The 49,473-nt window shown below is 43.3% G+C and carries 40 protein-coding genes and 2 pseudogenes; 31 read left to right on the top strand and 11 right to left on the bottom strand.

The window, feature by feature from the left end; all coding sequences use genetic code 11:
• The first annotated feature begins 516 nt into the window (after window positions 1-516).
• The 8 genes from APA_RS20635 (at window position 517) to APA_RS20600 (ending at window position 22,129) form a co-directional block, all read left to right on the top strand.
• Window positions 517-2,349 carry an iron uptake porin gene (locus tag APA_RS20635; RefSeq protein ID WP_201324113.1) on the top strand — a complete coding sequence of 611 codons (1,833 nt, stop codon included), beginning with the start codon at window positions 517-519 and terminating at the stop codon, window positions 2,347-2,349.
• Between the two features lie 123 nt (window positions 2,350-2,472).
• A complete protein-coding gene (locus APA_RS20630) occupies window positions 2,473-3,858 on the top strand; it encodes a cytochrome P450 (protein WP_201324112.1) in 1,386 nt (461 codons plus the stop codon).
• A 252-nt stretch (window positions 3,859-4,110) separates the two neighbouring features.
• Complete coding sequence (locus tag APA_RS20625) at window positions 4,111-9,525, top strand: AAA family ATPase (RefSeq protein ID WP_201324111.1); 5,415 nt, start codon at window positions 4,111-4,113, stop codon at window positions 9,523-9,525.
• On the top strand, window positions 9,518-14,857 hold the full coding sequence (locus APA_RS20620) for an ATP-binding sensor histidine kinase (RefSeq protein ID WP_201324110.1): 5,340 nt from the start codon (window positions 9,518-9,520) through the stop codon (window positions 14,855-14,857). Before APA_RS20625 ends, APA_RS20620 begins: the two co-directional genes overlap by 8 nt.
• Window positions 14,854-16,341, top strand: a complete 1,488-nt coding sequence (locus APA_RS20615) for a hybrid sensor histidine kinase/response regulator (protein WP_201324109.1) — start codon at window positions 14,854-14,856, stop codon at window positions 16,339-16,341. The genes APA_RS20620 and APA_RS20615 overlap by 4 nt, the downstream gene beginning before the upstream one ends.
• A gap of 112 nt (window positions 16,342-16,453) precedes the next feature.
• Window positions 16,454-19,213, top strand: a complete 2,760-nt coding sequence (locus tag APA_RS20610; protein ID WP_201324108.1) for a hybrid sensor histidine kinase/response regulator — start codon at window positions 16,454-16,456, stop codon at window positions 19,211-19,213.
• A 4-nt stretch (window positions 19,214-19,217) separates the two neighbouring features.
• Window positions 19,218-20,474, top strand: coding sequence for a hybrid sensor histidine kinase/response regulator (locus APA_RS20605; protein ID WP_201324107.1), 1,257 nt, complete (start codon window positions 19,218-19,220; stop codon window positions 20,472-20,474).
• Between the two features lie 158 nt (window positions 20,475-20,632).
• Window positions 20,633-22,129, top strand: coding sequence for a diguanylate cyclase (locus APA_RS20600; protein WP_201324106.1), 1,497 nt, complete (start codon window positions 20,633-20,635; stop codon window positions 22,127-22,129).
• Here the strand turns inward: APA_RS20600 and galT are convergent.
• Complete coding sequence (gene galT, locus APA_RS20595) at window positions 22,126-23,130, bottom strand: galactose-1-phosphate uridylyltransferase (protein ID WP_268962128.1); 1,005 nt, start codon at window positions 23,128-23,130, stop codon at window positions 22,126-22,128. The two genes, APA_RS20600 and galT, sit on opposite strands and share 4 nt — an antisense overlap.
• Before the next feature lie 46 nt (window positions 23,131-23,176).
• On the bottom strand, window positions 23,177-24,031 hold the full coding sequence (locus tag APA_RS20590; RefSeq protein ID WP_201324104.1) for a Tab2/Atab2 family RNA-binding protein: 855 nt from the start codon (window positions 24,029-24,031) through the stop codon (window positions 23,177-23,179).
• Between the two features lie 251 nt (window positions 24,032-24,282).
• Between APA_RS20590 and APA_RS20585 the strand changes: the two genes are divergently transcribed.
• Together APA_RS20585 and APA_RS20580 are read left to right on the top strand one after the other, a co-directional pair.
• On the top strand, window positions 24,283-24,537 hold the full coding sequence (locus APA_RS20585) for an AbrB/MazE/SpoVT family DNA-binding domain-containing protein (RefSeq protein WP_201324103.1): 255 nt from the start codon (window positions 24,283-24,285) through the stop codon (window positions 24,535-24,537).
• Entirely contained in the window at window positions 24,534-24,869 is a 336-nt protein-coding gene (locus tag APA_RS20580; protein ID WP_201324102.1) for a type II toxin-antitoxin system PemK/MazF family toxin, read from the top strand. Before APA_RS20585 ends, APA_RS20580 begins: the two co-directional genes overlap by 4 nt.
• 148 nt (window positions 24,870-25,017) lie before the next feature.
• Here the strand turns inward: APA_RS20580 and petE are convergent, their stop codons facing one another.
• The 3 genes from petE to APA_RS20565 all read right to left on the bottom strand — a co-directional run bounded on the left by petE (window position 25,018) and on the right by APA_RS20565 (window position 26,328).
• Complete coding sequence (petE, locus tag APA_RS20575) at window positions 25,018-25,392, bottom strand: plastocyanin (RefSeq protein ID WP_201324101.1); 375 nt, start codon at window positions 25,390-25,392, stop codon at window positions 25,018-25,020.
• Window positions 25,393-25,533: 141 nt separating this feature from the next.
• On the bottom strand, window positions 25,534-26,031 hold the full coding sequence (gene psbV, locus APA_RS20570) for a photosystem II cytochrome c-550 (RefSeq protein ID WP_236579928.1): 498 nt from the start codon (window positions 26,029-26,031) through the stop codon (window positions 25,534-25,536).
• 102 nt (window positions 26,032-26,133) lie between these two features.
• A complete protein-coding gene (locus APA_RS20565) occupies window positions 26,134-26,328 on the bottom strand; it encodes a translation initiation factor IF-2 (RefSeq protein WP_142654262.1) in 195 nt (64 codons plus the stop codon).
• Between the two features lie 188 nt (window positions 26,329-26,516).
• Between APA_RS20565 and APA_RS20560 the strand changes: the two genes are divergently transcribed.
• On the top strand, window positions 26,517-28,364 hold the full coding sequence (locus APA_RS20560) for a C39 family peptidase (protein WP_201324099.1): 1,848 nt from the start codon (window positions 26,517-26,519) through the stop codon (window positions 28,362-28,364).
• Between the two features lie 44 nt (window positions 28,365-28,408).
• Here APA_RS20560 and hisA read toward each other — a convergent pair whose 3' ends face one another.
• On the bottom strand, window positions 28,409-29,173 hold the full coding sequence (hisA, locus tag APA_RS20555; RefSeq protein ID WP_201324098.1) for a 1-(5-phosphoribosyl)-5-[(5-phosphoribosylamino)methylideneamino]imidazole-4-carboxamide isomerase: 765 nt from the start codon (window positions 29,171-29,173) through the stop codon (window positions 28,409-28,411).
• Window positions 29,174-29,296: 123 nt separating this feature from the next.
• Between hisA and APA_RS20550 the strand changes: the two genes are divergently transcribed.
• The 12 genes and pseudogenes from APA_RS20550 (at window position 29,297) to APA_RS25315 (ending at window position 37,216) form a co-directional block, all read left to right on the top strand.
• Entirely contained in the window at window positions 29,297-30,148 is an 852-nt protein-coding gene (locus APA_RS20550) for an ABC transporter permease (RefSeq protein WP_201324097.1), read from the top strand.
• Between the two features lie 167 nt (window positions 30,149-30,315).
• Window positions 30,316-30,972 (top strand): hypothetical protein, encoded by a 657-nt coding sequence (locus APA_RS20545; protein ID WP_201324096.1) that lies wholly within the window; start codon window positions 30,316-30,318, stop codon window positions 30,970-30,972.
• 80 nt (window positions 30,973-31,052) lie between these two features.
• On the top strand, window positions 31,053-31,271 hold the full coding sequence (locus APA_RS20540) for a type II toxin-antitoxin system HicB family antitoxin (RefSeq protein ID WP_201324095.1): 219 nt from the start codon (window positions 31,053-31,055) through the stop codon (window positions 31,269-31,271).
• A 208-nt stretch (window positions 31,272-31,479) separates the two neighbouring features.
• Window positions 31,480-32,298 (top strand): LytR C-terminal domain-containing protein, encoded by an 819-nt coding sequence (locus APA_RS20535; protein WP_201324094.1) that lies wholly within the window; start codon window positions 31,480-31,482, stop codon window positions 32,296-32,298.
• A gap of 261 nt (window positions 32,299-32,559) precedes the next feature.
• Complete coding sequence (locus APA_RS20530; RefSeq protein ID WP_201324093.1) at window positions 32,560-32,775, top strand: type II toxin-antitoxin system HicB family antitoxin; 216 nt, start codon at window positions 32,560-32,562, stop codon at window positions 32,773-32,775.
• Window positions 32,772-32,957 (top strand): type II toxin-antitoxin system HicA family toxin, encoded by a 186-nt coding sequence (locus tag APA_RS25895; protein ID WP_374101378.1) that lies wholly within the window; start codon window positions 32,772-32,774, stop codon window positions 32,955-32,957. Before APA_RS20530 ends, APA_RS25895 begins: the two co-directional genes overlap by 4 nt.
• On the top strand, window positions 32,896-33,036 hold the full coding sequence (locus tag APA_RS20525; RefSeq protein ID WP_201324092.1) for a hypothetical protein: 141 nt from the start codon (window positions 32,896-32,898) through the stop codon (window positions 33,034-33,036). The genes APA_RS25895 and APA_RS20525 overlap by 62 nt, the downstream gene beginning before the upstream one ends.
• Window positions 33,037-33,201: 165 nt before the next feature.
• Entirely contained in the window at window positions 33,202-34,158 is a 957-nt protein-coding gene (locus APA_RS20520; protein WP_201324091.1) for a hypothetical protein, read from the top strand.
• Between the two features lie 10 nt (window positions 34,159-34,168).
• The gene (locus APA_RS20515; RefSeq protein WP_201324090.1) at window positions 34,169-34,933 is read left to right on the top strand and encodes a hypothetical protein; all 765 of its coding nucleotides are present in this window, start codon (window positions 34,169-34,171) and stop codon (window positions 34,931-34,933) included.
• Between the two features lie 96 nt (window positions 34,934-35,029).
• Entirely contained in the window at window positions 35,030-35,893 is an 864-nt protein-coding gene (locus tag APA_RS20510) for an MBL fold metallo-hydrolase (protein WP_201324089.1), read from the top strand.
• Window positions 35,894-36,184: 291 nt separating this feature from the next.
• Window positions 36,185-36,424: pseudogene (locus APA_RS25890) on the top strand (HNH endonuclease); the annotation flags it as partial.
• Window positions 36,425-36,565: 141 nt separating this feature from the next.
• Entirely contained in the window at window positions 36,566-37,216 is a 651-nt protein-coding gene (locus APA_RS25315) for a hypothetical protein (protein ID WP_236579926.1), read from the top strand.
• A 216-nt stretch (window positions 37,217-37,432) separates the two neighbouring features.
• Here APA_RS25315 and APA_RS20500 read toward each other — a convergent pair whose 3' ends face one another.
• From APA_RS20500 to APA_RS20490, 3 genes are all read right to left on the bottom strand, one after another.
• Window positions 37,433-38,839: an alkaline phosphatase family protein gene (locus APA_RS20500; protein ID WP_201324087.1), complete on the bottom strand. Its 1,407-nt coding sequence runs from the start codon at window positions 38,837-38,839 to the stop codon at window positions 37,433-37,435.
• A gap of 478 nt (window positions 38,840-39,317) precedes the next feature.
• The gene (locus APA_RS20495) at window positions 39,318-39,578 is read right to left on the bottom strand and encodes a hypothetical protein (protein ID WP_201324086.1); all 261 of its coding nucleotides are present in this window, start codon (window positions 39,576-39,578) and stop codon (window positions 39,318-39,320) included.
• Window positions 39,575-39,805 carry a hypothetical protein gene (locus APA_RS20490; protein ID WP_374101379.1) on the bottom strand — a complete coding sequence of 77 codons (231 nt, stop codon included), beginning with the start codon at window positions 39,803-39,805 and terminating at the stop codon, window positions 39,575-39,577. Before APA_RS20490 ends, APA_RS20495 begins: the two co-directional genes overlap by 4 nt.
• Before the next feature lie 212 nt (window positions 39,806-40,017).
• Between APA_RS20490 and APA_RS20485 the strand changes: the two genes are divergently transcribed.
• From APA_RS20485 to APA_RS20475, 3 genes are all read left to right on the top strand, one after another.
• The gene (locus APA_RS20485; RefSeq protein ID WP_201324084.1) at window positions 40,018-40,389 is read left to right on the top strand and encodes a DUF433 domain-containing protein; all 372 of its coding nucleotides are present in this window, start codon (window positions 40,018-40,020) and stop codon (window positions 40,387-40,389) included.
• Window positions 40,373-40,723: a DUF5615 family PIN-like protein gene (locus APA_RS20480; RefSeq protein WP_201324083.1), complete on the top strand. Its 351-nt coding sequence runs from the start codon at window positions 40,373-40,375 to the stop codon at window positions 40,721-40,723. The genes APA_RS20485 and APA_RS20480 overlap by 17 nt, the downstream gene beginning before the upstream one ends.
• Before the next feature lie 375 nt (window positions 40,724-41,098).
• Window positions 41,099-41,749: a glutathione S-transferase family protein gene (locus APA_RS20475; RefSeq protein WP_201324082.1), complete on the top strand. Its 651-nt coding sequence runs from the start codon at window positions 41,099-41,101 to the stop codon at window positions 41,747-41,749.
• Between the two features lie 143 nt (window positions 41,750-41,892).
• On the opposite strand, the gene clpS is transcribed toward APA_RS20475, so the two are convergent.
• Window positions 41,893-42,201 (bottom strand): ATP-dependent Clp protease adapter ClpS, encoded by a 309-nt coding sequence (clpS, locus tag APA_RS20470; RefSeq protein ID WP_201324081.1) that lies wholly within the window; start codon window positions 42,199-42,201, stop codon window positions 41,893-41,895.
• A 259-nt stretch (window positions 42,202-42,460) separates the two neighbouring features.
• On the opposite strand from clpS, the gene APA_RS20465 reads away from it, so the two are divergent.
• The 3 genes from APA_RS20465 (at window position 42,461) to APA_RS20455 (ending at window position 47,333) form a co-directional block, all read left to right on the top strand.
• Window positions 42,461-43,456 carry an LdpA C-terminal domain-containing domain gene (locus APA_RS20465; RefSeq protein WP_201324080.1) on the top strand — a complete coding sequence of 332 codons (996 nt, stop codon included), beginning with the start codon at window positions 42,461-42,463 and terminating at the stop codon, window positions 43,454-43,456.
• Window positions 43,457-43,478: 22 nt separating this feature from the next.
• Window positions 43,479-45,221 carry a R3H domain-containing nucleic acid-binding protein gene (locus APA_RS20460; protein ID WP_201324079.1) on the top strand — a complete coding sequence of 581 codons (1,743 nt, stop codon included), beginning with the start codon at window positions 43,479-43,481 and terminating at the stop codon, window positions 45,219-45,221.
• Window positions 45,222-45,530: 309 nt separating this feature from the next.
• Window positions 45,531-47,333 (top strand): ATP-binding protein, encoded by a 1,803-nt coding sequence (locus APA_RS20455; RefSeq protein WP_201324078.1) that lies wholly within the window; start codon window positions 45,531-45,533, stop codon window positions 47,331-47,333.
• A 46-nt stretch (window positions 47,334-47,379) separates the two neighbouring features.
• On the opposite strand, the pseudogene APA_RS25885 reads toward APA_RS20455, so the two are convergent.
• Window positions 47,380-47,478 (bottom strand): annotated as a pseudogene (locus tag APA_RS25885) (DUF3782 domain-containing protein); the annotation flags it as partial.
• A gap of 65 nt (window positions 47,479-47,543) precedes the next feature.
• Between APA_RS25885 and APA_RS20450 the strand changes: the two are divergent.
• Complete coding sequence (locus APA_RS20450; RefSeq protein ID WP_201324077.1) at window positions 47,544-47,918, top strand: response regulator; 375 nt, start codon at window positions 47,544-47,546, stop codon at window positions 47,916-47,918.
• Between the two features lie 5 nt (window positions 47,919-47,923).
• Window positions 47,924-49,465, top strand: a complete 1,542-nt coding sequence (locus tag APA_RS20445; protein WP_201324076.1) for a response regulator — start codon at window positions 47,924-47,926, stop codon at window positions 49,463-49,465.
• The last annotated feature ends 8 nt before the right edge of the window (window positions 49,466-49,473 follow it).

The raw sequence follows: 49,473 nt of genomic DNA, 5'->3' as shown, positions 1-49,473 counted from the left end.
AATTTGCTTTCAAACCCGCCACAAACAAGAATATAAAACCCATTCGGAGCTTCGCCCTGCGACCCATTTTGTGGTGGGGTTGAGCGATAATTGCTGTAAGTCCCCCAGAATTGGGGGATTTAGGGGGCTAGATAACTAGAGCTTCAAACGAGATTTTAAGTGTGATGTAATTCTTAAATGGTTTCTAAGTACTTGTACAAAATAAATTACCCAAATTTGTAAGATTTCTCCTCTGTGGGCAGAAATCTTACAAATTTGGGTTTGTCATTAATTAAGTCTATCTACGTTAAATGGGTAAGCAAAGCAAACTGTAAATGCCCAGATCCCCGACTTTTTCTGTGGCTGACAAAATTGATCTTTGCTTGCAAAGAAAAAGTCGGGGATCTCAATCTCTGTATTTTCAGTTTAAACACAGTCTGAGAAACAAAAACTTGGTTGTAATCCTAAAAGGGTATTTAATAATTTCTATAGGTGAACAATCTTACAAAAATGTTGTGTGATGTGAGTGAAAAACAAATGAATGTCAAGATTTCTTCCACTCTGATAATACTATCTGCTGTCTTGAATGTCCTTTTAGATATTGGGACTCAGGCGTTTGCAATAGAACCTGCCCAGGAGGTTAAAGAGACCAAAGTCATAGAAACTTCTATACCTGAGCCATTAGAGCAGCAGCGCGATCGCCTATCTAGCTACAATGCTACGCCCGAACCAACGCAACCGATCGCCCAAATTACCTCTGTATCACAACTATCAGATGTAAAAACAACTGATTGGGCTTTTACCGCTTTGCAAAGTCTGGTGGAGCGTTATGGCTGTATCGAAGGCTATCCTGACCGTACCTATCGGGGAAAACAAGCGATCGCCCGTTACGAATTTGCGGCTGGGCTGAATGCCTGTTTAGATAAAATCAATGAAATAGTAAGTGCAGGACTAGCAGATAAAGTTAGTCAAGCGGATTTGGCGACCCTCAAAAAACTCCAAGAGGAATTTGCGGCTGAGCTATCGGTACTAAGGGGAAGAGTCGATGCGCTGGATGTAAAAACTACCCGACTAGAAGCACAGCAGTTTTCGACAACGACAAAACTAAACGTTCTCAGTTCCTTCAACCTGAGTAGTGCTTTTAGTGGCGGAAATATTCTTGCTGAAGGCTTGCCGATTTCTGGAAGCGTTCCTGTGGCTCGATTTGCTGCTCGAAATCCATTTACAGGAAGTCCCATTGTTGGCACAATTACCGAAAAGCCAAATACCACCTTAAGTTATTCCAACTATCTCATCCTTACTTCTTCGTTTACGGGGAGCGATACACTGAATATGATTTTGGCGATGGGCAATGGCAATCCTCCAGCTAGTGCCTATAGTTCGGCAGGATTTTCGAGTACTTTTGGCGTACCTTATGCGGATTCAAATCCAGTTGTACCACTAGCTGCCAATAGTGTTGGTTTATTTGAGCTGTTCTATAGTTTTCCTATTAGCGATACGTTAAGGGTACAAGTTGGGCCGAAGATTTTGCCTTTTCGCCAGTTTGATGTCAATCGCTTTACATCGGTAATTAGTGGCGCAGGAGGCTTAAACTCCTTTCAAAGTACGCTCGCCAATAGTGGGCTATCAGGTGCAGGGGCGATCGCTAGTTGGAGAATATCCGATCAATTTTTGTTAAAAGCAGGCTATCTTGCCCGTAACGATGCCTCTTTTCTATACTTTGGTGGAGACAGTGCCAGCAATCCCAATCGCGGCTTATTCGGTGGTTCCAATCAAATTCTGACGGAACTCACTTATTCGCCTAGCGATTCCACAAATTTTCGGTTTCTCTACAGCCGCACCTATAATCAAGCACCTCCAGCTTCGCCACTTGGTCAACCCAATCTGCCTTTCTTTCTAACTTATTCGGCGAGGGGGGTAGCTGATGATGGATTTGGGGGTAGATTACAAGATAGTACAGGGGACAATTTTGTCTTTAACTTTGATTGGCTATTAAATCAATCCTTTGGCTTGTTCGGACGCTATTCCTATAGTAGTTATCGCATTGCACCTGTAAATCTGGCGATCGCTGGTGGTAATGTCAATCTGCAAGCCTTCCAAGTTGGTCTTGCCTTTCCCGATCTTGGGAAGGAAGGAGCCTTAGGCACGCTGTCGTTTACCATGCCATTTCAAGTACTTTCTGGACGAAATTTCCTCGTTGCGGGTAATGGCGATGGTGGCACACAATATGATTTAGAGCTAACGTATTCTTATCCGATTATGAGATTTATCACGCTCACGCCTTCGTTGTTTGCAACGTTTAATGCTAACAACTTTAGTAGTAACCCCACAATTTGGGGAATGGTATTGCGGACACAGTTCTTATTTTAGAGTTGGTTTACAGCGCAAAGCGCTGAAGTAAAAACATAATTTGGGTTAAAAGTGTTGCCTAGTAACACTTTTAACCCAAATTATGAGTCGTTGGATCGCAAAATGTTGTAAAGAGTAAAAGCAATGCCTGATCCTGTAGTTTGGTCTGATGAAGTTGCCAATGTACCGCTTCCACCTTTAGTCAAGGGATTGCCGATTTTGGGAAGCAGTTTGGAACTCGCAGCCGATAGCCCCAAATTTTTTCTGAAACAATATCATGAGGTCGGTGCAATTTTTCGTGTTCGCGCCCTCGATCGCCAATTTACAGTAATCGCAGGAGCGGAAGCCAATCAGTTTGTTAACCAAGTCGGAACCGAGTTTCTCAGTGGCAAAGACTTTTGGCAAGAGTTTGTAAAAGAATTGGGTGTTGAGGAATTGCTGGTCAGTTTAGATGGCGATCGCCACCAACAGCAGCGCCGATTTTTGAAATCAGGATATTCGCGCAACGCCATTATCGATGCTTTTCCAGAGACAATCCAATTAATCCAGTCTCTGACCGCCGATTTGCGATCGGGACAACGATTACAAGTTTTACCCTTTTTTCAAAAAATTATCTGCGAACAGTTAGGGATGTTACTTGCCGACTGTTCCCCTGGTGCGTATTGTGCAGATTTAGTTAATTTTTTACAGACATCTCTAAATGTACTGGTGGTGAGGCAATCGCCATCATTTTTATTATGGATGCCATCTTATAAACGCGCCAAGCGCAGGGTACTCGAATTAGCTCGCATCGCGATCGCCAAACGTCGCAGCAGTGATGTTAAGCGGGAAAGACCCAATTTAATCGACGATCTAATTGCGGACTCTAAAACGCTACATCCCATGTTCTCGGAAGCCGAATTGATTGCGGCGGCGGTTGGGCCATACCTTGCTGGTATAGATACGGTTGCGAATACCTGCTCTTTTATGCTTTACGCATTGCTGAAATCTCCTGAAGTCATGGCAAAAGTAATGCAGGAAGTCGATCTACTGTTTCGAGATGGTATACCTAATGCAGAACAATTACGCGGGATGAGTGCTTTGCATGGCACAGCGATGGAGACACTGCGGATGTATCCTGTGACGGCGGCGATTCAACGCTATGCGATCGCCGATTTTGCCTTTCAAGGCTATCGAGTGGAGGCGGGAACCCATGTGATCATTGCCACGACATTGCCCCATTTTTTGCCACAATTTTTCCCAAATCCCAACAGTTTTGACATCGATCGCTTTCATCCACCTCGCAGCGAACATAAGCAAAATGGCGCTTTTGCTCCTTTTGGGGCAGGCGCACATCTATGCTTAGGTAACAGGTTAGCCGAAGTCCAAATCATGTTAACTATGGCGACGCTGTTACATCAGTTGGAGTTTTCCCTCGAATCTCCAAATTACACAATGCAACCAACTAACAATCCTACTCTTACCCCAGGGAATAAGTTTTATCTGCACGTTCAAACTAGAAATTCTCATGACAAAAATCTGGTTGAGTGAAAGCAAGCCTGAGGCTTGCTTTCACTCAACCAGATCTAGGAGTTTTCAGCGCCGCAGGCGCTGAAAACTCCTAGATCTGGTTCATAATGAGAATTGCATCTGAGTTACTCCTACTTAGAACTTATGCAAAAGAACGAGATGTAGGCGCAATTAAATATAAAACCTAAAGAAGCTGATTCGCCCGCTTCGCGGGCGAATCAGCTTCTTTGGGTTTTGGTTTTCATTCTTCAGGAGCGAGAAGAAATCACGGTCATGTTTGAGATATCTGGCTACCAAATCAATTCATTAATTTATGAAAGCGCTCTATCGAGCGTTTGTAGGGGATATCGGACTAGTGATTTCCAACCAGTTATCCTGAAAATCCTCAAATTGGAATACCCAACGCCAGAGGCGATCGCGCGGTACAAATTAGAATACGAAATTTGTAAGCGGCTAAGTCATATTGAGGGCGTGGTTAGAGCCTATGACTTTACCAAACATCAACGATTTCAATGCATCACCTTTGAAGATTTTGGTGGTGAATCGCTCCGCATCTTGAAATCCTCACGCACCTTTAATCTGATCGAGATTCTAGCGATCGCAGGACAAATTGCTGGCATCCTCAGCGAAATTCATGCTGCAAATGTAATTCATAAAGGTATCAATCCCTCCAATATCATTTTTAACCCAAGGACATCTCAAGTCAAAATCATTGATTTTAGTATCTCCAACATTTTGTCGCGGGAAAATCCGACGATCCGCAATCCGAATACTTTGGAAGGGACGCTTGCCTATATGTCGCCAGAGCAGACGGGGCGAATGAACCGTACTCTCGATAACCGCAGCGACTTATATTCTTTGGGGGTGACTTTGTATGAACTTATCTGCGATCGCCTCCCTTTTGAATCCATCGATCCGCTCGAATTAGTTCATTGCCATATTGCGAAGCTGCCAATCGCCCCCCATAGCATCAATCCTGAGATTCCCAAGCCCGTCTCGGATATTGTCATGAAACTATTGGCAAAAACAGCAGAAGATCGCTATCAAAGTGCTTTGGGGTTAAAAGCAGATTTAACAATTTGTAGCAAGAGCTTAGAAAGTAAAGGTAAAATCACCGATTTTTTGCTGGGCGAACATGATGTTTCTGATAAGTTTCAAGTTTCACAGAAGCTTTATGGGAGGGAATTAGAAATTTGGCTCTTACTAGCAGCCTTTGAATGCCTGAACCTTGGCAAAGCTGAAGTCATCATGGTTACGGGTTTCTCTGGCATCGGAAAATCGGTACTAGTGCATGAAATCTATAAGCCGATTACCCAAAAACGGGGTTACTTTATTTCGGGTAAGTTTGACCAATTTCAACGCAATATTCCCTATAGTGCTTTTGTGAATGCTTTTCGGGAACTGATGACGCAATTGCTGACTGAAACTGAAAGCGAACTACATACATGGCGAGATCGCTTGCTAGAGGCTTTGGGAAGTAATGCCCAAATTATCATTGATGTGATCCCCGAAGTGGAAAAGATTACTGGCAAGCAAGCGACAGCATTAGAACTCCCACCCACCGAAGCCCAGAATCGTTTCAATTTAGTTTTTCAGAATTTCGTGCGCGTGTTTACGAAACCAGAACATCCGCTCGTGATCTTTTTAGATGATCTCCAGTGGGCCGATGCCGCTTCTTTAAAACTGCTGCAATTACTCGTTACGGCCGCAGATAGTCAGTTTCTCTACCTTATCGGAGCCTATCGCAATAATGAAGTAGATGCAATTCATCCCTTAGGTTTAACCCTGAATGAGATTGCAACAACGGGAATATCAATCAACAAAATTGTCTTATCCCCCCTAGAGAAATCAGATGTCTATGATTTGCTTGCCGATACGCTGAAATGCGATCGCGAAACGATCAAACCACTAGCCGAACTCGTCCTCCAAAAAACCGATGGCAATCCATTTTTCATTAACGAATTTCTGAAATCACTATATGCCGAAGGTTTAATCAATTTCGATCTGAATCATGGTACTTGGCAGTGGGATTTAAGCCAAATCCAGTCTGTAGATTTTACAGACAATGTGGTTGAGTTAATGTCGGGCAAAATTCAGAAGTTAGCGCCTGAGTCTCAGGAAATCATCCAAATCGCCGCCTGTATTGGCAACCATTTTGATTCTCAAACCCTCGCGATCGCTGCTAATCGCCCCCATCGAATGGTGCTGCAAGATCTATTACCAGTCTTAACCGAAGGATTGATTTTACCGCTAACGGATAATTACAAATTTGCGATCGTTGATACCGACGATGATCTTTCAGAAAGTTTTTTAGTTGACTACAAGTTTCTCCACGATCGAGTTCAGCAAGCAGCTTATGTACTGATTCCCGAATCTGAGAAGCAAGTTACCCATCTTAAAATCGGTCGCCAGTTGCTCAAGAAAGTTCGCAGGCAGCAATCAAATGGAGAAAGTTTAGCGCTCGAAGAGGAAGCATTTCGGATCGCGAACCATCTAAACACGGGAATGGGATTGATTACCGATCCCCAAGAACGACTTGAATTAGCAGAACTAAATCTAATCGCAGGAAAAAAAGCCAAGGATTCTAACGCCTATGCCGACGCTCAAAAATATCTAGCGATCGGGATTGGGCTGCTGCCAGATTCTGCATGGGAAGTTCACTATCCGCTTACACTGAAACTCTATGAGGCTGCAGCTGAATCAGCCTATTTGAATGCTGAATTTGATGAGTGTCATCGCTTAGTCGATCGCATCGTGCACCATGCCAAGCATATCCTTGATACGATTAAGTCCTACAAGGTCAAGATTAATGCCTATACAGCCCAGAGGAAATTTCACGAAGTTCCCACAACCGTAAATTCCATCCTGATTCATTTAGGTGAGACGATTCCACCTTTTCCAAACGAGTTACAGGTTGGTTGGGAACTCATAGGTACTGAGCTTCGCACGCGCTTGCTTGGGCTTAAGGGCTGGGATACCTTACCAATTATGACCGATCCCTACAAAATTGCGGCGATTCATATTATGGTCTCGATCGCGAACTCTGCGATCAATTTAAATCCTTTACTTGTAGGTATTGTGATTCTCCGCATCGTAAAATTGACCCTGCAATACGGAGTCACTCCAGATTCACTAATTATCGGCGCAGCCTATGGATTAATCCGATGGGTAGCTTTTCAAGATATCGAAGGCAGCTATAAGATAGGGCTAGTTAGTCTGCAATTGATTGAGCAACATAATATTCGATCGATAGCTTCTTATTCTATATCAGCATTTGAGTCATGTCTAAGGCACTGGAAAGAACATCTCAGAGACTCTCTCCCAAATTTACGCCAAGCTATCCAAATCGGCATTGAATTTGGCGAATATGAAGCGATCAGCTTTGGTGCATCGGCTTACTGTATCCATCGTTTTTTTGTCGGCGATCCTTTAGCATCAGTGATTCAAGATTTCCAAAACTACGAAGCTTTCCTCCTGAATAAAATTAAACAACCGCAGGTCATCGATCAAAACCGAGCTTGGCATCAGCTAGCCCTGAATTTAACAGGATTGGGAGAGAATATGCCATTCCTTGTCGGTACGGCTCTAAACGAGTTCGAGATGCTTCCCATTTTTTTGGCGGAAAAGAATGGAATTCCGATTTACTATACTTATACGGCTAAGGGAATATCGCACTATTTTTTTTATGACTACAAGGCAGCGATCTCGACCTTTGAACAAGCTACACCTTTTTCGCGATCTATTGTTAGTGCATTCGGATGTTCCCAGCATAACTTTTATCAATCCCTTGCTTGTTTGGGGCTATGTAAAAGTTTGCTTAGAACTTCCCGTCACACTTATCTCAAGAAAGTTGCTAAAAACCAGAAAAAAATGCAGCGTTGGGCAAAACATTGTCCAATGAATTTTCAACATAAATACGATTTGGTGGAAGCAGAAAGATATGCTTTACTGGGACAGCAATCACTGGCGATGGAATATTACGATCGCGCGATCAAAGGAGCAAGAGAAAATGAATATATTCAAGAAGAGGCTCTAGCCAACGAACTAGCTGGGAAGTTTTATCTCCAAAAGCACAGAGATAAGGTCGCTCAAGCTTATTTTGCCGATGCTTGCTCTTGCTATCAAAGTTGGGGAGCAAGTGCCAAAGTACAGCACTTACAAGAGACTTATTTACAATTTTCCAGCCGCAAGTTCGATCCTCGTAAAGATACGCTTACTATCTCCTCCGATCTGAGCCGATCATCCACGTATAGAAGTGGACCGACAGGGCTTGATTTAGCATCCGTAATTAAAACCTTCCAAATACTTTCTGATGAAATCGACTTGAAAAAGCTACTAGCCAAATTAATGAAGCTTTTGATCGAAAATGCGGGTGCAGAAGTTGGTTATTTAATCCTAGAAAGCGAAAATGAACTAAAGATTGAGGCTTCAGGAAATGCTGGAAGCGACGAGATAGAAGTACTGGGATCGCGTGCGATGGAAAAGAATCTCCCAGTCTCAATTATTAACTTTGTTGCCCGTACTTTAGAGGGTGTCGTGCTAGGTAATGCTACACAGGAAGGGAAGTTTACCAACGATGCCTATATCCAATTGCACCAACCAAAATCGTTATTATGTATGCCATTAATCAATCAAGGCGAACTTGCAGGCATTCTCTATCTCGAAAATGACCTCGTCACCGAAGCCTTCACCATTGACCGACTCGAAGTCCTTGCGTTGCTATCCAGTCAAGCGGCGATCGCCATCAACAATGCGCGTTTATACAGCAACCTCAAGCGGTTTAACGAAAATTTAGAACAACTAATCGGCGATCGCACCCAAGAATTATCACAAGCCCTCTCTAATCTTCAATCGGCTCAAACTGAGTTAGTTAAATCCGAAAAGATGGCGGCTTTAGGAGGATTGGTCGCTGGTATCGCCCATGAAATCAATACTCCAATTGGAATAGGTGTGACTGCTGCATCTTTAATCACCGATAAAATCCAAGAGCTTTCAGAGTCTCTTCAAAAGGGAACGCTAAAACGATCAGATCTCGATAAGTTTATGGATACCCTCCAACAAAGTAGCAAAATCGTTCTGTCAAACCTAAATCGGGCTGCGGAACTGATCCAGAGCTTTAAGCAGGTAGCCGTCGATCAATCTAGTGAGGAAAGGCGATCGTTTAATCTCAAAACCTACCTCGAAGAAGTTTTACTCAATCTTCAGCCAAAACTCAAACGCACAAAAATTAACGTTGAAATTCAATGCGCCGATAATATTGTTCTTGATAGCTTTCCTGGTTTGATTTCGCAGATCGCCACTAACTTAGTCATGAATTCCTTAAGTCATGCTTATGATGCCGATGACAACGGCACGATCTTCTTTGCCATATCTCAGCAAAATCAACGGCTGAATTTTGAATATAGCGATGATGGTAAGGGCATTGCCCCAGAGAATATCGGCAAGATCTTTGACCCATTTTATACAACTAAGCGCGGACAAGGTGGAAGTGGTTTGGGTCTGCATATTGTCTACAATCTCGTTACCCAAAAATTACAGGGTAGTATTACCTGCGAGAGTCAAGTCGGGGTAGGGACTAAATTTATGATGGAAATTCCCCTCACAGTTCAACCATTCAGCGATTCTCCCAGCCATAAGTTTGCCGATAGCGATCGAAGACAAAGAGAGGAGAGAAATATTCATGTTTGAGATTTCTGGCTATAAGCTCACCTCTTTAGTTTATGAAAGCGCTCTATCGATCGTTTATCGAGGATATCGTGAGCGCGATTTCCAACCAGTTATTCTGAAAATCCTCAAATTGGAATACCCAACTCCAGAGGCGATCGCAAGGTACAAATTAGAATACGAGATCTGTAGTAGGCTCCAGCAGATTGAGGGCGTGGTTAAAGCCTATGACTTTACCAAATATCAACGATTTCGATGTATCACCTTTGAAGATTTTGGTGGTGAATCGCTCCGCATCTTGAAGTCCTCACGCACCTTTAATCTGACAGAAATTTTAGCGATCGCCGCCCAAGTTGCTGGCATCCTCAGCGAAATGCATGGATTGAATGTGATTCATAAAGACATTAATCCCTCAAACATCGTTTTTAATCCCCGCACATTTCAAGTCAAAATCATCGATTTTGGCATCTCCAACATTTTGTCGCGGGAAAATCCGACCATCCGCAATCCGAATAAACTGGAAGGGACGCTTGCCTATATGTCGCCCGAACAGACAGGTCGGATGAACCGCACTCTCGACAACCGCAGCGATTTATATTCTTTGGGTGTGACCTTATATGAACTTATCTGCGATCGCCTCCCTTTTGAATCTAACGATCCGCTTGAATTAGTTCATTGTCATATTGCCAAGATCCCGATCGCTCCATGCACTCTTAATCCTGAGATTCCCCAAGCCGTCTCGGATATTGTCATGAAGCTATTGGCAAAAACAGCCGAAGATCGTTATCAAACTGCGCTGGGGTTAAAAGCAGATTTAACAATTTGCAGACAGCTCTTAGAGAATAAAGGTGAAATCACCGATTTTTTGCTAGGCGAACAAGATATTTCCGATAAATTTCAAGTTTCCCAGAAGCTCTATGGTCGAGAACTTGAAATTTGGCTATTACTTGCCGTATTTGAATGTCTGAACCTTGGCAAAGCCGAAGTCATGATGGTTACGGGATTCTCTGGTATCGGTAAATCAGTACTTGTGCATGAAATTTACAAGCCGATTACCGAAAACCGTGGTTACTTTATTTCGGGTAAGTTCGACCAATTTCAACGCAATATTCCCTATAGTGCGTTTGTGAATGCTTTTCGGGAACTGATGACGCAGTTACTGACCGAAACAGAAAGCGAACTGCAAACATGGCGCGATCGCTTGCTAGAGGCTTTGGGAAGTAATGCCCAAATTATCATTGATGTGATCCCCGAAGTGGAAAAGATTACTGGCAAGCAAGCGACAGCATTAGAACTCCCACCCACCGAAGCCCAGAATCGTTTCAATTTAGTTTTTCAGAATTTCGTGCGCGTGTTTACGAAACCAGAACATCCGCTCGTGATCTTTTTAGATGATCTCCAGTGGGCCGATGCCGCTTCTTTAAAACTGCTGCAATTACTCGTTACGGCCGCAGATAGTCAGTTTCTCTACTTTATCGGAGCCAATCGCAATAATGAAGTGGATATGATTCATCCCCTAAGTTTAACTCTGAATGAGATTGCGGCAACGGGAACCGCCATCAATAATATCGTCCTATCACCTCTGGAGCAATCGGATGTCTATGACCTAGTGGCAGACACCTTGAAAAGCGATCGCGAAACGATCGAACCACTTGCCGAACTCGTCTTCCAAAAAACTGCTGGCAATCCATTTTTTATTAACGAATTTCTGAAATCACTATATGCAGATGGCTTGATTGATTTTGATTTAGAAAATCGTAATTGGCGATGGGATTTAAGCCAAATCCAGTCCGCAGATTTTACTGATAATGTAGTGGAGTTGATGTCGGGCAAAATTCAAAAGCTGACACCCGACGCTCAAAAAATCATCCAAATCGCTGCCTGTATTGGCAACCATTTTGATTCTCAAACCCTTGCGATCGCAGCCGATCGTCCGCATCGAATGGTGCTGCAAGATCTATTGCCAGTCTTAACCGAAGGGTTGATTTTGCCGCTAACGAATAATTATAAATTTGCGATCGTTGATACCGACAATGATTTTTCGGAAGATTTTTTAATTGACTACAAGTTTCTCCACGATCGCGTCCAGCAAGCAGCTTACGTGCTGATTACCGAATCCGAAAAGCAAATTACCCATCTCAAAATCGGTCGCCAGTTGCTAAAGAAAATTCGCAGGCAGCAATCAGATGGAGAAAGTTTAGCGATCGAAGAGGAAGTATTTCGGATTGCGAACCACCTAAATACGGGAATGGGATTGATTACCGATCCCCAAGAACGGCTCGAATTAGCAGAACTAAATCTGATCGCAGGTAAAAAAGCCAAGGCTTCTAACGCTTATGCCGATGCCCAGAAGTACCTAGCGATCGGTATTGGGCTGTTGCCAGACTCTGCATGGGAAATGCACTACCCACTGGCACTGAGGCTATATGAGGCTGCAGCTGAATCAGCCTATTTGAACACAGACTTTGATGAGTGTCATCGCTTAGTCGATCGCATCGTACACCATGCTAATCATATTCTCGATACGATTAAGTCCTACAAAGTCAAAATTAGTGCCTTTACCGCCCAGAGGCGATTTCATGAAGTTCCCACAACTGTAAATTCCATTCTAATTCGTTTAGGTGAAACGATTCCACCTTTTCCAAATGAGTTGCAGGTCGGTGTGGAACTCCTGCGTACAGAGCTACGCACTCGCTTACTGGGGATTAAGGACTGGACAAGTTTACCAGCGATGACCGATCCCTACAAAATCGCGGCTGTCTATATTATGTCTACAATCGCCACCTCCGCGATCAATTTAAATCCTTTACTTGTAGGTGTTGTGATTCTCCGCATTGTGAATTTGATCCTGCAATACGGAGTCTCGCCAGATTCACTAATTATCGGTGCAGCCTATGGATTAATTCGCTGGGTCGCTTTTCAAGACATCGAAGGAAGCTATCGGATTGGGTTAGTTAGTTTGCAATTAATCGAACAGCAGCATGTTCGCTCTGGTTCTTCTTTGTCTATATCAGCATTTGAAGCATGTCTGAGGCATTGGAAAGAACATCTCAGAGACTCTCTACCAAATTTACGCCAAGCTATCCAAATCGGCATTGAATTTGGCGAATATGAAGCGATCAGCTTTGGTGCATCGGCTTACTGTATCCATCGTTTTTTTGTCGGCGATCCTTTAGCCTTGGTTATTCAAGATTTTCAAAATTGTGATGGCTTACTGTTAAATAAAATCAAACAACCGCAGATCGTCGATCAACACCGAGCTTGGCATCAGCTAGCCCTTAATTTTGCAGGTTTAGGAGAGAATATACCATTTCTTGTCGGTACGGCTCTAAACGAATTCGAGATGCTGCCCACTTTTTTGGCAGAAAAAAATGGAATTCCCAGTTACTATGCCTGCACAGCTAAGGGCGTATCGCATTATTTTTTCTATGACTACAAGACGGCACTTGCCGCCTTTGAGCAAGCCACACCTTTCTCGCGCTCGATTGTCAGTGCGTATGGATTTGCCATCCATAACTTCTATCAATCCCTTGCTTGTTTGGGCTTGTGCAAAAGTTTACCGAGATCTTCCCGCCATACTTATCTCAAGAAAGTTGCGAAAAATCAGAAAAAAATACGACGCTGGGCAAAACATTGTCCAATGAATTTTCAACATAAATACGATTTGGTGGAAGCAGAAAGGTACGCCATACTGGGACAGCAAATAGAAGCAATGGCATACTACGATCGCGCCATCAAAGGGGCAAGAGAAAATGAATATATTCAAGAAGAAGCTCTAGCCAACGAACTGGCTGGGAAGTTTCATATCCACCACAATAGAGGCAAAATTGCCCAAACTTATTTTGTCGATGCGGTCTCTTGTTATCAGAGTTGGGGAGCGATCGCCAAAGTACAACACTTGCAAGAGACTTATTTACAATTTTCCAACCGCAAGTTTTCCTCTCGTATGGACACGCAGATCCTGCATAGCCGATACTCTAATCCTAGTACAACCATGATGACGACGGATCGATCAGTGGGAATCGATTTAGCATCAGTAATTAAGACCTTCCAAATACTTTCCGATGAGATCGATTTAAACAAGCTGCTAGCCAAACTAATGAAGATTTTAATTGAAAATGCAGGTGCAGAGGTTGGTTATTTAATTCTAGAAAGCGAAAATGGACTCAAGATTGAGGCTTCAGGAAATGCTGGAAGCGACGAGATAGAAGTACTGGGATCACGTTCGATGGGAAATGCCATTCCTGCCTCGATCGTCAATTTTGTTGCGCGTACTTTAGAGAGTGTCGTGCTTGGTAATGCTACTCAAGAAGGAAAGTTTACTGGCGATGCCTACGTTAGAGCGCATCAACCAAAATCGTTATTGTGTATGCCATTAATCAATCAAGGCGAGCTTGCGGGTATTCTCTATCTAGAAAATGACCTCGTCACCGATGCCTTTACAACCGATCGCCTCGAAGTCCTTGCCTTGCTATCCAGCCAAGCGGCGATCGCAATCAACAATGCGCGTTTATACAGCAATCTCAAGCGGTTTAACGAAAATTTAGAACAACTCGTTGGCGATCGCACCCAAGAATTATCACAAGCTCTCTCTAATCTCCAATCGGCTCAAACTGAGTTAGTTAAATCTGAAAAAATGGCGGCTTTAGGCGGATTGGTCGCTGGTATCGCCCATGAAATCAATACCCCAATTGGAATAAGTGTGACTGCGGCATCTTTAATCACCGATAAAATTCAAGAGCTTACAGAGGCTCTTCAAAATGGAACATTGAAACGTTCCGAGCTCGATAAATTCATGGATATCCTCCAACAGAGCAGTAGGCTTGTGCTTTCAAACTTAAATCGTGCTGCTGAACTGATTCAGAGCTTTAAACAAGTAGCTGTCGATCAGTCTAGTGAGGAAAGGCGATCGTTCGAGCTAAAAGCTTACCTTGAAGAAGTTTTGCTCAATCTCCAGCCCAAACTCAAACGCACAAAAATTAATGTCCAAATTGATTGCGCCGATAATATTATCCTTGATAGCTTTCCTGGTTTGATTTCGCAGATCGCCACCAACTTAGTTATGAATTCCTTAGTCCATGCCTACGATTCTGGGGATAATGGTACGATTTGCTTTAGCATATCTCAACAGCCCGATTATCTTAGTTTTGAATATAGCGATGATGGCAAAGGTATTCCACCCGATAATATCGGTAAGATCTTCGACCCATTTTATACAACCAAACGCGGGCAGGGAGGGAGTGGTTTAGGACTGCATATTGTCTACAATCTCGTTACTCAAAAATTACAAGGTAGTATTACTTGTGAGAGTCAAGTGGGGGTAGGGACTAAATTTATTATGCAAATTCCTCTATGATTGTAGGTAAGTACCTCGTCACAATTAAAAAAACAGAACCAGAAGCTGTACCGCCTGCTGCGCAGGCGGTACAGCTTCTGGGGGTTTTATATTTAATTGTGCCGAGCTACTTAGAACTTAAAAGTTTAATACATTCACGCCAATTCAAATTCCCCATGGTTAATGATGAGCTAATGGTTGATGACATGATGGAATTTGCTGATGAAGATGAAATTAGTCAAGTTTCATCACATAGTCTAGAGTCATGGAAAGTCCTGATCGTTGATGATGAAGTAGAGATTCACAACATCACGCGACTTGCCTTGCAAGATTTTAGCTTCGACAATAAGAGGCTACATTTTTTAAGCGCTTATTCAGGTGCAGAGTCTCGACAGATGATGACCGACAATCCTGATATTGCGGTTATTTTGCTGGATGTGATTATGGAATCTGATGATGCTGGTTTGATCACAGCCAAGTACATCCGCGAAACACTCCAAAATCGAGCGATGCGGATCATTTTGCGTACAGGACAGCCAGGGCAAGTACCCGAACGGCAAGCGATCATCGATTATGATATCGATGATTACAAGACTAAAACAGAATTTACTTCACAAAAGCTGTTTACCACGATTATTACGGCTCTGCGATCGTATAAGGCCTATAAATCATTAGAATCGTTGAATGTCAATCTAGAACGGACAAATGTAGAACTCATTCGAGTTACCAAGTTAAAAGACGAGTTTCTATCCAATATGAGCCACGAGTTGCGCACACCACTCAACGGCATTCTCGGAATGGCTGAATGCTTGCATGAAGAAATTTTTGGAGCAATTAATCCGAGTCAAAAGGATGCGATCGCGACGATTCAAAGCAGCGGTAATCATTTACTCGAATTGATTCAAGATATGTTAGATGTCTCCAAACTTATGGCAGGAATGCTAAAGCTAGACATCAAAACTGTAGCGATCGCCGATTTGTGCAACTCCAGTCTAGAGGTTGTTAAGCAAAAGGCTATCAAAAAGCAAATTCAACTTACGATGACTATATCTTCAAATTTGGAAGTGATCAAAATCGAAATTGATGAGCGCCGATTCAGGCAAGTACTAATCAATCTGCTCGATAATGCCATCAAATTTACTCACTCTGGCGGCAAAGTAAGTCTAGATGTAAGAATGGAATCAAAAAAAGCTGATGATACTCTTGCCATGCTGGATTGTATTTCTTGGATTGATTTATCAGTTACAGATACAGATATTGGCATTAGTCAAGGCGATCGCGACAAGCTCTTTAAACCATTTATTCAGTTAGATAGTGGGCTCAGCCGTAATTACGAAGGTTCAGGATTAGGACTGGTAATTGTAAAGCAAATCGTGGAACTCCACGGTGGTTCTATCGATTTCAGCAGCCAAATTGGTCAGGGCAGTTGTTTTACTGTGCGTATGCCTTACAGAAATACTCTCCCAAGAAGTTACAGCGCTTTGCACTCAACCCTGAACCAATAATGTTTTGAGGGTCTTACAAAGCAATACTTTCAAAAATTTATTATGTTTTTTTTGACCGTAAATTGTTGTGAAAATGTATTTGGTTATCGCTCGTTTAGGTTAGTCATCTGCCATGTCTTCTTCACCTCCCATCAATCGTAGCCTCATTCATCGTATTCCTCTGCGAGCAGTTCTGATTGTGCCGTTTGTCCTGCAAATCTTTGCTGCCGTTGGACTAACAGGCTATCTCTCACTCCGCAATGGGCAGAAGGCGGTGAATGATCTTGTTGATCCATTACAGCAAGAAACGACTTTTAGAGTTAACGAAAGAGTGCAGGACTACTTAGAAGCACCGCATTTAGTCAATCAGATTAACGAGGATGCGGCTCAAACGGGAGTGTTGGATTTTAATGATCTTGAGAGTAACAGGAACTACTTTTGGAGACAGGTTCTCCGTTTTAAGTCGATTGGTCATGTGGGAATGGCTAACGAGAAAGGGCAATATCTGCGCGTAGGTTGGGTAAATCGTTGGATTGGTTCTGAGGAGCCGCAACTTGCCGTGAAACCGACGATAGGCATTGGCGACTTTTTGTATTACAAACTTGACAAGAATGGTAATCCCACTACAGTTGCCAAGACTGTTCCCAATTATGATGCCCGCAATCGCCCTTTTTATAAGGCTGCTCTCAAAAACAATCGCGCCGCCTGGAGTGACGTTTATATCAACGCGGGCTATGGATCGCTGCAAATTAATGCCAGTTCCCCATACTACGACAAACAGGGGAATTTTATTGGTGTGCTTACTTGTCAGATGGGGCTAGATCAGATTCGTGGATTTTTGCAAACTTTACAGATAGGCAAATCTGGCAAAGTGTTCATAATTGAGCCATCTGGTGAATTAATTGCAACTTCTATCGCCAACGAACTCCTAACCGTCGGTAAAGGTGAGACTCAAAAGCGTCTGAAAGTACAGAATAGTAGTAATCCGATCGCACGCAAAAGTATGGAGTCTCTCACCGAACGCCTCAAGAATTTGGAGGACATTCGCGAAGGAACCCAGTTAGATTTTCAGCTAGATGGTCAAAGATACTTTCTGAAAGTATCTCCGATGAGGGATACCTATGGGCTTAACTGGCTGACCGTGGTGGTTGTACCTGAAGCTGACTTCATGGCTCAAATCGAGGCAAATACGCAAACTACAATTCTGTTGTGTTTAGGCGCATTGGGTTTAGCAATTCTTCTGGGGATTTATACTTCCCGTTGGATTGTGCGCCCGATTCTGAAATTGCAGCAGGCCAGTGAAGCGATCGCATCTGGAGAACGCGATCGTATCGTTGAAGTCGAAGGCATTAACGAACTCGAAGGATTAGCGCGATCGTTCAACCAAATGGCAGCCCAGCTCAATAATTCCTTCACCGCCCTCGAAGATCGTGTCGCCGAACGCACTGTCGAACTGCAACAAGCCAAACTTGCCGCTGACAATGCCAACCAAGCCAAGAGCGAATTTCTCGCTAACATGAGTCACGAACTGCGAACACCCCTAAATGGCGTTCTCGGTTATGCTCAAATTCTGTCCCGCTCCAAAACCTTAGCCGACAAAGATCGGCATGGAGCTAACATTATCTATCAATGCGGCTCCCATTTGCTTAACCTGATCAACGATGTATTGGATATTGCTAAAATTGAAGCCCGCAGATTGGAACTATCTCCCCAAGCTCTACATCTACCCGCCTTGCTCCAAGGGATCGTTGAAATTTGTCAAATTCGCGCTGATCAGAAAGGAATTGACTTCTACTACGAACCAGATCTAAACTTACCCACAGGGATCGAAGCCGATGAGAAGCGGTTACGCCAAGTTTTGATTAACCTTTTGGGCAATGCGATCAAATTTACGGATAGAGGTAGCGTGACCTTGAGAGTTGAGCAATTGTCCTCAGATATGCAAGCAGCGAGACTGTGCTTCTGTGTCGCTGATACTGGCGTGGGTATTGCTCCAGAACATGTCAAAAATCTATTCCAAGCGTTTCATCAAGTGGGTGATAAAGCTCGCCAAGCCGAAGGTACAGGGTTAGGTTTGGCGATTAGTCAGCAGATCGTGCAGTTAATGGGCGGGCAAATCCAAGTTAAGAGTAAGATCGGTGTTGGCAGTGAGTTCTTCTTTGAAGTCGAGCTACCGTTGGTCCTGGATTGGGATCACCAGCAAACGTTATTGGCTAACAACATCGTCGGCTATGAAGGAGCGCGTCGCCAAATTTTGCTGGTGGACGATCGCTGGGAAAATCGAGCTGTGTTGAGGAATTTGTTGGAACCCCTCGGTTTTGCGATCGCTGAAGCCGAAAATGGACAGGATGGTTTAAATCAAGTGCGTCAGCAATTGCCAGATTTGGTGATTACTGACCTAGCAATGCCAGTGATGGATGGCTTTGAGTTTGTGAAGCAATTGCGTTACGATCCAGATCTGCGATCGCTTAAAGTAATTGTTTCCTCAGCATCCGTATCCCAACTTGATCGACAAATGAGCCTAGATGCAGGTGGAGATGATTTCTTAGCAAAACCTGTACAAGTTGATGAGCTGTTGACCTTATTAGCTCAGTATCTGCAACTCACTTGGCAATATGACGAAACCAATTTAGACTCTACCCCGATCGGCAATAATGTTTCCACCACCGAGATGATTCCTCCCCCAACCGAAGACTTGCAAATTTTAATGGAGCTAGCACAGGATGGGCTGCTGCGGAAGCTTGCTGATGCTGCCGAGAAAATCGGTCAAAAAAGCGATCGTTACCAACCCTTCGTGCAACGTCTTCTGCAATTAACAAAACAACTCCAACCCGAAAAGATCGAGTCATTTATTCAACCATACCTCACCAACGAAAGGACTGTGGAAGATTAATCCTATGACAACCGCTTTAACTGGACTAATTTTAATCGTTGATGATATCCCCAGCAATCTGGATGTCATCTCCGAAGCGCTCAGTAATGTGGGCTATGACGTGGCGATCGCCACTAGTGGTGAGCGAGCCTTGCAACACCTGAAGCGACAATCACCTGATTTGATCTTACTAGATGTGATGATGCCAGGAATGGATGGCTTTGAAACCTGCCAGAGACTTAAGGAGAATCCCAAAACTTGCAACATTCCCATCATTTTTATGACTGCTGTCGCTGATGCTGTCAGCAAAGTTAAAGGATTTGAGCTTGGGGCGGTAGATTACATCACCAAGCCCTTTCAAGAACAAGAAGTTTTAGCGCGGCTAAAAACTCACATCAAGCTAAAACAAGTGAGTCAAGCCCTCGAAACTAGGAATACAGAATTACAACAACTAACAGAAAACCTTGAGCAAATCGTAGGCGATCGCACCCAAGAACTGTCGCAAGCCCTCACCAACCTCAAAGCCGCCCAAAACGTGCTGGTCGAATCCGAAAAAATGGCAGCTTTAGGTGGATTAGTCGCAGGTATAGCTCACGAAATTAATACGCCGATTGGAATTGGCGTGACCGCAGCCTCACTAATCGCGGATAAAACTCAGGAGATGGCAATTACTCTTAAAAATGGAATGCTGAAACGCTCCGATCTCGACAAATTTATGGATAATCTGCAACAAAGCAGCACGATCATTCTGGCAAACTTAAATCGAGCTGTCGAGCTGATTCAGAGTTTTAAGCAGGTAGCCGTCGATCAGTCTAGTGAAGAGAGGCGATCGTTCGAGCTAAAAGCCTACCTTGAAGAAGTTTTGCTCAACCTCCAACCAAAACTAAAGCGGACAAATATTAACGTCCAAATTAATTGTGCCGATAATATTATCCTTGATAGCTTTCCGGGATTGATTTCACAGATCGCCACTAACTTAGTGATGAATTCCTTAATTCATGCCTACGATCATGGCGATAACGGTACAATTACCTTTACGATTTCTCAACAACACAACCGTCTTACTTTTGAATATAGCGATGACGGGAAGGGCATTGCGATCGATAATATCAGTAAGATTTTTGACCCGTTTTATACGACCAAACGTGGACAGGGAGGGAGTGGTTTGGGTCTGCATATTGTCTACAATCTTGTCACTCAAAAATTACAAGGTAGCATTACCTGCGAGAGCCAAGTCAGCGTAGGTACTAAATTTATTGTGCAAATTCCGCTCTACTTGTAGCAACCTTTAAGAGTTAGATGTATTCTAGTAATTAGCTGGGCATAATTAAAACCCAGAGCCAAAAGCTGTAGCGCACGCGCAACATGCGCTACAGCTTTTGGGGGCTTTATATTTAGCTTTATTTTTAATTGCTCCTAGCTACTTAAGATGTCATAAAAATGATTGCAATGATTGATGATGATCTAATATTCACAGATGAACTAGAATTTGCTGATGAAATTGATCAAGTTTCACCAGTAGAGTCCTTACAGAATCTTGAGCCTTGGAAGATTCTGATCGTCGATGATGAAGTAGAGATTCATAACATCACCCGCCTTGCTCTAGGCGATTTTACTTTTGACAACAAAAAACTACAGTTCCTAAGCGCCTATTCGGGTATAGATGCACGTCAGATAATGATCGACAATCCTGATGTGGCAGTTACTTTACTCGATGTAATAATGGAATCTGATGATGCTGGTTTGATCACAGCAAAGTACATCCGCGAAATACTCCAAAATCGAGCAATTCGGATCATTTTGCGTACGGGACAGCCAGGACAAGTACCTGAACGGCAAGTGATCGTTGATTATGACATCGATGATTACAAGACTAAAACAGAATTTACTTCCCAAAAATTGTTCACCACAGTTATTACAGCTTTACGCTCATACAAAGCTTATGCCGAATTAGCATTAATTAATACTGAGTTAGAGAAAAGAGTAGAAGATAGAACTATCAAATTACAGGATGAAATTGAGAGGCGAAAAGAAGTAGAAAATACTCTTACTGGCGTTTTGAACAGTTCCCTTGACGGTATTGTCGCTCTAAAAGCAGTTCGGGAATTGACAGGACATATTCAAGACTTCCGTTGCTTGATGATCAATCCCATAATTATCAAAGCTTTTGGCAAAACCCGTGAAGATTTGATCGGCAAACTGGTTCCCAAAAATTTATTTACTCTTCTTGAACCAGACCTCTTTGATCGCTTTGTGACTATTGTGGAGACAGGGGAACCGCTAGAACGCGATTTTTATTATCAATGGGGAAATTCTTGCTGGTATCAGTTTGCCGTCGTCAAGTTAGAAGATGGGCTGGCGATTACAGTCCGAGATATTACTACTCGGAAACAGACCGAACTTGATCTAAAAGATGCCAATCAGAAACTTGAAGTCTTAGTGAATTTGGATGGTTTGACCAAAGTCGCTAACCGTCGTTGCTTTGATGCAAGACTAAATGAAGAATGGAAACGTCTAGCTAGAGAAGAGCAATTACTGTCGTTGATTCTCTTCGATCTTGATTTTTTCAAGTTTTATAATGATTTCTATGGACATCTAGCTGGGGATGATTGCCTAACACAGATAGCACAGACTATTCACCAAAAAGTTGATCGTGCTGGCGATCTAGTGGCTCGCTATGGTGGCGAAGAATTTGTAGTACTCCTTCCTAACACTGATTTAGAGGGAGCCATTTCTGTTGCCGAAAGAATGCAGCAGGCGATTCAAGATTTAGCGATTCCCCATCAACAGTCTAGCGTGAAGTCAATTGTCACAATCAGTCTAGGCATTGCCTCAATTTTACCCACCATGGAAGTTCAACCAAATACATTAATTGATCAAGCCGATCAAGCGTTATACAGAGCCAAACAGCAGGGACGCGATCGCTATGCTGTTTAGGGAATCTCAATTTCCCGCAAAAATTTAGCGCTATCCTCTGGCATCGCCGTATTGATATACATACCACTCCCTAGTTCAAACCCTGCGGCTTGATTGACTCTCGGCACGATCGCTAGATACCAGTGGAAGTAATCAGATTGCTTCTCATCAGTGGGCATAGAGCGAATTGTGTAATTGTAAGCAGGATTGTTTAAACCATAATATAGTTTGGCGAGAACTGTTTTAAGCGTGTAGGCAAGATCGGCTAATTCAGGTTCGCTAATATCACCAAAGGAAGAACTATGATTGCGGGGGAACACCCACATATGGAAAGGAGAAAGCGCCGCATAAGGAATAAAAGTTACAAAATATTCTGTTTCTAAGACAATGCGTTCTTTTGCCTTTAACTCATCTCTGAGGGTATAGCAAAATAAACATTCGCCCATATCATCGAAATAACTGATAGCTTCGATCATCCGATAGCGAATTTGGGAAGGTACAACAGGCGTAGCTGTAATCTGTGAATGTGGATGTTCTAAAGATGTACCCGCGCTCTCGCCATGATTTTTAAAAATGATGATGCTTTCAATGCGTTGATCTAGGCGAATAAAGTTATAGCGCTGACGATAGGCTTTGAGAATATTAATCACATCCCCAATTTCCATTAAAGCGATCGTGGCATTATGATCAGGATGTTCAATTAGGACTTCGTGATAGCCAACGCCTGTAATCGAGCGGTGAATACCTTCGCTATGCCGAATGCGATCGCCTATGGGCTTGAGCGCAGGATATTTATTCGGGATAATCCGCACCCGCCAACCGCATTCATCTTCTATGCATAGATATTCTATTTCAGAGGGATTTTCATTGCCTTTGCAAAAAGGGCAGCTATGTTTATAACTTGGCAACTCTGGCGGGATATCGTTAGGCGATCGCGCAAATTCATGGGGACGCTTAGATCTCTCTGTGGCAAAAATCACCCAGTCTTTAGTAATTACGTTTTGACGGAGATGTGACATCACAGTTAGCTCATAGAAAATGCTGCTACTCAAGACAAATAGTCTATATTTACATAACTTCTTTTAGCATCCAAAATCCTGCAAAATGTTCTTCGTCTGGGCTGGTTTGCACTGCGAGAAAATGAAATCCTTGAGAATTTTGTTTAGATTTCTCAAAGGCGGCTCCCTGCGCAATCGCCTCTTTATCTTTTGGTGCTTGCAAGTTTGCCAAAACCCATCTAGCATCAGCACTTGCTTCAAGCTGCATCTGTGTGCGATCGCCTAATAGATTACGTTCAAACTTGACAAATACAGGATCAACGCCCGACATCCAAGCCGCCAAAGCTGTCGCCCTTGCGGAAATAATAATAATTCCTGAAATAACAGTTTCAGGATCAAGGTTGCTAATATCCAGAAGCTCACTAAAATCCATTGACCATTCTTTCGCATCTGCAAAATCACCTGCTTTCAGCGATACCGATATCCAGCGCTCACCCATCAGAGCGTCAGGAACTGGTTTAGGATCTTGGGCTGCCAATACTTTCAATGGCAAGGGATTAGGATCAACGGCTTGAAAGCCATCACGATTAGGATAAATACTCGCCATTCTCTCCGCCAACCATCCTGACATCGTGAATACACGCCGAGAGGCTTGTCCTGTGATCCCTGCCAGCTTACAGCCGCGCATAATGATATTTGTCATACTGGGACGAAAGAAGCGGATTTTAATGGGATTTTGCCCCGTCGTGGTCACGCAGTCGGTGAGTTGCTTAGCGAGCCATTCGGAGTTCACTTCTGTAGGTGGACATTCGCGCACCCATTCAAACTGTCGTTCGCGATCGCAGATCAGTAATTCCCAAACTTTTTTATTATTAGCATCCAGTAAAGGACGGGAATAAAAATCTAACTCCCAAATATTCGACATAAATTAATTTCTAACTTGTTTTTCTGAACTTGTCTTTTTTCATGTTATCGCGATCGCAGCCCCTAGATTTTTTGTCGCAAATTGAGGTTGACAACCCAAACCAATAAATTTTTTGAAAGTGTTGCAAAGCAACACTTTCAAAAAATTTATTGGTTTGGGTTTGAGCGCAAAGCGCTAAATATGTGTTGGCTTTTCATACCAGCAAAGTTTTTGTCTTAGATGTTATACTTAAGTATAACTAAAATAAGATTATGCACACCACAAATCTTCGTAAAGTCGGCGGCTCAATTATGTTGGCGATTCCTCCAGCCGTTCTCGAAATTCTGAATCTACAATCAGGTACAACCGTGGGAGTTGCTGTTGATAATGGCAAACTGATTATTGAACCTCAGCCAAAACTACAATATTCGCTAGATGATCTGTTGGCGCAATGTAATCCTAATGCCCCGATAACAGAAGTCGATCTCGCTTGGCTTGATGTCATGCCTGTGGGGAATGAACTGTGAAGCGCGGTGACATTTATCTTGTTTCACTTGATCCAACTGAAGGGCATGAACAGCAAGGTACTAGACCAGTTCTGATTGTTTCTCCCGATAAATTTAACACCTTAACCAAAGTTCCTATCGTTGTTCCCATTACGTCGGGTGGAAATTTTGCAAGAACCGCAGGTTTTGCTGTTTCTTTAGATAATGCAGGAACTCGCACCAAAGGTGTGGTTCGTTGCGATCAACCCCGTCCTATCGATTTATCTGCTCGTAAAGCTCGCAGGTTGGAGGTGGTTCCAAACGCGATCATTGATGATGTATTAGCGAGGATAATTACTTTGTTTAGCTCTTAGAGATATCTAAAACCCATAGAGAGAGTTGCCTCAATTCTCTCTATGAAAATGATTTTTATAATGAGAATTGCTGCTCTCTATGGGTTGTTAACAAAAAAGAGGTACAAACAATGTTTGTACCTCTTTTTTGCGGGAATAAGCTTAGCTGTTATTGAACAACCACTTTGCCTTGCATACCAGCGCCACGGTGGGGAGAGCAATAGTAAGCGAACTCACCTGCTTCATTAAAGGTGGACTCTAGCTCAGCCTTGGGCTTTTGCGCTAACTTCTTGTGAGAAAGTTCTTCATGACCATCAAACACAATATTGTGAGGGAAAGCTTTGTTGTTAACCCATTTGATAGTATCGCCTACTTTGATTGTGACCACTTTAGGGTCGAATACTAGCTGACCACCATCAGAACCCATCTTAACGGTGATAGTATCAGCAGCAGCAGGGCTTACTGACATGAAAAAACTACTGACAATAAAAGCGAAGCTAGCGATCAAAAGGCTAAGCTTTTTCGCAAAGGACGAAATATTCATGATTAATTACCGACTAAAATTCAACTTAACTTGCACTAATTCGACTCGACTCGAACAAAAGCAACTAAAAACACGTAGAGGAAAGCTAATAAGACTAGCTAATTTAAATGTGACGTATGACTAGTACGCTACATTATTGGTTTAATAGTATATCTTTCCGCCGCCCCAAGCGATACCTCTAACATTGGGTTCGTAGAGGATATAACCAGCAATTAGCTTGAGGTCATTGTCAGTAAGTCCGCGCATGGTGGGGAAAATATCGGTGCTCTTGAGACTTGGGTGAACGTCATAGATTTCAGTCACACCATCATAGGTAGTAGGCTTTTTCATGAAATCGACCAAACCAAGAACGTTGTTACGCACTGGATTTGCGCCAGCCAAGGATTCTGGCGAAAGATTGACGTTGGGATTGGTGAAGGTGGCTCCGCCGAGGTGGCAAGTGGCACAGGCATTAGAGAATAATTTCTTGCCCTTAGCAATGTCTTTTTGGGTTAAGACAATATTGGTGTTTTCGTTAAGGGGAACAGTACGCAGTGCGATCGGAATGTCGGCAGCGTTGACGCTGGTGGTAAAAAGCTGGAAGGCTAGCATTACGAATGCGATCGCCACCGCTAAATATTTAAAAGAATTTTTGTTCATAATTACGGACATAACTTAATTTATCTAAGTTTATCTAAAAGAATTTAACCTAATCTCTAAGATTTATTGCGATTTTGCGATCGCGATTACTCTTTAGATTTTTTAAGGATTTTTGAAAGAGGTTTTAGAATTTTGGGCTTCGGATGCCATGATTACGGCTTTTGCGTCTTCCAAAGCAAGTTTGGTTTCGGCATCTTGGTAAGCGATCCCAAGGCGATCGCATAGTTTAAATACAGACTCAAGGGTGAGTTTGTAGTCTTCTGCGATCTCAGCGATCGAATAGTCAGCAAAGCCCATAACAATACCCGTATCTAGTTAATTCTAGAGATGTTTGTGCTATTTTCTCATGCAAAGGGGAGACAAAACCCAAAAAGTAAAAGCGGCGCGAAGCGCCGCTTTTACTTTTTGGGTTTAGAGAGTGAACGAACCAAAAGAAATTTTTTGAAAGTGTTGTAATAGAGGCAGTAGTCAACAGTGAACCAGTAATGACAGCCGCTTCAAATAATTCACCTGTTAATGCTCCTGTCCCTGCACAGACAGCGATCGCAGTTACGCAAGCGCCTAGTGAGGTTGTGGTCAATCGTGAAATTGCGATCGCAGGAACAGCAGACTTTACTCAAGTTTTACAAATTCTAGTGACATTGCCCAATGATGCAAATGTCCCAGTACAAACTAACCCAACCGCAGGTAATTGGCTTGCCAAAATTTCGACTGGGTTACCAACTGCGATGGCGACATTTTTGCGAGTGCGGGCGATCGGCGCAAATAATCAGCTTTTGGCTGAGTTGATCGTCAATATTTTAGTTAAAAATCCCGACATCACCTTGATAACCAAGCAAGCTACTCGTTTTAAAGCTTCCCCTGCGGATTCGGCAACTTTACCGCCTAATGGCAAGGTCGATGTGCAAGCTGGACAAACCCTTGAAGTGTTGCGTTATGGCGCTGTTGATGGACATATCAAGGTCTTGCTCAAGCAACCGATCGCTCCTGTTGGTGAATTTGGTTATTTCTATGCTCCCCATGTGGATTTGATTGCACCGATTACGCTGACGGTGAAGCAAGACACGATTTTCAAGATTTCTACAGCGGCTTCGCAAGCTTTACCTTTTACCCAAAAAGCCGAGGTGAAAGCGGGGACAAAATTGTTGTTGGATGGGAATTTTACGATCGCCGCTAACCATGTCCAAGTCAAACTTGCCCAACCCTTAGCTCCCGTCGGACAGGTTGGGTTCTTTTTCTTGCCCCATGTCGAATTGTCGAAACTGGGTGAATCCCTTGATTTCTCTAATCCTGCCGATGTTAGTGATATCCCGATCAATGGCGCGATCGCCACGGTGATTACTGACACCTTTTTGAAAGCATCGTCGCAAAATGCCAGTAGCCTCTCCGATTCGCAAAAAATCATGGTTAAGGTGGGTACGACTTATCCGATTAGCGGCTACGCCTCGGTCAATGGTCATTTCCGCGTGAAGTTTGTCTCTGCGATCGCACCGATTGGCAATGTGGGATTTTTCTATGAGCGACATCTCAGCATCACCAAAAATGGTAAGGCGATCCTGTTCGACCCTGATATGAAAACCTTGACCGTTAGGCAAAATACAGTTCTCAAGAAGCGCCCCATTGATGCGCGACAGTTAGCTGCAAATGAATTAGTACCCCTCAATGCAGGTGATGTGTTTGGTCTGGATAGCTATAGCCTGACCGATATTCATTTCCAAGTCACTCTAAACGAGGATGTACCACCTCTGGGCAAGTCGGGTTTTGTCTTTGCGGGGCATGTCAACCTTCAGCAAGGCAATAAGGCGATCGAGATTACGCCCAAGCGCAAAGTTTTAGGTGTGCCGTATTTTTCGCAATTAGACAATCCTCGCGATCCTTTTGTGACCTGTAATGTCACCTCGATCGCTATGGTGATGGCTTTTCATGGCAAGCGATCGCGCAATCCGCAACAACAGCTAGAAGATGAGCTATATCAATGGGTTATCAATAAATTCGGAGCGCAGTCCCGTACCGATAATGCCGTTTTACAAGGGCTATATCGTACCTACGGTTTTGGCGGCAACTTTAGTACTGCTCGCACATGGTCACAAATCAAGCAAGAAATTATTGCCAATCGTCCCGTTGTCATCGGCGGATACTTCACCCACGGTGGTCATATCGTTTGTATCATCGGCTTCGATGAATTTGGATTTATCGTAAACGATCCCTATGGCAATGCGCTCACAGGCTATAGCCAAACCGAAGGAAAGAGCTTGCGCTATCCCTACATCTACATGCGTGATATGTGCGGTGTCGATGGCGATGTATGGGCGCATTTCATTCTGCCCAAATAGTTGAGAAGCACTGCTCCGCAGTGCTTCTCAACTATTTGGAATTTTTAAGCAATCGCCGAGTTATCAATTACATCTTGCCAACGCCCATTACCCACAGCCCGAAGGGCTTCACGCAGTTGGATATCACCTGTATAAATCGCTTTGCCAACGATCGCACCCTTCACGCCAACAGATTCGAGCGATAGCAGATTTAACAAATCCGTAATCGAACTAACACCACCTGACGCAATTACTGGCACATCGACATTTTCGGCAAGTTGACGCAAAGCTTCAATATTTGGCCCCTGCATCGTGCCATCGCGATGAATATCTGTATAGATAATTCCTGCGATACCCACAGAAGTCATGCGTTTGGCAAGATCCACAGCCATTACATCCGAATTGGTCAACCAGCCTCTAGTGGCAACCTTGCCATTACGGGCATCAATGCCGATCATGATTTGTTCAGGGAATTCCGCACAAATATCGGCAACTAGTTGCGAGCTTTCCACCGCCGCCGTTCCCAGAATTACCCGACTCACGCCAGAGTTCAACACTGACACGATACTTGCGCGATCGCGTAAGCCGCCACCCATCTGTACTCGCATCGGGATGGAACGGGCGATCGCCTCAATTACCTTTAAGTTTTTCGGCTTGCCTTCCTTGGCTCCATCCAAATCAACCACATGCAAATACTTAGCGCCTTGGTCGTACCAACGCTGAGCAACCTCAACGGGGTCTTCACCAAATACTTCTGATTTTTGATAATCCCCCTGATAGAGCCTGACACAGCGTCCATCTAAAATATCAATTGCGGGAATTACATCCATAATTTTTACCATACGATCCCAGAAGCTTATTCTATCTAGATTTAGCGATCGCGGTATAGTACAAATCAAGGAAATCCGCTTTTATTGTCTAACTCGTCCTCTAATTTGCCCTTTTGTCCCCCTATGAAATCGCCTAAGCAGTCAGTATCCCAAAAGTTAATGTCCGTTGGCATCGTCATTAGCGTTGCTTTTTTGCTGATGGCGATCGCCACACCATTGTTGCAAGCGCTGGGGATTTTGACAGATCCCACTGAATTTCTCAGCAATCCGATCCATGAGCCACCATCGCCACAACATTGGTTCGGCACGGATTTACAGGGGCATGATGTATTTACGAGAACGATCGCAGGTGCGGGTGTGGCATGGCAAGTAACGATCGCCTCAACCGTAATTAGTCTCGTAATCGGCGTACCCTTGGGGATGCTGAGTGGATACAAAGGCGGTTGGCTCGATCGCATCTTAGTATTTTTGATGGACGCGCTGTACACCTTGCCCAGTTTATTACTCTCGCTAACGATCTCTTTTGTGGTCGGTGCTGGGGTCTGGAATGCAGCGATCGCGCTCAGTGTTGCCTATATCCCCCAATATTTTCGGGTGATCCGCAACCAAACCGTAAGCACGAAAACTGAAGTTTATATCGAAGCTGCTCAAGCGATCGGTGCTGACACGAAAACGATCTTAATGAAATATCTCGCGCCCAATGTCATCCAAAGCTTACCCGTAATTTTCACCCTCAACGCTGCCGATGCGATTTTGACTCTGGCAGGTTTAGGCTTTTTAGGTTTGGGCATTCCCGAAGATGTGCCTGAATGGGGACACGATCTCAAGCAAGCTCTTGATGCGCTCTCGACTGGCGAAAATATCTGGTGGACAACAATTTTCCCTGGATTGGCGATTACTTTAATGACAATCGGTTTATCACTAGTAGGCGAAGGCTTGACCCAGAAATTTAGCAGCAAAAAAACCGAAGGTTAGATAAATTCTTATCATCATAATTTATAGTCAGCATGCAAAAATAGTATCATCTAAAACCTTATGTCTGAATACACCAAGTTTAGACGATTATCCAAGATCATTCCGCACAGCTCATATTCAGACAACACTTTTCAATAGATCAAAAGTAGTAATTTCGATTTAACTCAATGGAAACATGGGATTACATTTCAATAGCTGGTTGGATTGTCACATTTTTTCTAGGTGCTATATCAGCAGGTATAGTTGTGCCTAGATTAAATCGTAAGCGTAAGATTATTGCTTGGGCTGTAATATCTGAAAGCAATCTAATACCGCGAGAACTTTCTCAAGTACTTGGTATTCAAGTTACCATCCAAGTGGGGGATTTTAAGCCTGATTCACTGAGTACTGTGAAATTAAGGTTCGTTAGTATAGGTGACGATATAGTTGAGAAGTTTGCTCTTGCAGTTACCTTCAACAAGGGAACCAGTATCCTTAGAACTCAACCTGTGGTAGATCTAGGTGAGTATGGTAAAAATATTACGTGGAAAAATGACCAAAATTGTTGTCGCATTGATATCTCTTTTATAAATCCTAGAAGTAGTTTTGAGCTTGAGTTTTTGCTTAGTAATCATGAACAAGCAAACATTACTGTTGACGCTGCGGAGCCAGGGTTAGAACTAAGAAGGAAAATACCTAGCGTTCTAGATGCTGAGATTTCCTCATCCATATTACGAGGTTTTAGTTTCGGACTCCTTGGTTTTAGGATTGAACCTACAGCTATATCTATGGCTGAAATTGCTGATGAGTTGCGCCAAATCAGGAAACAAATGAATAAACCTTAGTACAGTCGCTGATCATGGTGTGCGGTAACTACAAAATTATTGGATGCAATCAAGAAGCTAGAGAATCAGGAGGAGGATTTATGAGTAGATACAGTATGAATGTTCAATGGTCTGAGGTGGATCGGTTGTTTCTAGTTACAATTCCAGAATTTGCCGATCTCGTTGTCATGCCCTGTACTCATGGCGAAACTCGTGAGAAAGCAAGTCATAATGGTGAAGAAGTTATTGAAATGCACCTAGAAGCTTGGCAAATGGAAGGTGAATCTATTCCTGAGCCGAAGATACTTCAAGCTGCTTAGCGATCAATCACTGTTTGGTTGCGGATGACCCGAAAATATTGGGGCATCCTCGACCAAACAGCAATCTCAAAGACAAATAATTGTTAAGTGATTGGTTTATAACAAAATCATTAAAGCAAAAAAGCAGCTATGATTTTTAATTAAGCTACAGATATCTGCTACCACTCAATCCAACTGTTAGGTTCTCAGCCTCTGAGGAGCAATGAATATGGAAGAACAAGAACATAAGAATGAGTTACTTAAACTTGAAGAACGTAAGTTTCAGTTTGAGCAAGAGAAATATAGGGAAGATAAATCCGTTTTTAAGAAGCATCTTCCAACGATTATTACTGCAATAGTATCAATATCAGCGGTGTTGATTTCATACATACAATTTCTCCAAACAGATTTGTCTAAATCTAAGGAGATTGAAATTCTGCGGGAGCAAAAGGAAAAGGAGTTTGCGTTGTTTCAAGCGCAAAAAGCAAAAGAGATTGAGTTATTGCGGGAACAGAAAGATAGAGAACACAGCATAGAACTAGCCAAATTTATCGTAGCAAACAAGGATGCTATTTACAGTAACAACAATAATGAACGAAAACTAATGAAAGATATAATTCTTGTAGCCTATCCACAATTTGGGGAGAACGTATTTAGAAGGCTTGAACAGACCTCATCAGACAATACTTCTAAAGAGTTTTGGAAAGATGCTAAAGCCCAAGCATATCAAGCAAATAGTATTATCCTTAACTACTATGCTAGTAATATTCCAGAAGATATTTTCCAACAAACAGAGCAGATGTTAAAACAACAAGGCTTCGCTATAGTTGAATCACAGTTGTATGGTAATCCACCTCAATGGATGGAGAAAGATAGTAGTGTTATCTACTATGATGATGCAAATTTAAGCATAGCTACAGAAATAGCCGCACAACTCAAAAAAAAGTTGAATAAAAATTTTAAAATACTGAAAGGGGCAATATTTAGTGAAATAAAAGGACAAGAATCAACTCGACTTATTGTGCATCACTTGCAAAGTTCAAATTAGTGAGATCTCATCAGAATAATTGCAGTGCGATCGCTGATCGCGTAGGGTGCGTTAATGAAATATAACGCACCTTTCTGATGATTTTAGTTGGTGCGTTACGCTACGCTAACACACCCTACTTGGTTTGAGGTGTATTGCGATCGCCGATCTTGTAATGCGATCGCGCTGTTTGAAAAGGCAGCGATTATAATGTTTAGATAAAGTAGCGATCTTGTAATGCGATCGCCTATAAACCTATAAAACAATGTCTTAACTATAGTGATGAAAAATCTCACCGCAATCATTGAACAGGCTGAAGAAGGTGGCTATTTTGCCTATTGTCCAGAAGTATCTGGCGCAAATGGGCAAGGAGAAACCATTGAAGAATGCTTTGAAGATTTACGACTTGCCATACAGCTTATTTTTGAAGAGCTAAGAGAACAGGCGATCGCCAAAGTATCTTCTAAAGTGATTTATAAAGAAATCGCATTTTTATGAAGAGAGGCGACCTGATCAGGCATTTGAAGGAATTTGGCTGTATTTTGAAAAGAGAAGGAGCAGGGCATTCTCTATGGATAAATCCTAAAACAGGAGAAATGGAAGCTATCCCTCGCCATAATGAAATCAAGAATCAACTTGCAAAAAAGATATGCAGAGGACTATCTGTGCCTGAACTATAATGCGATCGCAGATCTTGTAATGCGATCGCAAAGACAAATAATTATTAAGCGATCGGTTTATAACACATCATTAGAGTGAAAAAAAGCTATGATTTTGATCGAGTTAAAGATATCTACTGCCAATCAATTCAAACGTTAGACTACCCAATATCTTTATGGAGTTCTCATCGTCAAAGTAAAAATCCTGAAAAAGTTTTTATTATTCACTTAGTGTTAATCAAATTAAGGAAGGAAAGCTTAACTTATGCCAAAAGATTATGTACTTTTTCTGCATGGTGTGAATGTGCGGGAATCAACAGGGAATGAAGAAAGACAGATTTATACTTATGCCGATAATCTGTTTAATCTGACTGCTGAGATAGTTCAGAAAGAATCTCCCGATCGTAAGTGCATTAAAGTTCCTCTTTACTGGGGCAACGTCAACCAAGCATCCTTAGAAGAACTGCTGTCAAGCTTAGAAGGCTCCTCTAAGTGGAACCAAATTTGGTTCCAAGATTTTCGCAAGCGTCAAATGCTGCAATTTGTTGGAGATGCAGGGCTTTACATTAGTCGCCTAATTGGATCTATGGCAGCAGATCAGCTCAAAGAACAGGCTTTCAGAGGTTTAGGGAATTATGAACCAGAAGATCGCCTACATCTAGTAACTCACAGTTGGGGAACAGTAATGCTGTTCGATATTCTCTTTGCTAGCCGATGGGATGATCCAGAGATCCCTGGTCATCAGAGTGTAAAGGCGATCAGAGATCAACTTTACGGAATTGGACAAAATCCTAAACAAGGTATTCGACTGGCTAGCATTCAGACCATGGGTTCCCCAATCCCTTTGTTTAGCCTAATTACTATTAGTGGTAAGAATACTAACGATGAAAGTACTCATGATATTAGTCCAAGCTTGAAAGATTTATTAAAGAATCTCGTCAAAGGAGGTAATAAGTTACCTTGGCTCAACTTCATCCATCCTGGCGATCCGATTGCTTGGCCACTAGAAAAAGTAATTAGTAAGTTAATTACTGGCTCTGAGAAGTATGTTGAAATAGAAGATGTTCTTACTCGCGGTTCTGGCTTCTGGGAGTTCATTGTCCAAACACCTCCTATTCGACAAACATTCTTGGCTCTAGCTAATGGTGGCAGTGCTCACGGAAGTTATTGGAAAAACAAAGATGTGGCAAAGCGAATAGCGGCAAACATATTAAAGGTCTAAAAGTTGTGTCATGTCTTTAGATCAAGAGAAAGCACAAATCCCGTCAAGTCCCATTCCCAAATGGCTAATATGGGCAATTGCTAGAGATAATAACTATCAACCGACATTGTTAGGGCATATTGCGTTATCTGGTGCTCTAATTTCGATTGCATTAATTTCTTGGATCATCATGTTTGTAATTAGTACTGCATGGGAAAAAGAATGGATTTTCAAACCTGAAAGAATCACCGTAGAACAATTAGAATCCGCTACAGCAAAGCTATCACCAACAATATATGAGCGGAATAGAATGATCTCGCAATTTCAAGAGATTGAGAGACTTGCTGACAAACACGCCAACATCATGGGATTTTTCTATAAACAGTACTACATCTCATTGGCGACGATGGGTGCATGTGCTGCCTTAGCGATCGTGAGTCTCTTCTTTATTAGTAAAGTAGGATGGGAAAGAGTCAATAATGCGCTTATAAATATCTTTATCGTAACCAGTGGAATTGTGATCTTTTATGGCAATATCTCTCTGATATTTCAACAAAAAGATAATCTTGAAGCTAGCCAAAAGATATATGTCAATTATTTGGGCTTAAGAAATGAGGTTTTGAGTTATTTGGCAACAGGTGAAACGATCGCTAATGAAAGTATAACTCCAGCTAAATTTATTCATTATGTGGATAGGGAATTAAAATCGATCAGTTTTGTTCGACTGGGTTTCGATCCTAAGTCAATTCCAGACTTTTCAAAGCAATTTTATGACAAACCTGCAACTTCCAAGTAGTTACTCCCTTCCCAGTGAATGATTAGTGGTGCGCGGCGGAGCCGTGCACCACTAATCATTCACTTTATAACGCTTATTCTTCGGGTAAGAAATATTATGGCAAAAATTGAACGGCGACTTCCTCATAATGTCATTGGTGATTTTTATGTTGATAGCTCCTGCATTGATTGCGATACCTGTCGATGGATGGCTCCAGAGATATTTCATCAAGTAGCCGAGCAGTCTGCTGTTTATCATCAGCCCACTAATGAAATCGAACGGCTCAGAGCCTTACAAGCAGTTCTATCCTGTCCCACTGCTTCGATTGCCACAGTCGAGAAGCCCACCGATATTCAGGTGGTGCAGCAAAGTTTCCCCATTCTCATTGACCAAAATGTCTTCCATTGCGGTTTTCATGCGGAATCTTCCTATGGTGCGGCTAGTTACTTGATCCAGCATCCCGAAGGCAATATTTTGGTTGATTCACCACGTTTTGCGGCTCCATTGGTGAAACAACTGGAAGCGATGGGAGGGATTCGTTATTTGTATTTGACCCATCGTGATGATGTTGCCGATCATCAGAAGTTTCACGACCATTTTGGATGCGATCGCATTCTGCATCAAGATGATATTGTTACAAGCACGCGCAGTGTCGAGATGCAATTGACGGGAACAGATGCGATCGCGATCGCGGATGATCTGCTAATTATTCCTGTGGCTGGACATACCAAGGGACATACGGTTTTACTCTATGGACAAAAGTTTCTGTTTTCGGGCGATCATCTGGCATGGTCTGCGCAACTTCATCGTTTAATCGCGTTTCGGAATGCCTGTTGGTATTCATGGGATGAACTGGGGCGATCGATGGAACGGTTAGCAACCTATCAGTTTGAGTGGGTTTTGCCTGGGCATGGTCGTCGCTATCACAGCGATCGCGAGACTATGACGCAAGCAATGCAGGAATGTCTAGCTTCGTTTTGAGTTGAATGTGGTGTTTTGCGATCAGTCTAGAAGTTTTTTGGCTTTTGCTATGTCATGTTACACAGAAATTTTCTGTATAACTCACCTATATGGGATGTTACCCAGACAAATTCCATGTAAAACGCAAAATAATTGTGTTACCCCGAAATTTTCTGTATAGTTGTCATAATAAAGGCGAGGGCGATTATGCAGAAACTTTCAGTATAATTATTAATCATACTTTTGAAATCAAGGTTTCTTTACCCCTCTTCTGTCTTTCTTGTCAAATCTGTTAAGGAAACCAGAGAAAAAATGACAGAATTAAAATCACCGAGAGACTCAACTATACGGAAGCTGTTTGCACTATCGATGAATCAATGTGCATTTCCAGATTGCCCTACTAAAATTATTGATCCTATTACCAGCACTATACTGGGGGAGGTTTGTCATATATGCGCTCAGAATCCTGGTGGTTCTCGATATAATCCTCAACAAACTTCTGAAGAAAGGCACTCCTTCGAGAATCTAATTCTCCTTTGCAGAAATCATCACAAAGTGATTGATGCCCCAGAAAACCTTCATAGGTATACTGTTGAATTCTTGACTCAGCTAAAAGCTAGGCATGAGGAAAATGCAAAGAAATTGTCGCCTGATAAATTTGCGCTATCAGAAGCACTAGTTGCCAAATTGAAAATGACACTTGAAAGTTATTCACCACCAAATGTGTATATGAACTTTCAAGGAGCATTTTTTAAAGCGGGTGGAGATGGTGGATACTTGGGTGGAGATGGCGGAGATGGTGGAGTAATCAACATAGTCGGTGTAACACCATCAGGATTTCATGAGCCAATTGATGCTGATGGCGGAGATGGTCAAGCCCTTGGTGCTGGCGGCGGCGGTGGCGGTGTGGTTAGTTATACTGGTCGTTCAGCAGACATAACTGATATTGACAATGGACTTAAAGTATCAAGTATCTTTCTTGTTGATGCAGTCCGAGAGTTACAAGGACTGCTTTATGTGCTTGGTGGTGGATGGGAATGGTGCACAGTTCCATCTTTACCGTGCAATTTACAACTAAATTTAGTATGCATTTTTGAGACAGGTAGCGTTCCAATAAATACGATGCTTAGGATCGACTACTCTATTGAAGATCCTGAAGGTCACACTACATTAATTTCATATTACGATTTATCAATACAATCTAATTCTCAAATACGCCGTTATCCTGTCATAAACCTTCTACCTGTTGAAATAAATTGTGTTGGTGTATGGTGCATCAAAGTATCGTCTGGAGAGATTCCGTTAGTTAAGCATAATATTGAGTTTCGTCTAGCAAATGATTGATAATAACAGGGCTATCAATTAATCATTGAGCGATCGCGCTTAAATGCATTGTAGCGATCACCTTCAACTTTTGGACATGCGATCACACGGATAAATTAGCACTCTTACTTTAATGCTCAACAAGAATATGTAATCCACTGTTAGAGAGAAATCTATCCATTCTTTAGCGTGCGAATTAGCAATAACAGCACAGAATAGATAGGGATTGCGATCAGCCTAAAATCGATAGGCTAAAAACGGGATCAGCATTTCAGCCCGCGTCACACCGCCATGAATACCTATGAGCGTCGTTTGACAATCCTCTGGTTTCGTCTCTCCCACATGCTGAAAACAAGACCAGCCATTTTGGGGAATTAAAATCAAATCTCCCATGCGATCTCCCATTTCCTCAGTAGGTGGCTGTTCGGGTAATCCAAATAATCCAAGATGGATTGCTTTATCTTTTGGAATTGCTAAAAACCGATCTCTCAAATGAGTCTGAATATAGGCGATCGCTGATTCTTCTTGACCCGATCTAACATGCAAAAATCGAGCTTGCGACTCACCCGTCGCGGGAGCGCATAGGCATTTCGTTAACTCAGGATGGTGATTCAACCACAGTACTTTATCTGGGGCGATCGTCCGTTGTCCATGATCGGCGACCAGTAATAACACAATGTCTGATCGACCCCGCAATGGCTCGAACAACTCCCGCTTCAACGCAAAATCTAGCGTTGCAACCTCTGCTCGGTAACAAGGACTCAGGGGACCATACCGATGGGCTGCACTGTCTAAATTCGGAATATAGAGGTGTGTAAAACTCTTAGTTTTCTCTTGAAGGCTTTTCTCTTGAAGACTGAGCAGACGATCTCGAAGCTGAACAAATCCATCGCTTGCTGTCAGATAATCAACATACCCTTGTTTACCCGCTTGCGCGCCGCCTGTGGTGAACCGACTGACGCTAGTTCCTCGAAAGTTGCGCCAGTTGACAATCCCCACATTGATCCCAGCATCCTCCAAGGTCAAATATAAATTCGGGACGGGGACAAACGTCTCTGGATTGAGTTGCGAATCTAGATAGGGGGTCGAATTGGGTGATAAACCTGGTGTCCACCGTAGAAAATTGACAATACTTCCCACTTCTCGGACATAGGCTCTTGTCCCCATGATGCCATGTTGGGCAGGAGCGTGGGCAGTGGCAGCGCTGGTGAGAGCAGTGGCGGTGGTGCTTGGAAAGACCGAAGTCGCAGGGATGAAAAAAGCTTGGGGACTCCCGCAGGCGATCGCTAGTCCAGGGGCATCACCGTCTGCCATTACAGTTTGGAGTTGATCATAACCAAAGGCATCCACGATCAATAGAACCACATGGTTGATGTCATCCTGCTGTTGCCAAGACTCCCACGCCTCGGTCACGGCTGGATTCTCCAACAGCGATGGATTGAATGGTGGCAACGTAGCGATGGAAGCTGGCATCTTATCGATCCCCAACCAATGCATCGCTAAGGCGGGCACATTCGCCAGTCCCAAGCCATCATAGCTAGGACGGACTGTCTCTGCTTCCAACAATTCAGGTGGCAGCGATTGTCTTTCGAGCAAAGCGGCTTCAGCAAGAGCGGTCACATTGGGAAACGAAGAATTTGCCATGGGTATTTTCAGAATAGATTCACCATATTGACCATTGTAGCGCGATCGTTTCCTCCCCTAATCTTCCATTACCACCGTCCACACCAAAATTGTTAATAATACTAAAACATCAAATGGCTTTGCCATTTGGTGTTTTTAAAACCCCTGCTGGGTTTGGTTTTTAATTCACAAAAGTGTTGGCACACTTTTGTGAATTGGTATAACTGATCGTTCTGAGTACAGGAAATTAAACGGAATTGCTGCCAGTGACCTTGGTCGTTATACAGAAGCGATACGCCCGCTAAAGTTGTCTGTTTATATCCGAGATTGTGCCATCAGAAATGGTTCGCTTCGTCGTTGAGTCTAGAAAAGTTATTGGCGATCGCTTTCAAGATGCGTTCTGCCGCAAAGACTAATAATTATTATGCGATCGCGGTTTAGTTTGTTTAGATGAGGGGCGATCGCGCAGTCTAATTTATTAAACCCAAGTATCACTTAATCAGAAAAAGTTCTCATAATCATCATGACTACCAATCCAAAACCAAGTTACAGAATCACCATCAAGAATCCCAAGTGCACGATAATTTCTCGTTATTCTGACAGACCAAATCGATTCCTCGCTATTAATACATTTAAAATGTAAAGACGGGTGAAAAGCATTATCCGCCCATAGACGATAAGCCTTTCTTGCACTTTGCCTGACATCATCATTTAGCTTGCGGTACTCAATCCAAAAAGAAGGCAAAATAGATGGCTTCATAACTGATTGAAATCAAGAGCAACCGCCTTACCCTCAGCAATTTCTTGTTTAGCAAGTCTTGCCGCAGCCACTAACTTTGATTGACTTTTTGCAAATGAGTTATCCCATTTAATTTCATCTTGCAGATCGTTAATATATTCTCGCAAATGATCGGTAACTCTCTCCTGTAAACTGGCAGGCAAAGACTCCATAATTTTAACCAAGGTTGAAATTTGGGGTGATGATATGCTCATGACTTTTAGTTATGAAGTTACACATACAAAGCTATCACAGGTTTATTTGATTTTGTCTCGTATGGGGAACTGCGATCGCTAAGGCAAATATATAGTTAAGCGATCGCGTTTGAATACACTGGGGGCGATCTCCTTCAATTTTTGGACATGCGATCGCATTATGCTTCTTGCTACAATATTTTTATACAGTTCAATTCAGGTGCAACATGTCCCTAATGAGCGCCCCAGCCAAATTCCACGCAACCTCTCCCCCTCTACGTTGGGATGAAGCGGGAGGTATCCGTATAGGTTCGAGTCGAGTAACTCTAGATAGTCTACTTGCAACATACCACAATGGCTCTACTCCAGAAGAAATCGCTATTCAGTATCCAGTTCTTCATTTAGAAGACATATATAGTGCGATCGCTTATTATCTAAATCATCGTCAGGAAATTGACAATTATTTAGAGCAACGCAATCAAAAAGCTCAACAACTCAGACAGCAACTTACTCAAAAGCACAACCTAGTGGAACTGAGGCAGCGCTTGCTTACTCGTCAGTCACAAAAAGAATCGGGGCAAAATGCGCCTTCTAAGTGACGAAAATTTTAACGGAGCCATATTGCGTGGTCTAATGAGACGCTTGCCTGAACTGGATTTAGTTCGAGTGCAAGACGTAGGGCTGATGCATACTGATGATCCAGTTATTTTGGAATGGGCTGCGAACGAGGGACGTATCTTGCTTACCCATGACGTAGCCACTGTTGCGATGTATGCATACGAGCGCGTCAATCAAGGATTACCTATGACTGGAGTTGTTGAAGTGATTGCGACAGCACCCATTGGTAAAATCATTGATGATTTAGAACTATTTATTTGTTGTAGCGAACCTGAAGAATATGAGGGTCAAGTTCTTTTTATCCCTTTCTCCTAATCATCGCTACCTTATAGCCCCAGCAAAAGCCTAACACTGCGGCGGCTCAACTAGAACGTTATACCAAACCGAAACGCCCGTCAAAGTTATCTGTTTATCGCCGAAATTAAGCACTCAAAAATGATTTGCTTCGTTGATGAGTTCCGAGAAGTTATTGGCGATCGCTTTCAGGATGATTCCTGCCGCAAGGTCAAATAATTATTACAAGATCGGAGTATAACCAGTCACATTAGATTAGGACAACATTGTGATATTTTGATGTCGATTTGGAGTCAATCTATTTTTGCTCAATTCAGACGCTAGGTAGCTCAGATGCCTAGATCAACTTCTGCTTTCGCCCCACAGTTGAAAGTCAAACTCTAAGAGAAAAAATCAATGAGTCTTACATTCTATTTCGCTCCCATGTCCACTGCTAGCATTACCGAAGCCGTTCTCGCGGAACTTGCTATCCCTTTCGATCTCGAAACACTCAATATCAGTATTGGAGATACCAAAAAGCCTGAATTCCTGAAGGTTAACCCAAACGGAAGAGTCCCTGCGATCGTACATGAAGGAATGGCGATTTGGGAGTCTTCTGCGATCACGATGTACTTAGGTGAAGTCTTTGGAGTGGAGGCAAAGCTTTATCCCGCACCAGGACCAAAGCGCGGTGAAGCAATGAAATGGATCGCATGGGGCAACGTCACGCTTGCAGAACCAGCTAGTCGATTATTCGCATCCTTGCCGACTGAAATGCAGGGAGATGTTGAAACTAACTCAGAGGAAGCAGCAGTTCCTGAGATGAAAAGCGCGATCGCTATGGAAAAAGCAAAAGCCGATCTCGCTGACTGTCTCAGAATTCTCAATGGTGGGTTAGAAGGAAGATCTTTTTTACTCGGCGACTATAGTCTCGCAGACACTCATCTACAAGGCATCGTTGGCTGGATCGGTTCAATGGAGATTGACTTGACTCGTTTCCCCAACGTCACAGGATGGCTGAAGCGCTGCTACGAGCGTCCAGCGATCGCTAAGTTGATGGCAGGCTGAGTTCGAGAACCTAAAACTGCTCAAACCTCTGACTATTTGTTCAATGCAACTGCCCAAAGCAAGCGCATTGAACAAATGATTTGGAACCACAGAACAACCTCAATTCACCTCGAAATAATTGTTAAGCAATACCAAAAGCACATTTACTCAGCTTCAAGAGGAGCCATCGTTAAACCTGCTTGCTTTAGTTGGGCATGATAAAGCTCCGCTTGCTCCATCGGACCCACCCAAACGATCGCTAAGCCCTCAAAATGAACTTGATTGGTCAACTCCCAAGCCATCTCCTCATTCATGTTCGGGATATATTTCATCAAGCATTCAGAAACATGCTCAAAGGTATTGAAATCATCGTTTAACACAATGACCTTATATTTCGGGTAAGGCTTGCGTACTACCTCCTTGACAGTATCTCTAACTTTTTCAGGGGTTTGAACAGCAGCAAAAATAGCCATAATTTCAACTCACGCTTTATATCTTGCATTATCGCAAAAAGCGATCGTAGTTGCGTATTTTCGCAACCATGCTCCAAAAGCCAAACGAGAGTGGCGGCGCTTTGCGCCGCCACTCTCGTTTGGCTTTTAGGTTATATGTCTTGCCACACTCTTGTGAATTAAAAAATTAACTCGGTAAGGTTTTTTAAAACGCCAAATGGCGTAGTCATTTTGTGTTTTGGGATTAACCACAGCGTGGTAACCGCGATAATATAGAAATATGGAACTTGAAGCTCTCCGATCGCACCAGTGGTTTAAGCTCATTTGTGGTGCGAGTTACCAACATTTACCCGCAATTCGCAATCTTGCCCTGATTTATACATTGGCAGGAGCTGATTGTATTGATATGGCTCCCGACCCAGCCACGATCGCTGCCGCCAGAGCAGGAATTGCCGCAGCGCTCAAGTTAGAACCAACGGCGATCGCGCCTTTAGTAATGGTCAGCTTTAACGATGGCGAAGACCCTCATTTTCGGAAAGCATTTTTTGATCCTGAGCTTTGTCCTAGCGATTGCAGCCGTCCTTGTGAAAAAGTATGTCCTACCACAGCAATACAATTTAGTAATGATTACAATGGGATCATGCCAAGTCTTTGTTATGGGTGCGGTCGTTGCTTACCGCTATGTCCAGTGCAAATTATTCATACCCGCGAACAGGTTTATGTCCCTGAAAATATTTTTGATGAAGTACTTAACCAGTCAGTTAATGCGATCGAAATTCATACGCAACCCAATCGAACCAAAGAATTTGCCGCATTTTGGCAGCGCTTGAGTCCGATTATCCCCAAGCTCAAGTTGGTAGCCGTCAGCTTCCCCGATTGCGAAGATCTGCGTGATTACCTCATGTCTTTGCTCGAAGGTATGAACCCCAAGCCGAGATCGCTGATCTGGCAAACCGATGGCAGACCGATGAGTGGCGATATAGGTGATGGCGCAACTAGGGCAACGCTGCAATTAGGGCAAAAAGTGCTGAATTTTCAGTTACCCCATGGCTTTGTGCAACTGGCTGGTGGTACAAATGCTAGTACTGTCCCAAAACTGCGCCAAGCAAACATCCCAGTAGCTGGGGTTGCCTATGGCAGCTATGCCCGTAAAATCGTGATGGATTTTCTAGAAGGTCTGGGAGAAGAAATACCCGATCGCCTCGAAGATCGTCCTTGCTTACTCTGGCAAACTGTTGCGATCGCCCGTCAATTAGTTTCGCAAATCAAAACCTAACTGTAAAACCTTAAAAAGCCTAATGGAATCCATCCGCAAGCAAGTTACAGACAACCTCGATCAACTCCTCGATATTTTGCCACCGCGCATTAAAAGCAGCATTGAACTCTGCGGCGGGTTAGAACAACTTGTCGAAATTGTGATGGACTTAGGCAGGTTGCCAGAAGCACGTTATTTTGACAGCACCAAATATCTAACCGATGACCCGATTACCAAAGAAGATTTGGCGCTTTGTGTCAAGCAAGTTGGCGAATTTGGCGGCGATAACCGCGCAGGTATCGAACGCACACTCCACCGTATCAGTGCCATCCGCAACCGCAAAGGCGAAATCATTGGTCTAACCTGTCGCGTTGGTCGGGCTGTCTATGGCACGATCGCGATGATTCGAGACTTAGTAGAAACAGGTAAATCGATTTTATTACTGGGTAAACCAGGGATGGGCAAAACTACAGCCCTACGTGAAATTGCCCGTGTACTTGCCGATGACCTAAATAAGCGCGTCGTCATTATTGACTCATCCAACGAAATTGCTGGCGATGGCGACATTCCTCACCCTGCGATCGGACGCGCCCGCAGAATGCAAGTCTCGCAGCCTGAGTTGCAACACCAAGTGATGATCGAGGCGGTGGAAAACCACATGCCTGAAGTGATCGTCATCGATGAGATCGGCACTGAACTCGAAGCATTAGCGGCTCGAACGATCGCGGAACGAGGTGTGCAACTCGTTGGCACGGCTCACGGTAATCAACTCGCCAATTTAATCAAAAACCCTACCCTATCCGATCTGATCGGCGGCATTCAATCGGTCACCCTCGGCGATGAAGAAATGCGGCGGCGCGGCTTGCCTCAAAAGAGCATTTTGGAGCGCAAAGCCCAGCCAACTTTCGATATTGCTGTAGAAATGTGGGAACGCTACCGTTGGGCAGTCCATGACGATGTGGCGGGAACCATTGATATGCTCTTGCGCGATCGCGACCCTGGTCGTCAAATTCGCGCAGTCAGTGATGTAGGCGAAGTCACTACCACCGAAGAGAAGCCCAAAAATCCTGAAGTGATGCGAAATCCTGCGGTCAAAGGTTGGCGGGCCACGGGCAAGATTAAGCCCATTCCCCTCGATCCACAAGTACAAATGCGATCGGAAATAGCCGATCTGTCTAACAAGATTAGCAATACAAGCGTGGCAGAGCTGAATGAATCTGATGACGATGATGCAGAAGAATTTGGCGATATGTCTTCCTATGTCGCCATGCGAGAACGCTTCGGGACGCTGAATGTCTATCTCTATGGAGTCAGCCGCCATCAAACTGAACAGGTGGTGCAATCGATCAATTTACCGATTGAAATCACCAAGGATCTGGATGAAGCAGATATTGTGCTGGCTCTGCGATCGCAGATTCGCACTAGCTCCAAAGTGCGCCAAGTTGCCGAAGCGCGACAGATTCCCATTCACGCGATCAAAACTAGCACTCTGCCGCAAATCACTCGCGCATTACGAAGGATTTTGCATATCGATGAGAGTCCTGCGGATACGGTTAGCGACTTGAATATGTTCGCCTATGGGGATTCTGAGGATGAAATCGAAGCGCTCGAAGAGACAAGACTAGCCGTTGAGCAGATCGTGATTCCCAAGAATCAACCTGTCGAGTTATTGCCCCGTTCATCGATTATTCGGCGGATGCAGCACGAACTAGTTGAACATTATCAACTGCGATCGGAAAGCTACGGCTCCGAGCCAAATCGACGTTTACGCATTTTTCCTAATTAGGAAATTCCTAAGAGAAAGTGTGTAGGGGCAGGTTTTGGAACAAAGCTATGGATAAACCATTGAGTCGTTGCTAAACCTGCCCCCTACAAGTTAGCGGCAGGTTTAGCCCTAACCATCCTAAAATAAGCTTACTAAGAGCGTGTTTGAGAAGTCAATACGTTCTAAATTTTCAGCTAAAGCCAATGTTCTTGCCCCCTAAATCCCCCAATTCTGGGGGACTTGAATCTGGTTCCCCCCAGAATTGGGGGGCTAGGGGGGCAGAGGCAAAACTTCTCAAACACACTCTAATTCCTAATTATCTTCTTGAAAATGGCTAAAAGCAAGCGTTCTAATTCTCGCCCAGCAACTCAGCCACCTGTCTCGAAAGAATCCCTCACGGCTCCAACCCATGAGCAAGATGAGCTGTGGCGACAACGGCAATGGGTGAAGTTGTTTGCCGAGGTTACGCTTAAAATTCGCCAGTCATTGCAGTTCAAGGAAATCCTCCGCGCTACCGTAACGGAAGTACAGCGCATCTTGCAAGCCGATCGCGTACTCATTTATCAAGTTTTACCCAATGGCACAGGACGCGCCATTAGCGAAGCAGTTCTACCCGACTACCCCAAGATTCTCGATTTAGAATTTCCTGAAGAAGTCTTTCCAACTGAATATCAACAACTTTATGCTGAAGGACGGGTAAGGGCGATCGCAGATGTGCACGATCCCAAAGCAGGATTATCAGAATGCTTAATCGAGTTTATTAATCAGTTCCATATCAAAGCCAAGTTGATTGTGCCAATTCTGCAAAATCTGAATTCCCATCAACAAAATGAAGCGATCGCACCTAACCAGCTATGGGGATTAGTAATTGCTCACCATTGCGATCGCCCTCACCACTGGGCCGATTTTGAACTGGAGCTAATGCAACAACTTGCAGACCAGATCAGCATTGCCTTAGCTCAGGCGCAGTTATTAGAACATTTAGAAGAAATAGTCGAAGTTCGCACTGCCGAATTGCAAGAAGTCAATCGTAGTCTTCAGCAGGAAATCAACGATCGGATGCAAGCTGAAGCCGCACTAAGACGCAGCGAAGAACAGTTGAGATTGATTACCAATGCGCTACCAGTGCTGATTGCCTATGTAGATGAACATCAGCGCTATAGATTTAACAACAAAGCCTATGAAGATTGGCTAGGACAATCACCCGCCGATATTTTTGACAGTAATCTCCAAACTGTGTGGGGAATTGACTGCTATGAAAGAATGCAAGTCTATGTGAAGTTAGCATTATTGGGGCAAGTGGTAACCTACGAAAATGAAATCACCTTAAAAGATGGGCTACCTTGCTCTGTAAATGTTACTTATATTCCGCATCTGGACGAACAGAAAAATGTCATCGGGTTCTTTGCGCTGACGAGTGATATTAGCGATCGCAAAGCGATCGAGCGCATGAAAGATGAATTTATCGCTGTGGTCAGCCATGAGTTACGAACGCCCTTAACATCTCTGCATAGTGCTTTAAAAATTTTGGCGACGGGACGCTTAGGCAGTCTGTCTAATGATGGCAAGCAAATGCTAGAAATCGCTGATGACAACACAGAGAGGTTGGTGCGTTTAGTAAATAATGTTCTTGATTTGAAGAGGATTGAGTCAGGCGATGTGAGAATGGAAAAGCAGGTCTGCAATGTCGCGGCTTTAATGATCCAAGCAACAGAATCTATGCAACCAATGGCTCAGCAGCAGGGTGTAGTTTTGGCAGTTAAGCCAATTGATATCGAGATTTTAGTTGATTCAGATTATATCGTGCAAGCTCTTACCAATCTCCTCAGCAATGCGATCAAGTTCTCAACAACTGATGGTACGGTTTGGCTAACCGCTGAGGGCAAATCGAATACAGAAGTACTATTTTCAGTTCGCGATCAAGGGCAAGGAATTCCATCGGATAAGCTGGAAAGTATTTTTGAAAGATTCCAACAAGTGGATTCATCAGATTCAAGACGGAAGGGGGGGACGGGGCTAGGGTTAACTATCTGTCGTAAGATTATTGAGCAGCATGAGGGCAAAATTTGGGCAGAAAGTACTCTCGGTGAGGGTAGTACTTTCTCTTTTACATTACCATTATTGACTGTGTAAACGAACCATTTACGCCCAACCAAACTCATTCACCATATACGAGGCATTACCAAACTTTGGGCGCAAAACTACGATCATTTGCGATCGCAACTGTATCTCCTGAAGGCTTAATCAAAAACAAACCTTCCTGTACTGTATAGACATCAGCCCTGCACAAAAAGCACAAATAGATTCATAATGAAAATTACTGTTTATAGCTAACAGAGAGCCATGCCAACTAAACGGATTTTGATTGTTGATGATGAAGAAAGCATTCAAACTGTTGTGCAGTTTGGTATTCAGATGGTCGCTGATTGGGATGTGTTAATTGCGAGTTCGGGTCCACAAGGGATTAAAACTGCTTGTGACGAAATCCCTGATGCCATTTTGCTAGATGTGATGATGCCAGATATGGATGGTATTGCCACATTTAAGGCTCTTCAGACCGATCCACAAACCGCCCAGATTCCCGTGATTTTCTTAACCGCCAAAGTTCAAACCTCCGAGAGAAGGCAATTTAATGATTTAGGTGTCAGTGGGGTGATTACAAAACCTTTTAATTCCCTTGATCTCCCCGATCAGATTGCGAAAATGCTGGATTGGTAAAAGCTATGAAAATATTGCTCGTAGAAGATGATGATGTATTAATTGCTGTCTTAACTAAAAACCTGACAGAACATCACTACATTGTGGATGTAGTCAAAGATGGCGAAATGGGTTGGACTTATGGCTCGACCTTTGAGTATGACCTAATTATGTTAGATATCGTTTTGCCCAAGCTAGACGGAATCAGCCTATGTCAACGCTTTCGCTCCGAAGGATATACCACCCCAATTCTATTACTTACATCGCAAAATGCCAGCACCGCTAAGGTCAGTGGATTAGATGCAGGGGCTGATGACTATGTGGTTAAACCTTTTGATGTTGCCGAATTAATTGCACGGATTCGAGCCTTACTGCGGCGAAGTAATGCCAGTTCTTTTCCTGTACTAGTTTGGGGAGATTTACTGCTAAATCCTAGTACTTGCGAGGTTTCTTACAATGATCATTCACTGACACTCACGAATAAAGAATATGAGTTGCTAGAGCTTTTATTGCGCGATAGTCAGCATTTACTCAGTGCTGACGAGATCCTCGATCGCTTATGGTCATCCGATGAGTTTCCCTCCGAAGCAACAGTGCGATCGCATATTCGGCGATTGCGTCATAAGTTAGTAGAAGTAGGTGCACCGTCAGATTTTATTGCGACTGTCCATGGGCGTGGCTATTACCTCAAAGCGCCAGATAAGGTAGCTGAGGTCGGAATACCAAACGAAATTGAGTCTGGTAGTCCCAATTTACCTAAGTTAGTCCAATCAAAGTCTCAAGATAATCAACAAAAGCAGTATTTAGAATTCTTAAACCAACTTTGGATAGACACCAAGCCAAAAAGTATTGAACAATTAGAAGTATTATTTCAAGCTGTCAGGAAATTACAATCTGGTGAACTGGCTCCACAATTACAAGCGCAGGCTCAACAAGTGGCTCACAAATTAGCTGGGACTTTGGGAACCCTTGGCTTGACGATCGCGATGCAATTGGCGCGTCAATTAGAAAATTTGCTCGCTAGCCAACTTTTACTAAAAAAACAACAGTTAGAAATTTTAGAAGCCTTGGTAACTTCTTTAGAAGAGTCAATTCAAAATACGTATCTAATTCAAAGTGCTCCAATCGCAGCGATCGCGGATATATCATCTTCAAAACTTGAGTTAGATCATTCTCAATTCGGAACTAAAGTGATGATTGTCGATGATGATGTCGATTGTTTGCGATCGCTTCCTAAGCTCCTGAAGCCTTGGGGCTTTAAAGTAACGACCTTGGCTGATCCACAGGACTTTTGGACAGTGTTGCAATCTGTGGAGCCTGATGTCTTAGTGTTGGATGTCAATATGCCTGAGATAAATGGACTTGAACTCTGTCAAGCTCTAAGGAGCAATCTTGACTGGCAGCGTTTACCTGTTTTATTTCTAAGTGTGATGACGGATGTCAACACCCAAAATCTCGCTTTTAGTGTTGGCGCAGATGACTATCTATGCAAACCAATCGTGGGGATCGATCTAGCAAGTCGGATTCATAATCGACTGCAACGAGTTAAAGCTTACCAAAACAGTTAAATGGTTCG

The sequence above is a fragment of the Pseudanabaena sp. lw0831 genome (assembly GCF_016584665.1).
Lineage (GTDB): Bacteria > Cyanobacteriota > Cyanobacteriia > Pseudanabaenales > Pseudanabaenaceae > Pseudanabaena.
This window is presented reverse-complemented; position numbering and strand designations above follow the sequence as displayed.

Coding starts and splice junctions, on each gene's coding strand:
- APA_RS20635 (WP_201324113.1), top strand. CDS start 517: ATGAATGTCAAGATTTCTTCCACTCTGATAATACTATCTGCTGTCTTG.
- APA_RS20630 (WP_201324112.1), top strand. CDS start 2,473: ATGCCTGATCCTGTAGTTTGGTCTGATGAAGTTGCCAATGTACCGCTT.
- APA_RS20625 (WP_201324111.1), top strand. CDS start 4,111: ATGTTTGAGATATCTGGCTACCAAATCAATTCATTAATTTATGAAAGC.
- APA_RS20620 (WP_201324110.1), top strand. CDS start 9,518: ATGTTTGAGATTTCTGGCTATAAGCTCACCTCTTTAGTTTATGAAAGC.
- APA_RS20615 (WP_201324109.1), top strand. CDS start 14,854: ATGATTGTAGGTAAGTACCTCGTCACAATTAAAAAAACAGAACCAGAA.
- APA_RS20610 (WP_201324108.1), top strand. CDS start 16,454: ATGTCTTCTTCACCTCCCATCAATCGTAGCCTCATTCATCGTATTCCT.
- APA_RS20605 (WP_201324107.1), top strand. CDS start 19,218: ATGACAACCGCTTTAACTGGACTAATTTTAATCGTTGATGATATCCCC.
- APA_RS20600 (WP_201324106.1), top strand. CDS start 20,633: ATGATTGCAATGATTGATGATGATCTAATATTCACAGATGAACTAGAA.
- APA_RS20590 (WP_201324104.1), bottom strand. CDS start 24,031: ATGTCGAATATTTGGGAGTTAGATTTTTATTCCCGTCCTTTACTGGAT.
- APA_RS20585 (WP_201324103.1), top strand. CDS start 24,283: ATGCACACCACAAATCTTCGTAAAGTCGGCGGCTCAATTATGTTGGCG.
- petE (WP_201324101.1), bottom strand. CDS start 25,392: ATGAATATTTCGTCCTTTGCGAAAAAGCTTAGCCTTTTGATCGCTAGC.
- psbV (WP_236579928.1), bottom strand. CDS start 26,031: ATGAACAAAAATTCTTTTAAATATTTAGCGGTGGCGATCGCATTCGTA.
- APA_RS20565 (WP_142654262.1), bottom strand. CDS start 26,328: ATGGGCTTTGCTGACTATTCGATCGCTGAGATCGCAGAAGACTACAAA.
- APA_RS20560 (WP_201324099.1), top strand. CDS start 26,517: ATGACAGCCGCTTCAAATAATTCACCTGTTAATGCTCCTGTCCCTGCA.
- hisA (WP_201324098.1), bottom strand. CDS start 29,173: ATGGATGTAATTCCCGCAATTGATATTTTAGATGGACGCTGTGTCAGG.
- APA_RS20550 (WP_201324097.1), top strand. CDS start 29,297: ATGAAATCGCCTAAGCAGTCAGTATCCCAAAAGTTAATGTCCGTTGGC.
- APA_RS20545 (WP_201324096.1), top strand. CDS start 30,316: ATGGAAACATGGGATTACATTTCAATAGCTGGTTGGATTGTCACATTT.
- APA_RS20540 (WP_201324095.1), top strand. CDS start 31,053: ATGAGTAGATACAGTATGAATGTTCAATGGTCTGAGGTGGATCGGTTG.
- APA_RS20535 (WP_201324094.1), top strand. CDS start 31,480: ATGGAAGAACAAGAACATAAGAATGAGTTACTTAAACTTGAAGAACGT.
- APA_RS20530 (WP_201324093.1), top strand. CDS start 32,560: ATGAAAAATCTCACCGCAATCATTGAACAGGCTGAAGAAGGTGGCTAT.
- APA_RS25895 (WP_374101378.1), top strand. CDS start 32,772: ATGAAGAGAGGCGACCTGATCAGGCATTTGAAGGAATTTGGCTGTATT.
- APA_RS20525 (WP_201324092.1), top strand. CDS start 32,896: ATGAAATCAAGAATCAACTTGCAAAAAAGATATGCAGAGGACTATCTG.
- APA_RS20520 (WP_201324091.1), top strand. CDS start 33,202: ATGCCAAAAGATTATGTACTTTTTCTGCATGGTGTGAATGTGCGGGAA.
- APA_RS20515 (WP_201324090.1), top strand. CDS start 34,169: ATGTCTTTAGATCAAGAGAAAGCACAAATCCCGTCAAGTCCCATTCCC.
- APA_RS20510 (WP_201324089.1), top strand. CDS start 35,030: ATGGCAAAAATTGAACGGCGACTTCCTCATAATGTCATTGGTGATTTT.
- APA_RS25315 (WP_236579926.1), top strand. CDS start 36,566: ATGACACTTGAAAGTTATTCACCACCAAATGTGTATATGAACTTTCAA.
- APA_RS20500 (WP_201324087.1), bottom strand. CDS start 38,839: ATGGCAAATTCTTCGTTTCCCAATGTGACCGCTCTTGCTGAAGCCGCT.
- APA_RS20495 (WP_201324086.1), bottom strand. CDS start 39,578: ATGAAGCCATCTATTTTGCCTTCTTTTTGGATTGAGTACCGCAAGCTA.
- APA_RS20485 (WP_201324084.1), top strand. CDS start 40,018: ATGTCCCTAATGAGCGCCCCAGCCAAATTCCACGCAACCTCTCCCCCT.
- APA_RS20480 (WP_201324083.1), top strand. CDS start 40,373: ATGCGCCTTCTAAGTGACGAAAATTTTAACGGAGCCATATTGCGTGGT.
- APA_RS20475 (WP_201324082.1), top strand. CDS start 41,099: ATGAGTCTTACATTCTATTTCGCTCCCATGTCCACTGCTAGCATTACC.
- clpS (WP_201324081.1), bottom strand. CDS start 42,201: ATGGCTATTTTTGCTGCTGTTCAAACCCCTGAAAAAGTTAGAGATACT.
- APA_RS20465 (WP_201324080.1), top strand. CDS start 42,461: ATGGAACTTGAAGCTCTCCGATCGCACCAGTGGTTTAAGCTCATTTGT.
- APA_RS20460 (WP_201324079.1), top strand. CDS start 43,479: ATGGAATCCATCCGCAAGCAAGTTACAGACAACCTCGATCAACTCCTC.
- APA_RS20455 (WP_201324078.1), top strand. CDS start 45,531: ATGGCTAAAAGCAAGCGTTCTAATTCTCGCCCAGCAACTCAGCCACCT.
- APA_RS20450 (WP_201324077.1), top strand. CDS start 47,544: ATGCCAACTAAACGGATTTTGATTGTTGATGATGAAGAAAGCATTCAA.
- APA_RS20445 (WP_201324076.1), top strand. CDS start 47,924: ATGAAAATATTGCTCGTAGAAGATGATGATGTATTAATTGCTGTCTTA.